Source organism: Candidatus Thiodiazotropha sp. AKAK3, from assembly GCF_058244645.1.
Genome location: NZ_JBSYOQ010000007.1, coordinates 1 through 40,941, shown reverse-complemented (window position 1 = coordinate 40,941; position 40,941 = coordinate 1). Strand labels below are relative to the sequence as shown.

Genomic DNA, 40,941 nt, shown 5'->3' with positions numbered 1-40,941 from the left:
GGGGCATGGCCCCACCCTACACTCTTGATTCAACAGTAGGGTGGGGCCATGCCCCACCAAAACCATTTGCAGAGCTATATGCAATGAGTCTCTTTGCGCTTTAGTAAGCACTAAGCTTCTGATCCCTCCCTCGGCCGGAAATGATTTCCGGCCTTTTTTTGCTCGCTGGTAATTATCGAAATAATCACAAATCATCATTTGATTAATTAAAATATCGATATTTTTACGATATCCGTAACCTGTTCGTTATTGCGTCAATTATATCTAATAAAAACAGTAAGTTATGAGTTGGCACGCCTGCTGCATAGTTAACTTTCGCTTACATAATTTCAGAAAGAGGAGGAGGCTAGGATGTTCCTAGAAAGTCACAAACAACTACCGGGAAGGGAACATCCGGTCTTTAAAGCCACACTGCTGGCTGCTGCTGTCACGACCTCTCTGAGCGGAGGCCAGGCCCTGGCCTATAGCTCGGAAGACGGCACTACACAGGTCAACGGATTTGTTGAAAACGCCACCTACAGCCGCCAAAACGTCGGTCTGAGCAAGATGCGCAACACGGTGTTGATCGAAGGCTCTAAGGATTATGGAGAGCAGGGGGCTTTTTCAAACATCAGCTTCGTTGGTGCTTTCCGTGCAACCTACGATGGCGTTTACGATCTCAATGACGATGAATTCGGCAACAACGCCGGTGGTTCCATTAATATGGAGTCTGTAGGCGGTGCCGGTTCAACAACCTGGGGTGCTTCCGATGTCTCAACCGGTGTGTTGGGATTTGGTTTTGATACCTCAGAAAACCCTAACGAAGGGTTGGTCAACCTGGGCAGTGCCATTCACGATACGGATGGTGGGGTCGGCCTTGGTGTGCCGGTTCGTCCCTGCGACGTAGACTCTCGTGGTTGCATCGATGACTATCTCGATTTCTCAGAGAGTGATCTGAAATACCCTGAATTCAACGATCGACTCGATTTTCTTCGAGAGGCCTATATCGACGCAACCCTGCCAACAGATAGTGCCGCAACCTGGAACTTCCGTCTCGGCAGACAGCAGGTTGTGTGGGGGCGTACAGATCTGTTTCGGGTCCTCGATGTGATCAACCCGGTGGACTACTCCAGACATAACATCTACGACGAGCTGGAGGATATCCGTATCCCGATGTGGATGGCCACTGGTGAGTACAGAATGGGGGCAACCGAGACCTTCGATGATCTGAACATGCAGTTTCTCTGGAACTTTGACAAGTTCCGACCCAACAGTCTCGGTCAGGGTGGTACACCCTATGCGATCCTTGATGCAGGTAGTTTTTTCCGGGCGATGAAGAACTGTTGGGATAACGGCTGTTCCGTCTCCAACTTTGCCGGGGGTGCGCTCTCAACCGATTTTCCAGAACATGTGATCGGTATCCGCGACGTACATCTTCCAGACTGGTCATTGAGCAACTCCCAGGTGGGTGTCAAGCTTGAGGGTGACTATTCGGGTGTTGGTTTCTCGTTGAATGCCTTGACCTACCGTTCCCAGATGCCTTCTCTGCGTGCGGTTGTGGATAACGCAGATAACCCCTTCACTACGGAAGTCGAGTCACAGAGCTACGACTATCTGATCGCCTTCGATATGTATTTTCCCAGGGTCAATCTGGTCGGTGGTTCTCTCGACTTCTATGTGGATGACATCAAGTCGGTGTTTCGAGTCGAAGCGGCCTATACCCAAGGCGAGGAGTTTGCCAATACGCTGCGACCGGAACTCTATTCAGAGTCTGATATGTTCCGCTACGTATTGGGATGGGATCGCCCAACGTTCATTCCATTCCTCAACGATAAACGTGCCTTTCTGTTATCGGCGCAGCTGTTCGGCGAGTACATGGTTGATCACGAGCGGGAGAAGGTCAACGGTATCGAAGCGGGTAATCCCAATTGGGAGATCAACCACGTGGGTACCTTGCTCGTCAAAGGCTGGTATCAGAATGACCAGGTCAGTCCCCAGGTCATCATGGCCCATGATTTCAAGGCCCATGCCAGCGTCATCGCACCCTCAGTCGATTGGTTGATCAGTGACAACCTGCGGCTCACCGTGGGTGCCAACTTTAAGATTGGCGACGGCGCACAAGAGTATGACGATTGCCGCTCCTGTAACCCCTTTCCCCCGTTTACCGGCGATGGCGAACCGGGTGATCTTGCACTGCGAAATCTGGCTGGATACGAGCCCCTTGGTCGTTTCCGTTCCGGGCCTATCGGTATGGCCCAGGCAGAGGATGAGTTTCAGATCACCCTGCGATATCGCTTCTAAGTTTTGTTATGGAGGTTTTGAAAATGCGTTTGCTTAATACAACGCTGATGGCGGGACTATTGATAGCTGCCAATATTCCCGCCCAGGCGGCAACAGCGGAAGATGTGGAGAACAGCTTCTATCCCTATAAAAATGGTATCCCAACCCATGACGGACTACAGGTGGGTATGGTGATCGATCAGTCCAACGTGGCCCAGTTCAAAGATATCATCGATCCTGCGATGTTTGAGTTTGTCAGCCAGGGGTGGACCAAGATCACCGTCGGTGAGACCACCTCTTTCGATCTGCATCCCAACTATGTACAGGCCACCATGGATGGCCTGGGCAAAGTTAAGCTGGGCGAGAAGTCCGGTGAGATTGAGGGCTTTGTCGCTGGTCGGCCCTTTGCCGAAGAGCCATCGATGGATGATCCCAGGGTGGGGGAAAAACTCGCCTGGAACTACAAGTACGGTTACAACTGGGGTGACAATGCAGCGATCTATCCTTTCTACTGGAAATACAAGGATATGAAATCGGGGAAACTGGAAAGAACCATCAAGTTCAATTTCCACTTCCTCAACTATATGCACCGGGTAAACCAGGAGCCCCTGCCTGAGATCAGCCCAAATCCTTCAAAACTGTTTCGCGCCATCTACGTGCAGGCGCTGGAGCCTTTTGATGTTAAGGATACCCAGTTGCTGATTCATCGTTACGAAGATGACTTGAAGCGTGACAGCGCCTGGCTCTATCTCGGTTTCCAGCGTCGGGTACGTCGTCTGGCATCCGGTCAGGTAACGGATGCCTTTCTTGGCTCCGACGTCATGATCGAGGATTTCGAGGGCTATAACGGTCGCATCAATGATATGGAGTGGACCTTTAAAGGCACTAAAAACATCCTGGTGCCTTTCTATAACCACAATGCACTGCCTAATCTATCCGAAGAGCATAAGGAGTCGGATGGTTATCAGTTTGTAGAGATGGGCGACAAGGGGGACTGCTTTCCCCAGATCACCTGGCAGTTGCGTAAAGTCTATGAGTTGGAGAACAAGCCGAAAGATGCAAACCATCCGATCAGTAAGCGGGTGCACTTTATCGATGCTCAGACGTTCACCATTCCCCGTACTTTGACCTACGACCGTAAAGGTGATCTGTGGAAGAGCTGGCAGATTGGACAGGCTCATCCGGATCACCATCTGCCGAAGAACAAAGGCACTGGGGTGGCGATCGATGACTCCTTTACCATGATCGATGTGCAGGCGATGCACTGCACCACGGGGCAGTTCAAGGGCCAGGTTGATCCCAAGCTGAATCCTGCCAGAAAATTCACAGTACAAAACTTGAGAGCTTCCGGTCGTTGATACCGTGCTGTTGTCTGGCGGCAGTTGTCGCCAGACATTTTTTGAGGAGTATCGGAAAGCTGTTCCTACAGTGAATATCAGATACGGATTGATCTTAGATTAAGGATTTTGATGATGGCTGAATCGACAGACGTCACTCTCTACTTCAACTTCCGCAGTCCATACTGTTATCTTGCCACCAAGACCATGTGGTCGATATTCGACGACTACCATGTGCGTATGGTTTGGCGTCCATTGGGTGGATGGGATGGCCGCTCACCACCTGAAGAGGTATTAAAAAAGCTGCCGATTGCAAGACAGGATATGGCGCGATTTGCCAGGCGCCTGGGTATTCCAGTCAATCCACCACCGAAAACCACTGATCCAACCCTGGCGGGTGCCGGTTCATTGCTGGCTGAAAAGCGAGGTCTGCTGAGGCCCTATATCAATGAAGTGATGCGTAAGGAGTGGGCGGAAGGTAGCGATATAGGACAACTCGATATCCTTCTGGATGTGGGTGAAGCTATCGGACTCCAGCAGGATGAGCTGGCTGCGGCAGCCACTGATTCAGATAATCAGGCGCAGCTGCTCAGCAACTGGCAAGAGGCCGATGAGCGGGGTGCAGTCGGTGTACCCACTTTCATAGTCGGCGATGAGATCTTTTGGGGACAGGACCGCATCGATTTCGTAGATGAACATCTGCGGGAATTAAGGCTTTCCCGCATATGAGTCTCAAACCCCAGCTCTATGATAAAGAGGAGTGTCCGTTCTGTTGGCGTGTGCGGATGGCGCTGTATCGCTGCGGGGTGGATTTTCAACGTCTGGCCTATGATGAGTATGAACATGAGTGGACCTCATTGACACCTTACAATACGGTGCCTGTGTTTAAAATGGGTGATTCGGTGATACACGATTCATCGGTGATGCTGGAGTATCTCGACGAAAGCTTTGGGGGGCTGTGGCCGTCTACCCCTGAGGCGCGTGCCTTTGCGCGGGGGATTGCCCTGTATGCAGACAGCGCGGTAGGCAGACCGGTCAGGGATCTGGTTTTTCAACGACGGGATCGGGCACCTGCCGAGTGGGATGAGGAGGTCATAGCCAATGCCATGGGGCAATGGCACAAGTCACTGCCCTATCTCGAAGAGCGGCTGGAGGTATCGGGCTATTTTGTCCCTGGTGGAGGTATCGCCGATTTTGTATTGGCAACACGCTTCGGGCTGGCGTTGGCATATGATATGCCTTCCCCCCGAAGCCCAGGATTGATGGCTTGGTTTGAGAACATCGCCGCTCAGGCAGAATTTTCAGAGACTGCTCCGGGTATAGTAAAAGAGAAATTGGATCGAGGCTGGTTGAGATGACAGACAATCAAGAGTTCCCAACTGACAACAATGATGAGGGTGATCCACCGGTTACGGTTATGGTGACCCGAAAGCCGGTAGTCGGTAAAGAGTCCGAGTTCGAGGCGTATGTCACTGGCATAACCCAGGCCGCCATGCAGTGGCCTGGACATATGGGCACCAATGTCTTCAGGCCCAACAAGCCTGATGGCAGCTATCGCATCGTGTTTAAATTCGATCACCGCAGCAATCTTGAAAAATGGGAAAACTCAAAGGAACGTGGTGAGTGGCGGGAGATTGCGGAGCAGGTCAGTCAGCCCCGGGAGATTCAGACCATCACAGGCATGGAGGCCTGGTTTACCTTGCCGGACTGCGCGATTAATGTACATCCACCGAAGTACAAAATGGCATTTCTGGTCTGGTTGGGGGTGTTTTCTCTGGTGACTCTGCTGAGTCTACTGATAGGCCCTTATATTGAAGGTCTGCCATTGGTGGTTAAAACGTTTACTTTAACCATTATCGTCGTTCCAACTTTGACCTATTTTGTGTTGCCCTTTTTGACCCGGTTGTTTTCGCGCTGGCTTTATCCCTCGGGCTCAAATCAAACTTGAGTTTTTTTCTCCTGTCCATGCTCAGTACCGGAATGGAAGTTATCTGGCATCTTTGTGGCTTCCACAGGAATTGAGGAGTCTATGAAACAGAGGGGTAATCGATTGGCACCGAGATGCGGAGGTGAATGCGTACGCCGGTTATGATCCGGCGTACGCAGTGACATACTAACCAGGCCTTGATCTGAGCCACGCTTGTAGCCCTGAGTCTATTAATATCTATGGCCTGGTTAGTAATTGCTGATGAAAGTTTTTGCGGTTTGAGTATTACTTTCTATGCCAGCATCTGCGTAATCACTCCCTTGTTCATGGTCATCCCGCCAAGTGAGATATTGCTGTTTCCGAAAGTGGTGATCGGTATTCCCATCGCATTGGCAAGGGTCACAAACAGGTCGTTGTGCGGGCGACCGGCGCCATTCCACCGGTAGGGGAAGTTGACGTCCTGATCAGTAACAGTCTGACCGTTTCTATGGTTAATTGCACTGAAGCGCATGTATTGACCTGTCTTTAGGTAGCCTTGTGCATCACCGATCACCAACCAGGGAAGGCGTGTCAGGTCGTGACTGCCATCGGAGAGTTGTGAGTGGACTACAACCAGTGTGTTATCGAGCAGGCTGGTTCCATCAGTCTCTTGCAGGTTGTCAAGGAAGTCGAGGGTGTATCGAACCTGGTCAAAGATACGCTTATCGGATGCGTCGACAGTAGCAATCGCAGCCGAATTTGTCAGTGCCGGAGAGTCGCCAGAGACCTCATGGTAGAGGGCATGGCTATCGGAAGTGCCATAATCACCATTGCTGTAGTTAAACTCATAGTCTGGTGGCAAGGAGAAAGAGAGATTGACGACACGAGTTGTGTCAGTGTGCAGTGCCGCCGCCGCCAGTTGAGCCATCAGCTCACAGTGCACCCGCCAGTTCGGATTACTTAGGCTGCCTTTTTGATAGCCCTCATCCAGCTGCGACCAGGGGTCGATGATCGAAGACTGCAATGGGCGGTTCGCGTCCCTTCCGCTGACTATATTTGAGGCGTTGTAGAGATCACTGCGCAGGTCTCGCATCTGTGTGAGTTTGACGCGATCTTCGGAACTCACGCTGTTCAGCAGCCGGTCATACTCACCACGTACAAAAGTGTGAAGCAGGGCTCTGCGGGTCTGAGCTGGTGTTTGAGTCGTTGCGTTTGGATCGAGTGGGGTCGGGAACAAGCGATCCCACACATCTGGCACATAGGTCATAAAGGGCACCTGCTGGCCAGGTGCTGAGTAGGAGAGATTACCCGTACTTCGATCCCATTGACTGGCGTGGGGTGTTGCTCGTAGCTCGAGGGACTGGAGGCGGGTGGCAGCCCCATTGGCCGCCAGCTGCTGTGCGATGAACTGATCGATGGTTGGTCCGGTACCGGAACTGGCTGAAACGCGGTTGTTCGCTGTCAGTGATTGCGTCATCCCTTCTATATGGGCGTTAGCAGGCCCTGTCGGGTCAACCATGGCGCTGAGCATGTCCAGGTGCTGAAATATCGTGGTTCGGTCTCGATAGGGATTGAGTGCGCTCATCTTGTCACGGAAGGCCCATGCGGTATCGGCCTGATCCTGCGGCACCATCTGTGGGCCTGCCACGACCGGCTCCCAGCTGCCGCGACGGGCACCCCATTCGACCTCGATGAAAAGAATGCGCTGTGGTACGCCTGTTGCTGCCTGTGCACTGGGGCTGGACAGCCAGGGAAGCGAAGCACCAGCGGTAGTGGCAGCCATCATTTTGAGAGCGGTTCTACGGTTGATTCGTTTAGTCATGTCACTCTCCTGATTAGTTAATAGTTGGACGGCTGCGGAATGAAGGTGACATGACAAGTTCGATCACCAAAGATTGCATGCTGTCTGTGTTGGTCAGCTGGTTGCTGAGATTGGTGATTTCGCAAGCATCTTGACTGCTACTGTTGCGGCCAAGTGCAAAACGGAACATGTGCTCACTCATACAGCTACTCACAGTTCGACTTGTGGGTAACTGCAGTGCGAGGTCAACGGCACTTTGCACGGTTCCGGTGATGTCGGTGCCGGCGAAGCTGCCCGTGGCATCCACTTGGCAGCCGTTCTCCACGGCACGGTAGCGTCCCAGCGCATCGTAGTGTTCGAAATTGAAACCAGCACTGTCGATGGCATCGTGGCAGGCTGCACAACCCGCTGAAGCGGTGTGCTTGAGTGATACTTCATCTCGCGTGGTGCAGACCTGGGACTCATCGACAACAAGATTCTCATCAGGCATCCCGATAGCAGCAGGTGCTGGCGGGGGAGCGCAGACAATCCCGGTGAGGAACTGCACGCCACGCAAAATTGGCGAGTGACGGCTGTCGTGGGATGTTGAGGCCAGGGTACCTGGTTGAGTCAGTACGCCTGCACGTTCTGTCATATCCAGATTGACCTGAACCAGCTGGTCACTGTTCGGAGCCGCCACACCGAAGATCGGTGCCAAGCGGTCATTAACATAGCCATAGCTGCCGGACATAAGAACAGACCATGAGTCTGTGTTCCATAACGCATGTTCAACATATTTGATCACTGATGTCTTCAAATCGCTGCGTAGCACATTGTCAAACTCAGGAAATGCGTCTGTGTTAAGCGCCATAGTATCGAGCTTATAGAGGCCAAGCCATTGCACGAAGAAGTCTGTCAGAACCGGTCTGGCGCGGGGGTCGTTCAACATGCGATTGGCCTGAGCACGAAGGACGCTGTCTGTCAGCAGGCTACCATCTTCCGCTGCAGCCAACAGAGCGCTATCCGGTACTGTTGCCCAGAAGAAGTAGGATAAGCGCGAGGCGAGTTCGTAAGCATCCAGCTCCCTGGCATTGCCTACGGCGTTTGAGGAGCCAAACTCAGGACGATACAAGAAGTTTGGTGACTCAAGCAGGGCAGTGATTGCCAGGCTAAGGGCCTCCTCTGGTGTGGCTGCATTCAAACCACCATCGATCAGTGCGTCAATTGCAGTGCTCTCTTCAGCTGTCAGAGGGTGCCTGTAGATGCGTGGTGCGATATCGTTTAAGGCACTACGCGCGCACGCCTCATCATTGCTGTTACTGCATGGCGCCCAACTGGCCAGTGACTGGATTGCCGCTGTGGCAATGGACTCCGCTGCCGTGGCATATTGCTCTACAGCCAGTGCCGACGGCGCTTGGCCTTCAGCCGCATTGGTGAATCCGTTCATGCGTTGATCGACGGGTAGGTTCAAGCTCGGCAGGGATGCACCCGGGAACAAGCTTGTGACTGTGTTCTGATATTCGACTTGATTCAAGCGTCGAATCGGCGCACCTGAGGAGCCAAATACCGCTCCTGTGCAGTCAACCCCGCCGACAGTGGTTCCGGGATCACTGTCGTTATTTGCTTGGTCGTCGGAACCGGTGTCGTTGCCACTGTCAGTTTCTCCGTCATTCCCGGCGTCATCTTCGGTACCGGTATCGCTGCCACTGTCGGTATCGTTGCCGTTGTCAGTTTCTCCGTCATTCCCGGCGTCATCTTCGGTACCGGTATCGCTGCCACTGTCGGTATCGTTGCCGTTGTCAGTTTCACCGTCATTCCCGGCGTCATCTTCGGTACCGGTATCGCTGCCACTGTCGGTATCGTTACCGTTATCAGTTTCACCGCCATTCCCGGCGTCATCGTCTGAGCCGGTATCGCTGTCACTGTCGGTATCGTTGCCGTTATCAGTTTCACCGCCATTTCCGGTGTCATCGTCTGAACCGGTATCGTTGTCACCGTCAGTTTCGTTGCCGTTGTCAGTTTCACCGCCATTCCCGGCATCATTGTCTGAACCGGTATCGTTGTCACCGTCAGTTTCGTTGCCGTTGTCAGTTTCACCGCCATTCCCGGCATCATTGTCTGAACCGGTATCGTTATCACCGTCGGTATCGTTGCCGTTATCAGTTTCACCGTCATTCCCGGCGTCATCGTCTGAACCGGTATCGTTGTCACCGTCGGTTTCATTGCCGTTGTCAGTTTCACCGTCATTCCCGGTGTCATCGTCTGAACCGGTATCGTTGTCACCGTCGGTTTCATTGCCGTTGTCAGTTTCACCGCCATTCCCGGCGTCATCGTCTGAGCCGGTGTCGCTGTCGGTATCGTCTTCATCATCAGTTTCGGAATCATCCCCGGTCTCAGTATCATCCTCTGAGCCTGGAACAACATCTACCTCGCTCTCAATCCCATTCACCAGGAAACTGCTGGGCATCTTGGCCCCACTGGGTGATGCGATAAAACCAAAGGTTACCTCGTGGTCAGGTTTTACTATCCGGTTGCGTCTTTTTCCTGACAATACATAGTTATTACCTGAATGAGAGACCAGTTTTGCATTCCATAACTTTTTAATCTCGAAGTCAGCTTTGAAACTGATGGTCCAGCCCTCTATTACCTCGTCACCGATATTGCGAATAGTCGCCATACCCTGAAAGCCTCTCTTCCAGTCATTGACAGACTTCATCATGACTTCAGTCTGGTGATTATGATTGAAATTGCCCTGTGTTGATTCACCCCTGTCAATAACGGTAATTTCGTTAGGAATTGGGCTGTCAGCTGGTCCGGCGACAATGGCGAATCTCACCTTCTCACCAGGAAGAATGGACTGATTGTCATCATTACCTTTAAGGATATAGTTGTCCTCGGCATGTGAAACAACCTCTGCTCCCCAGATACGCTTAATATCGAATTCCGCATCGAAACTGATCTCCCAGTTTTCGATGGGCTTATCGGTGTCATTGCTGATCACGCCGATGCCCAGAAAGCCCATGCCCCAGTTAAACTTTTTAATGATTTTGGCGGAACCTGAAATCCCCGGATCGTCCGCGGAAGTAACCGTCACCGTGGTGGCTGCTGAATCCATGGCACCACTATCATCATGCACAGTAAGCGTTACATTGTAGGTGCCTTGGGCACTATAGGTATGGGATGGCTTTGGCCCGGTGCCAGTTGAGTTATCTCCAAAATCCCAATCATAGGCAACAATGGAACCATCCGGGTCTACGGAGCCACTGCCATCAAGTACAATCTCTGTATTAGCGGTTGCTGTATAGGGACCGTTGATATCAGCCGTAGGTGTAAGGTTGCCTAAACCGATAACTGCTGTGGTTGTTACGGTATCTATGATGCCATCACTATCAGTGACAGTAAGTGTGATGTTGAAACTCCCTGCATCACTATAGGTGTGAGTTACATTGACACCGTTCGCTGAATTACCATCACCAAAATCCCAGGCATAGGTGGTAATTAGCCCATCAGAATCAGTACTGTCAGCGGCACTCAAATCGAGGGGCTGATTAACAGTTCCGGTATATGGGCCATCAGTAACTGCAGCAGGGGGTTCATTGACCACATCGCCAATAGTGGCAGTGGTTGAGCCGGTTGCAGTTGAACCGCTGTCATCAGTCACTTGTAGTGAAATGTTATAGACGCCTGAATCTGTATAGGAGTGCGATGGAGTGACGCCTGTGCCTGTGGTGCCGTCACCAAAATCCCAGGTATAGCTGACTATTTGGCCATCTGTATCACTGGAAGAGGATGCATCAAAGGCAATAGACTCATTGACTGTGCCCGCATAGGGGCCACGTGGATCGGCTGCTGGCGCCAGATTGCCCTGTTCAACACTGACCGATGTCACGTCTGAATCCACGGCATTGTTATCATCAGTCACTGTCAGAGTAACGTTGTATGTACCACTGTCTGCATAGGCATGGGTAGGACTGATGCCGGTTCCGAAGCTGCCATCGCCAAAATTCCAGTCGTAACTGGTAATCATGCCGTCTGCGTCTGTTGAGCCGCTGCCGTCAAAGGTAATCGTTTCATCCGCTTGACTGGTGTATGGGCCCATGGCATTGGCAACAGGAGGTTGATTGCCTGCACCAATCGATACCGCAGTGGATGCGGTTGTGCTGTTACCCTGATCGTCGGTAACGATTAACGTGACATTGAAGCTACCTGTTGAGGTATAGGTATGGGCAGCCTGTACTCCATTGCCACTGCTGCCATCTCCAAAGTCCCAGGCATAGCTGGTTATGATGCCATCTGTATCAGAAGAGTTTGATGCATCGAAGCTCAATTCAACATTCTGAGTGCCACTGTAAGGGCCGCCTATATCTGCAACAGGGGCTTGGTTTATCACTTCCAGATCAAGTAGGCCCGCAATAATCTCTGCAGGTAATGCATTACTCGATACTGCGCCGCCGTTGACGACATTGTTAGCGCCCTCTGTCCAGCCTGGCTGGGTATCACCATTGATCTCATCAATATTGCTTATATTGTTGGGATCATTGTCTGAATTCAAAGATTCAAGTGCTGCATAATCATTGTTGTTTTGACCCATGTCCCAACCGTAGCTATTAAGTTCACTGTAGCTATCGGTATGACATAGTGCACAGGGATCGGCCAGATTATCATCACTTAGCGAATTGGGGTAAGCGACTCGCCAGCTATTGAGTAATCGTGTTGTGGCCTGTGCCTGTGTGGAAAGGGTTAGCACACTAAAGATTATAAGTGTGCTGAGCAAAGCTGATGGTGAGAAAAATATTCGCTTTTGCTTTGGAAACATCGAAACCACTCCTTTGTTCGGTTTGTTGTTTTTTTTACGCGATACTCAATGTGCATTTGTCACGCCTGAATGCCAGGCTCGGTGTTTGAACCAAGCCTGAATCATCTAAAGCATGTTACGTGCACATAATGATAAATCCCGACAACGACAAGGTCGTAAACTTCCAAATATCCCTATCCAACTTTCTAACCATCCTTGTTTTATTTGAGATGCTACTTGATTGTGCGCTCTGTTTTTAAACGTGCATCACTTAATGTGTTTGGTGTTGGTCACAAATTTAGTGATTGCTGTCGGTTGTCTATAATAATTAATCGTAGTTAACCATTGCATGCTCAGGAGAAAACTAAATTCAACAAGGAATCTTTATATGAATTTGGTGAATCGTCTAAGCTATTTAATTAAAAGTTTAAGTTTATTATGTAGACCCTCTACAAACACGCGGCGAGTTTTAGGTAATTACTATTTAATTTACAATATGCAAGATCCTGGGCGGTGGCGATATCCTGATGAGTGGTTGATTTTCGCAAGTATTAAAGATGTATTGAGGTTAATTAGGTATGGCTGAATTACACTATATTTATAGTAGTGCCATTTAATAGGTTAGAGATACCGCGATGCTGAGTGCAAAGCTATAAGTTAGGATCTTAGGAAGTTAAGCGTCTTTCAATTAGTGATAAGTTTCAGAAATTATTATAAAAATAATAATTAAAAGTGTTACCTGAATTGGGAGAGGAAAGGGTTTAAAAAATTATCCTTTATAATTTTATATTTTACGCATTTGGTATCTTTTGATTGATTGCTATATATGCAGATTACTGAATAAATTACTTACCAATTTATAATTATCCCTGGCTGAAGAATAGGAGAGATTGGCTCAGTTTATTCGATAATCTGATAATAATATCGATCTATTTGTTCTTATATTGGCTTCTTGCGAAGCAGTTTTAGAACGATTAGATAGACATTGTCATTTCGATGATTAAAACGAAATTCACTCTCTCTGTAATGTAAGTAGAGCATCTCTCTGCGGATGCCTTTCATCTTACTCAGACGAAGCTTCGCATACGCAGGGAACGATTCATCAACTTTAGTTTGCCCAACAAGCCAAGCCTCTCTTTCGTGCTCTTCAGTCAGACGAATACGAATTTTGATGTAGATGGTATTGATCGACCTGACAGAAATTCCGGTTAGTCTGGCGGTATCAGAAGCGGAGAAATCGAGAGAAAAATATCGGATGATTTGGCGGAATTTCTTCTCTCCAATTCGGGATCGTCTGTAATACTTGTTTTTACTAACCATTTCCGAAACTTTGCGCCAGTCAATAGATGCTTAACTTCCTAAGTATGTAAGATTTGTCGTTGCTCAAACTCAACTTGGAAAAGATTGTTTAATGATCAATCGACTGAGTCAGATCTCTTTCTCAAAGCTTATAATTTAGTTTGATTAAGCAGATCTATGAGACGCTTGACAGGTCCTAGTGTTGCTAAATGCGTTTTTAGTAACAAGATGTAAACGCATGAAAGGGGGTGGGTGCCCGACTAATGGTTGATTGCCGCAAGCAAAGAGTAAGCTGACGACATGAAAATCCCCTATTGGATGGGGAATCAATTCAATAGATTTAATTTACATCTACAGTGTGACTGCGCACAAAACATTATGTGTAGGTAGAAGCACAGAACAAGTTATGGAAGCTGCCTGCATATCTACAAGCAACCGAAAACGAAGGCGACAGATTAAGAGCGCTACGGTGGTAGATATCTATGAAATCGAGGCCGTTAAGTTATGGCAGTGCTAATTTGGCAAACAGATTCAGTACCAGTATGGATAAGAGCAACATTACCAGCGCATACTTACCGTTCCATCTCAAGCTGTCAGAGGTCTGTTGTTTGTAACGCCCCTGCATGGCGAGGTTGATGCCGGAGAAGGGGCTGGTGCCGGTACCAATGGCCCAGGCTGAAATAAAGGTCATGGCCAACAGGGTGCCATTCGGGTTGAGGGGGGCCAGCAGGGTACCCAGTGCGGCGATATTGATCACCGGATGCACGCCCAGAATCGAGGTTGATATCATGAATAGCAACACCAGGGAGGCCTCGAAGCCGGTGAATTGATCGAAGGGGAGCCAGCCGCCAAAAACGGCAAATACAGCATTCAGCCCTGCCGCCATAACCCCGGCGGCGAGGAACAGGGTTAGCTCATTCTGCATACTGGGCAGCTCTTCGGTGATATGTTGCAGAACACGAGAATAGGGACGGGAATGACGCACCAGGGTGACCGTCAGGGATAGTGTAGGCGCCAGCAGTGCGATGATTCCAAGAATATGCCAGTCACTATTCCACTGGTGTAACACTAAGACAGACAACGCCAGTATACCGGGCAGTATCAGGGCTGATGGATGCATGGGATAGCCAGTGAACTGATCGTTGCCCTGGCACCCCAGGGCGGTAAGCAACAAGGCACTCACTGCCAGGGGAATACCCATCAGCCAGAGTTGCGGTAGCGAGGCACCCGGCGCATAGGTGAAGGCGGCGGCCATGGCAGCAAAGAAGGGGGACCAGAATGCCGCAGCGGTAAAGCCCCGAGTCAGAACAATGGTTTGTGCCTGGTTAAGACGACCAAGGCGACTGATCCGGTCACCCATGATAAATACCGATGAGAGGTTGATTACTGAGCCGAAGAGGTGCACACCAAAGAGGGTTGACCAGACTGCCCGCCTTCCCGATGGCAGGGTCTCTCCCTGTTCGGTATCCGGTTTGGTGATCAGCCGCAGAAAGCTGACAGCGGCGAGCATGCTCAACAGCAGTGCGTTACCTGAAAGTACCATTCGCCAATCTGGTGAAATATGATGCATCAGACCCCAGGCTATGCCGATCAGGCCTATGCCGACCAGGATCAAGATCTGACGCCGGGTCTGGATGGAAATATCGGCAATCAGCAACAGTCCTGCACCCCAGGTGAGTATGCCGATCAGGGATTTTGGAAAGCCCCCCGCCAGGGTGTGGATCACAGCAGTGATGATCGCAGCAGAAAGCAGCCAACCTGCAACAGCGCGACGCTTCAAAGGATAAAGACCAGGGCCAGAGGAATTATCGCCAGGCTGGCGAGATTGCCGAAGGCAACCATCGAGGCAACCTCATCTGAAGCAAGGTGATATCGTTCAGCCAGGAGGAAATTCATCACCGCAGGGGGCAGAACAGAGAAGAGTAACAGGATCTTGCTCATCTCCTCAGAAGGCTGCAATAAAGCAATCGCCGCCGCGGCGCTGATCACTCCGGTGGCAGGGCAGAGGAGCGCGCCAACCAGACCGGCTCTCCAATGGCTGATATCGACCTGGATCAGCCGTACTCCCAGTGCCACCAGCATCAACGGAATGGCAACTTTGGAGAGCATTTCCAGTCCCGGCATCAGCAGTGCCGGAGCATGCCAGTCGCTGATGTGGGCAGCGATACCGGCTAGCGTGGCGAGAAACACAGGATTCTTCATCAGGCTCATGGGATCGAGTCGTCCGCTGACCAGCCAGATCCCCAGGCTGAAATGGAGACTGGTGGAGACCACGAAGGCAACGACTGCAAAGGGTAACATGCCATCACCAAAGGCCAGCGCTGCCAACGGCAGACCCAGGTTGCCTGAGTTGTTGAACATCATGGGGGGTAGAATAACTCTGGGTCGGAATCGTAACAGCCGGGCCAGTGGCCAGGTCAACAATCCTGATCCCAGCACGATGATCACTGTGCCCCAGGCAATAGAACGCCACTCAGGCGAGTTGGGTATCTTCTCTGAAAGTACATAAAATAAAAGCGCCGGCACGAAAAGATTCATATTAACCCGATTGGCGGAGTCCATATCGCTACCATTGAGTCGGCCGTAGAGATAGCCCAACAGAGCAATGCCAAATACCGGCAGGGTGACTTCAAGTATTTGGCTGAACATCTCGTCAATCTCGCTAATGTTGAGGCACTGTTATATGCCACTTCAATCGTTAATCACAAGCCATGCTTTTGCCGATGATTTTGTGACCAGATCTAACTGGCCCTGTTTTTTCGGCGTGCAGAATAGTGTCTGGAAGAGATTCAAGCAACGTAAGGTACGGCCCTGCCGCACCCTTCTATGAGGCCTTGTTTGTCAGGCCTGGCCTACCCAGGATCATCTTCTGTCATTCCGGTTCTCCTATACTTTTCTCGATCCCACGCTGCAGAGTGGGAATGAATGCGGCAGCCCGTAGCCTGGATGAAGTGCAACGGAATCCGGGAGAGCACTGCACCAATCATCCCGGATTCCGTTGCACTACATCCAGGCTACCTTGCTTGACTTAAAGTTGTAGCGTGGGGCCATGCCCCACAAAAAAAGCTCGATGCCAAATAAAGTTACGTCTGTCTTCCCTAGTCTATCTGGTGGGCGTGACCCGACCATGCCGGGGCGGAAAGCGTCACCCATACAGTAGACCGAGATGATGTGGGATTCGATCTCTAATCTCCATCCCGTTTTTTAAGCCGGTAGGCCAGTTGAGGGCGGGTCATGCCAAGCAGTCTGGCGGCCTGACTGAGATTGCCGTTGGCTTTTTCGACAGCGGATTCCAGTATCAGAGTCTCTACTGCTTCGAGGCTGCCGGATTGGTCAAGTACCTGTTCGACCAGCGAGTCCAGGGGTTGTGATTGTTGAGATTGGGAGAGTAATGTGCTCGGCACATCCTTACTCATATTGAGACAGGGGAAGAGATCCTTGAGGTCGATAGCATGGCCATTGGTTACAATGATCACGCCCCGTTCGATCATATTCTCCAGCTCCCGGATATTGCCTGGCCAGTTGTAGTCATGCAGGGATTGCATCGCCGGTTCAGTAATGCCATTGACCCGCTTGCCGTGTCTTGCGGTATATTTTTCCAGGAAGCGCTCCACCAGCAGAATGATATCGTCCTTGCGCTCCCTCAATGGGGGAATGATCACCGGATAGATGTTCAAGCGATAGTAGAGATCGGAACGGAAGCGTCCGACGGCGACGGCCTCCTGCAGATCCACATTAGTCGCGGCAATCACCCGCACATCGACCTTACGGGTTCTGGTGTCACCGACACGTTCGATCTCCCCCTCCTGCAGAGCCCGCAACAGCTTTGCCTGGGCGTTCATCGACAGTTCTCCAACCTCATCGAGAAAGAGCGTGCCCCCGTGTGCTCGCTCAAAACGTCCGGGACGTGATTGTAAAGCGCCGGTATAAGCCCCCTTCTCTACCCCGAACAGCTCTGACTCGATCAGCTCTTCCGGGATGGTGGTGCAGTTGATGGCGATGAAGGGGCTCTTCTCCTGAGGACTGATACTGTGCAGTGCCCGGGCAAACATCTCCTTGCCGACGCCGGTCTCCCCAAGCAGGAGCACAGTGACATGACTCTCTGCCACTTTACGCAGCATGTCGCAGGCCTCCTTAAATGCCCGAGAGGTTCCAACCATGTCACCGATGCCGGTCTGCTCCTGCAGTGAGTCGCGCAGATGACTCACCTCGTCCTGCAGCGCCAGCAGTTGTTCGGCCATAGGATCTGGCCGGTAGTGACGCCGCTCCTCATCTGCATCATCCCACTCTTCAATGGGTTTGCCGATGATGCGGCAGTGACGGTCACCCTTGGCGTGGCACTCCACCTCGCGATAGGCGATGAATCGACCCATAATCTCGCTGGTGTAGCCGGAAGCGTAGCCGATCTGAGTCCAGCAGACTGGTTCGGTATGAATGCCGAATAGCTTCAGATGTTCAGAGGCCTCATGGGAGTTTTCCCAAAGGAACTCCCCATAGAAATGGCGTTGGCGAATATCGATATCGATCTTGATCGGCTTGACGTGCACCACCCCCTCAAGGGTGTGCAGACGTGGTCCCATCATCAGCAGATCCTCGTCATTACCTTCCGGCAACAGCTTGCGGGCCAGGTCGGCATCTTTCGCCCCAGAGGCATAACCCATCCGGGTCAGTACGCCTCGTGCCCGGTCATGACCAAGCGTATCCATCAGCTCTTTTCGCAGAGCCCCCATGGCATGGGTATGCATTAACACCATGCGGTGGTCGTTGAGCAGGATCTTTCCCGCGTCGAAAGTCAGGTGCAGATTTCGGTCCTCCATGGGAAGACCTGAGATACTCAATTGAGATGACATCTATCCTCCACCCCGTCTTTCATGATGTTCGGGGATATTGTTTGGTATAAAAAATCATCCGTGAATGGCGTATGACTTGTTGGTATTTTTTTTGGAGATCTAATGTCTCCTGCATACGCTTCTTACTTTTTATAGTGCCAACTCAGTTTTTAATCAAATAATAAATTTACTTGGATTGAAATCAGGATTCATCATATTTGCGGCAACCGAATATATGTTTTTGTGCAAATGCAGCATAACTGATCGTTTGCGTTGAACTATTTGATCAAATTTCCCAAATGATTAACTGCGTTTGATTTTATCGTTAAGACCGGTCCCAGCCATTTAACTTCTAAATTTCATAATATATATATTTATCAGGTAGTTATGGTTTTTGGCATAGCTTCTGCAATCCTAATCTGACCAGAAACATAGAGAGGCTGGATTAGAGGCCTCCATTTTTGAGAACAGGAGGATGTCATGCGGGAGTATGTCCCGAAAATTGGCCAGGCCTATATCAGGGTTACTGGCGAACGACTCGGAAAGTTCATTGAGTTTGAGTTCTCCATCAATGATGAGGACTTGACCGTTGAGCTGATCCTCCCCCATGAAGCTTTCAAGATCTTCTGCGACAAACATCAGGCCCGAATAATCGAAAACCCGGATGAGATTGTGCCTGCCAAGGGTCCCGGTCTCTACCGGGAGTCGCGCTTCAATAGCGGAAGATCCGATACCCCAGGAGGAACAGAACAGCGATGAGTATCGAAATCAAAACCATGAATGTGGAGCCCAAACGCCAAACCTTTGCCCATGTGGCACGGCGTCTAGGTTCCGATGCCCCAGCTACCCGTTATGAGGAGGGGGTATACGACCTGCAGGCCACTACCCATTTTCACTATCGGCCTATTTGGGGGCCGGAGATGTGGCACTTCGATGAGGGTCGTACCGCCATAAAGATGGAAGATTGGTACAAGTTCAAAGATCCCCGTCAGTACTACTACGGTACCTACACCATCGCCCGAGCCAACATGCATCAGACCACCGATCGTAACTTCGCCTTCGAAGAAAAACGCAACCTGATGTCCAATATCGATCCTGCCTGGCGGGAGATGCTCGTCAACTATCTGATTCCACTGCGCCACTATGAGTGGGGCGCGAATATGAATGCCTGCTCGATCAGCGATGCGGGCTACGGCACCGCGATCACCTCAGCTGCAATCTTCACCGCTGGTGATCGGTTGGGTATCGCTCAGATTTTATCCCGCATCGGTATAGCGCTTGGTGACGGTACTGGTGAGCTGCTCGATGAGGCGAAAAGCCAATGGATGGATGCTGAGGCCTGGCAGGGCACACGCAAAATGGTGGAAGACAGCCTGGTGCTGAAGGATTGGTTCGAAGCCCTTCTGGCACAGTTTCTGGTGATGGATGGACTGGTCTATCCCCTGGCCTATAACCACTTCGATAACGAAGGCCAGAAACACGGTGCAGCGGCAATCTCAATTCTATGTGAGTTCATGGTCGACTGGAGTGCAGAACACAACCGCTGGGTCGATGCGGTGATCAAAGTGGCAGCCAAGGAATCTGAAGAGAACCAGAGGCTCCTCTCTGAATGGTATCGCCAGTGGCGGCAGGTGGCAGTGGAAGCTCTGCAGCCCCTGACAGCACAGGTTTTGGGTGATGGCGCTGAGACAGCCCTTGCTGAAGTCAGTGAACAACTCGATCTCCGGGCCGGCAAGCTCGGCTTAACCGTATAACAGGAGGCCGAGATGGCTGGCATCGTATCCATAACCCTGCAAAACAACGACGAGGCTCGTCCAGTGATCGAGTCGATTATGCAAGACAATCCAAGCGCCAACGCCAACTACATGCCCGGCGTGGTCAAGATCGACTGTCCGGAACGATTGGTGGTCAAGGCGGAGTCGGTATCTGAGCGTATCGGCCGCGATTGGGATCCCCAGGAGATTCATCTCACCATCGTCTCCATGGGCGGCAGCCTGGATGAGGATGATGAAGAGCTGGTTCTCTCCTGGGGCGCCTGACCCGAATCTATCATCCGGCCACTTTAAATTAGCTGACTCATGGTTTTAAGAATGGTTTATCAGATATTGGCAAATCAGATTGAGTTACCGGCAATCGCAAACCGGCAACTGAACCATGAGAAAGGCACGATCATCCCGTTCCCGGATGAACTATTCGGGTTAACACTGGAGGAGCAATTCAAATGACACCCCCACGCAAGAAAAAGATGAATCTGAAACAGCGCTACGCGCTGATGACCCGAGGTCTCGACTGGGAGACCAGCTACCAGAAAATGGACGATGTCTTTCCCTATGACACCTTCGAAGGGATCAAAATAACCGACTGGTCCAAATGGGAAGATCCATTCAGACTGACCATGGACGCCTACTGGAAATACCAGGGGGAGAAAGAGCGCAAACTCTACGCGGTGCTCGACTCCTTTGCCCAGAACAATGGTCAGCTTGGAATCTCCGATGCCCGCTATGTGAATGCCATAAAGCTGTTCCTAACCGGCGTCACGCCACTGGAGTATCAGGCCCATCGTCACTTCGCTCACCTTGGGCGGCATATTCGTGGCGTCGGTCCCCGGGTGGCAGCACAGATGCAATCTCTGGATGAGCTGCGTCATGCGCAGACCCAGATCCATACCATCAGCCACTACAACAAATATTTCGACGGTTTTGCCGAGTTCCCCCACATGCACGACCGGGTCTGGTATCTGTCAGTACCGAAGTCGTTCTTCGATGATGCCTGCAGTGCCGGACCGTTCGAATTCTTTACCGCGATCTCATTTGCTTTCGAATATGTACTGACCAACCTGCTGTTTGTCCCCTTCATGTCCGGTGCGGCCTATAACGGCGATCTGGCAACGGTCACCTTCGGTTTCTCCGCTCAGTCGGATGAAGCGCGTCATATGACCCTTGGTATTGAAGTGATCAAATTCATGCTGGAGCAACACCCGGACAATCTGCCCATCGTGCAGAAGTGGGTCGACAAATGGTTCTGGCGTGGCCACAAACTCCTTGGGCTGGTGGCGATGATGATGGATTACATGCTGCCAAAACGCATCATGTCATGGAAAGAGGCTTGGGAGATCTATTTTACCGAAGCGGGGGGTGCTCTGTTTGAAGACCTCTCCCGCTATGGCTTGCGGGTACCCAAATTCGCAGACATCGCTACCGAAGAGGCGGAGCACATCTCCCATCAGAATTGGTCGATCTTCTATCAATACACCCAGGCAGCCGGTTTCCACACCTGGTTGCCAACGGATGAAGAGATGGCCTGGTTGTCGGAGAAATATCCCAATACCTTTGATAAATACTACCGCCCACGCTTCGAAATGTGGCGGGAGATGGAAGCCAAAGGTGAGCGTTTCTACAATAACGCACTGCCCCAGCTCTGCCAGACCTGTCAGATTCCGATGGGCTATACCGAACCCGGTGACCCCACCAAAATCGGCTTCCGTAGCACCGAATTCCAGGGCGAGCGTTACCACTTCTGTTCCGACGGTTGTAAGGACATCTTCGAGAATGAACCGGAGAAGTTTGCCCAGGCCTGGCTGCCAGTGCACCAGATCTTTCAGGGCAACTGCGGCGGTGCAGATCTGAGTGACGTGCTCAAGTGGTACCACATGGATAACGGTAACGACAATATGGACTATACCGGTTCGCCGGATCAGAAACAGTGGGATGCCTGGCAGGCGGCCCGAAAGAGAGTGGCCAGCTAACCTGCCGGCCTATACCCAGCCGTCATCAGGATTGCTGCTGGCGGAAGGACAAAGAGATTTAGAGAGAGGAGGTTTACATGGCTGTCGTTGCACTCAAGCCTGGCTATGCGGATGCAGTTGATTTCCGCGATAGAAAAGAGAATTTTCATGGTAATCAGGTGGTATATCTCCACTGGGAAGAGCACCTGAGTTTCTGTTCGGCAATTGCCTTTCCGCTACCACCTGAGATGCCCTTTGCGGCGCTTAAAGATGAACTGATTGCAAAGTTCTACGGTATGCACCCCGACTACAAATCAGTCAATTGGGGGGAGGTCGAGTGGAAGATTGATGGTGAATCTGTAATCCCCGATATGAGTAAGAGCCTGGCCGAAAATGGTGTCGGACACAAATCTCTGGTCTGTTTCCGTACACCAGGACTCAATGGATACAGAGGTTCCTGCTCATAATTCTTAGAAATACCGGTCCATTAGAGACTGTTTTAACAAGACTATTTATTGATACCGGCTGTACCTAGATACGGCAACTATTGGAGGATTCATTGATGGCTATTAAAGGCGTTATGCGTCCGGGTCACGTCTCCCTGCGTGTACTCGATCTGGACGAAGCACTAGTCCACTATAAAGAACGGCTGGGCCTGATTGAGACAGACCGGGATGGGCAGGGACGCGTATACCTCAAAGGCTGGGATGAGCAGGACTGGTTCTCAGTGGTGCTAGGGGAGTCTGACACCACCGGGATGGATTTCATGGGTTTCAAAGTCGACAGTGTCGAGACCATGAACGAACTCGAACAGAAGCTGAAGGATTTCGGCTGCAATGTTGAAAGGATTCCTGCCGGTGAGCTTAACCATTGTGGTGAGCGTATCCGCTTTGATTCGCCCACCGGTCATCTATTTGAACTCTATGCAGACAAAGAGGTAAATGGAACCGAAATGGGGCGGCTCAACCCCGATCCCTGGCCTGACAATCTCAAAGGTATGCAGGTACAGCGATTCGACCACTGCCTGCTCTACGGTGATGACCTGGACGGCAGTGTCAAACTCTTCACAGAAGTGCTCGGTTTCGATGAGACAGAGAGGGTTATGGATGGGGAGTTTCAGCTCGCTTCCTTCCTCACCTGTGGTATGAAGGCTCATGATCTGGCGATTATTCGCCACGAGGAGAAGGGTAAACTCCACCACGCTTCATTTCTTCTCGGTTCTTGGGAAGAGGTGCTACGCGCTGCCGACATTATCGGTAAGCATAAAATATCGATCGATATAGGCCCGACCCGTCATGGCATTACCCGGGGACGTACCATCTACTTCTTTGATCCATCCGGGAATCGGAATGAAGTTTTTCATGGTTCATATGACTGGTACCCTGATCACGAGCCCATCACATGGACTGCAGAGGAGTTGGGTAGTGCGATTTTCTACCACGACCAGAAGCTGAATGAGCGTTTCCTGAGCGTTGTTACCTAATACACTGCAACTGGCACAGAGAGTCCCCGATATCAGGGGGCTCTGATTCAATTATCCACCCGTGAAAACAGCCATTCTCGTTGCCACGCTCCAGCGGGGAATGAATATGCCGAAACAAGATTTTCCATCCGCTACTCTATTCAGCAGGTAGCACGAGAGACTGTCGGGCTGCTGTTGTATGACAGAACGATTCTTACCTTAGACCATGTTTTATAGATGGTTTTTCCCAAGTCGCCAGGTGGTTGACATTCGCATCAGTAAATAGTCCAAATGTTGGAAATATTGGATATTTTGATTATGTGCTGATGTTTTTCCAGGCATGGCACTTTTTTTTGTTACCTATGTGACAAACTTCAATTCACTTCAATTTGAACCAGGCAGTTACTTAAAGACGACATATTGTTTAAACTCCCCGCATAAAGCAGTACGCTTTCACTGGATATTGATACCAATCCCATTTCAAACATGTGACAGGTGGCAAGGCTTGAATTGTCTACGGCCTGATGCAGCAACAACCAGACTCTCAATTTATGAGGGAACAGGACATTTACCATGTCGAAAGAAAAAGCCGGCTCAAGTAAAAAAGCAGAACAGATCTGTAATTCGTTGGCACCACTGCCACCCCTGGGTATGGATGCAGAAGCAATTTCGTTCGATTTCCGGCGCTATTTTGCCCACACACTGGGCAGAGATGATCACTGCACCTCGAGTCACTACCCCTACAAAGCACTTGCGTTGGCGATGCGTGACCGACTGATCGAACGCTGGAAGCTGACCCGATCGAACTACGAAGAGTCTGACTGTAAGCGTACCTTCTACCTCTCTCTTGAATTCCTCATGGGGCGGGCACTTAGCAATGCCATCCTCAATCTGAATATCTGTGATGATGTTGATAAAGCCTTCATCGATCTTGGTATAAATCTGGACCACATCAGAGAGAGCGAACCGGATGCGGGTCTGGGTAATGGCGGGCTTGGGCGCCTTGCGGCCTGTTTTCTCGATAGCTGTGCAACATTGCAACTACCTGTTCGTGGCTATGGATTGCGCTATGAGTACGGTATGTTTCGGCAACACATCGCCAATGGCCAGCAGATTGAAGATCCGGATCATTGGCTTCGTGATGGTAACCCCTGGGAGCTTGAGCGCCCAGAATATACCCAGCAGATCAAATTCGGTGGACGCACAGAGCATATCAATGGCCAGGTTCGCTGGGTGGATACGCAGGATGTATTGGCCGTACCCTATGATCTGCCGGTGCCCGGATACCGAAATGGGACGGTTAACACATTGAGGCTTTGGAAGGCGGCAGCCACAGATGAGTTCAATCTGGAGGAGTTTAATGCCGGCAGTTACACAGAATCAGTAGAGGCGAAAAACAACGCTGAACACATTACCATGGTGCTCTATCCAAACGATGCCAGTGAGAATGGTAAAGAGCTTCGTTTAAGACAACAGTACTTTCTCGCATCTGCCAGTATCAGAGATGTGATGCGAGAGTGGAAAGAGAGTCATCCTAACTTTGATAATTTTGCAGATAAAAACTGCTTTCAGTTGAATGATACTCATCCCAGTGTCTCAGTTGCTGAGTTGATGAGGCAATTAATGGATGAACAGAATCTCTCATGGAAAAAGGCTTGGGAGATCACCTCGAAAACCATGGCCTACACCAACCATACCCTCCTACCTGAAGCACTTGAACGATGGCCGGTAAAGCTGTTCAGCTGTCTGCTGCCGAGGCTGTTGGAGATCATCTATGAGATCAATGCACGCTACCTCAGCGAGGTTGCCCTGCGTTGGCCGGGAGATAGTGATCGTCTGCGTCGAATGTCGATTATCGAAGAAGGGGATGAGCCGATGGTAAGGATGGCCTATCTGGCAATAGTCGGTAGTTTTTCCATCAATGGCGTGGCAGCACTGCATACTGAACTGCTCAAAAAGGGACTATTCCTCGATTTTTATGAATTCTGGCCGGAACGTTTTAATAATAAAACCAATGGTGTTACACCTCGCCGCTGGCTGGCAGCTTCTAATTCAGGTTTACGCAAGCTGATCGACGAAACAGTTGGGAATGGCTGGATATCAAACCTACAACAACTGCAGCAGTTGAAGGATTTGGCTGAAGACAGGGCGTTTCAAAAAAAATGGCAACAGATAAAATTAGAGAACAAGCAACATCTGGCTGACCTGGTAAAAGTAGATTGCAGTGTGGAGTTTGACCCGGAGGCGATGTTTGATGTTCAGGTGAAGCGCATACATGAATATAAACGGCAACTGTTGAATGTTTTGCACATTATTCATCTCTATTGTCGTATCCGCGCAGGTGAGGTTGAAAACTGGACGCCCCGTTGTGTTTTAATTGGCGGGAAAGCAGCACCAGGCTATCAAATGGCCAAACTTATCATTAAGTTAATTAACAGTGTTGCCAAAATTATCAATCATGACAAAAAGGTCGGTGACCGTCTTAAAGTAGCCTTTCTTCCAAACTACAGGGTAACTGCGATGGAAGTTATCGCACCGGGTACCGATCTCTCTGAGCAGATATCAACTGCCGGTAAGGAGGCATCGGGTACAGGGAATATGAAATTCATGATGAATGGTGCTGTAACCATTGGCACCTTGGATGGTGCCAATATTGAGATTCTTGAAGAGGTTGGTGAAGATAATTTCTTCCTCTTTGGCTTGACCAGTGAAGAGGTTGAGGCCAACCGGGCACACTACTCGCCAAACAGCATCATTGATAGTGATGATGACTTCAAGCGGGTTATGCATCTGTTGGAGAGCGGATATTTCAACCAGTTTGAGCCTGGAATTTTTGACTCTATTATCGAGGCCGTCCGCAATCCATACGATCCCTGGATGACAGCTGCAGATTTTAGAGGTTATATCGATGCCCAGGAGAGAGCTGCCCAAGCCTACAGAAACAAACCGCTGTGGACAAAAATGAGCATCATTAACAGTGCCAGATGTGGTCGTTTTTCAACGGATAGAACGATCAGTGAATACAACCAGGATATTTGGAAGTTGGATGCGGTGCCTGCACCTGCAGTGAATGGTTATTAGGGCCTGTTCGATTAGTGTTAACAGGCCCGAGTATGAAAAACTGTAGTAGAGTTGTAATTTTATGGAATTGACCTGTTGGATATATCGCAGTCCACGTAAGGACGAAATGTATTTGTACGTCACAAAGGAGGGTGATTTTTCAAGTGTCCCAAATGGTCTGCTTGAAAAATTTGGGACACCTGCAAAGGTGATGGAGTTGACTTTACATTCAAATCGATCTCTTGCGAGAGAAGATGTAACGGTAGTTATGGAAAATCTTGTCCAACAAGGTTTCCACCTGCAAATGCCGCCAAAGATGGATGTTGATCTCTATACTGGCGACTGAATAAACCTGGGTTGAGCAAAATAGTGTAGGCCGGCTATTACGAAGATTCGTAACGCAGGAGTGGCCAATTATTGTGCGAGCTGCCGTTCATCACTTGTTCAGGCTCTCCTTAACTTAATCTGATTTCAGTCGTATCTCATCTGATTTGTGATATGTCTAGTGCACACAGAACCTAATATAAGATTGTATTTATTACCCAATCCACGATCGCCCTGCTGTAAACATATATGCTGTGCAGTATTCGCTGTATTTAATTAAATTGTATAATTAATCCATGTTTGATTAATGGTGTGGCTGTAGTTAATAAAGCGCTTTAGTTATTACTAAAGTATGACGGGAATGTAAAATTACTTCGTTCAATAAGCTTTTTGAAACGTGAAATGTAATATTTTTGTGAACAATTACGTAATTAAGGGTAATTGTTTTGTGTCAAAAAATAATTAATGGTAGTTTTATTCCTTAAGAAGTCACGTATATGGAGTGGCTTGAGCGGTTAGATTATTTTAAGGACGAAGATTATGAAGATGTTAACTATACGTTCTGTTGCGCTGTTAGCAATTCTTTTAATTTTATCTCTAGGTGCAAATGCTGCATCCTATGATGCAGGCAGTTTCTCTGATCTTGGTGATTCTTACGCAACACCACAGCCTACAGGCAATTTCCTCGACTCCTACCATTTCACTGTCGATACACCTCTACTCGATATTGCCATTGGTGGATCACATGAAGGTATGTTCCAAGACGATCTGCTCCTGACTAATTTGAATACTAATGAGCAGTATCACTTGGGTACTAGTTTTCTAGAGACATTCAGTTTGAGTGCGGGTGATTATATATTTACTATTTCAGGCTTTGCGCTGAATGCTATCGACCCTAAAATGAGCTCGGATTATGATCTGACTATGAGTGCTGTGCCACTTCCTGCAGCTGCATGGTTATTTGGTTCTGCTCTTATTGGATTCGTTTCATTTGCCAGAAGACGCTCTGTATAGCTATTGTCATATAATTCATATTGACTGAGAAGTAGCAGTCATATCAATCTGAATAAAAGTAGAGTCCACTGACCGGCCACAAATTTGTAGGCCGGTTTTACTTTGTGTTGCTTATAGGTTTATTAGAAGTTTTTGGTAACAGCGCTATGTTATTTGGTTTGATTAGATTTTCGAACTGCAGTGCTGACATTGGATGATGATAGTAATAACCCTGAATAATATTGCAGCCGTTGCTCTGTAACCATTCAACCTGCTCCTTCTTTTCTACACCTTCTCCAATAGTTTTCATATCCAAGCTTTTAGCGAGAGAAATAATAGAGTTTACAACCGCTATTGTACGGCGGTCATTCGGTAGTTTGTTGATAAATGATTTATCAATTTTGATAACATCTACAGGTAGTTCGCTAAGGTAGCTTAGGGATGAAAAGCCTGTTCCAAAATCGTCTACTGCAATAGAGAAGCCAGCACGTTTTAGGTTGTTGAGTAGAGGAAGATTACTGCCTTCCTTACTGACAAGGACATGCTCAGTAAACTCCAGCTGTATCCGAAAAGGTTCTATATCATATTCTATCAGTGTATTTTCCAGGCGATTTATGAAGCGTTTATCGAGTAGCTCATTGCCCGATACATTGACGGAGACCTTCATGTTATTGTCCCACTGCTTCAATTGACGACAAACCTGGGTGATTACCCAATCACCAACAGCAGAGATCAAGCCGGACTGTTCTGCTATTGGTATGAAACGTCCAGGCGGTATAAATCCGCGCTCAGGATGTTTCCACCTCAATAGGGCTTCACAATTTGTTATAGTGTTGGTCGTTATGTCCACAAATGGCTGATAGACGATCTCCAGACTTGATTCAATGATGGCGCTACGTAAAGCGCTTTCCAGCTCCAGGTAGTCTTGCATGTCATGATGCATATCTATGGTGTAGAAGCGATATCCGTTCTTGCCATCGCGTTTTGCTGCATACATTGCTGTATCTGCGTTTTTAATCAACTCATTTTTATCGTGACCATCTTGTGGGTATTGTACGATTCCGATGCTGGTGCTGATGCGTAACTCTCTGTTATTGCATTTAATTGGTAGTGCCAAACTATTTATAATTGTTTCAGCAATTATTGCCAGCTGTTTTTGATCAGCGGTATTTTTTATAATTACAGTAAATTCATCGCCACCAAGTCGACAGACGATGTCATCTGAGCGTAGAGAGTCTTCGAGTCTCCATGCTGTTTCATTTAAAACATGATCTCCAACTTCATGTCCTAGTGAATCATTTATGAGTTTAAAGTTATCCAGATCGAGGAAAAATACAGCCAATGGAATGTGATAAGTTCCTGCTTCAACTACTGCTTCTGTCAATCGATCCAAAAAGTAACGTCTATTGGGCAACTTGGTTAGTTTGTCGATATAAGCCAATGTTTCAAGTTCATTTTCAAGTTGCTTGCGTTGAGTGATGTCACTCAAGACGACAAAGAATTCATTCTTATATTTATCTTCTGAGTCGAACTCTTCAATTCTTATGGTCATGTGTATGGGGAGGTCACTATGTTTTGAAATGGTAATGTCAGTAGACCAATTTAATTGCTCTATGTGAGTCATGCCCATAGAGACTTCATGTTGTTTCTGTTTATCTATTCCGAGATGAGTAAATAGACCTTGAAGTGTCATTCCGCGATAAAACTCTATCGTATCTCCAGTGATATTAGTGAAGGCTTGATTGATGAATGTAATTTCTTTTGAGGTGTTAAAAATTGCAATCGCGTCATTAGTATCTTCGACAAGTCTGGCAAGTTGAGCAATACGTTGAGTTTTGGTTTCAAGGTTCTGCGCCATGTTATTCAAGGTGGATGCAAGTAGCTCTATTTCACCTATTGCCTTTGTGGGTGCGCGTGCAGAGAGGTCACCACTCGACAATCGTTGAGCAGTCTCTCTCAGTTTTGTTAATTGCGATGAAAGTTTGATGGATACGCCATGAAGAATGAGCAATGAAATAGTTAGCACTAGAATACTGTAGATAAGTACATTACTAAAATAACTCGTCATTAACGAATAGTATTCATTATCAGAGATCCCAACTTCAATAGTGCCCCAGACCAACTCCGATATGTGAAGAGGTTTTGTAAAAATAAAGGCGTCTTTGGTATTGCTTTGAGAGTAGTCTGAATGGTGTCTAATGGTGTAAGGGATGTCGCTGTTAAATAGAGCTTGAGTTGAGGCTGGTGCAATGGATTCAACCTTCCAACCACTGTGGTTAAGGCTTAGTTTTAAGCCGCTATTGGAAATAAAATTAACGAAGGTGATTTCTGGCGTTTTATTCAGAACATTTTTGGTGTAATTAATTACATTGCTATAGTCTTCTGTGTATAGACCTTCACCGCAGGCTGCAATTGTTGTGTTGGCAAAAGTATTACCTTGTGCGGCAAGCATGCGTGTTAGCTTGTCACTGTAAATCGGTAGCAGTGCGAATGAGAAGGCAAGACTTATTCCAAGAAGAATGACGGCCATACGAATATAGAGATGCCGGAATATGGTATTCTTTAACTTCATCGTTTATTACCGACCAGTCTGGTGTACTCTCTCTGCAGTGATCTGACCTCATTTAATGTTTCTTTATTGATCTTGTGCAGACGCACAATACCAAATGTATCCAAAACATGTTTTAGTCTTCTACTTGGCTTGTCAGTCAGTATGCTGGGCTCAAAATTATCGATTCTTTTTTGTGAGAAATCGTGGCGTATTCCTACAGCCTGATGAATCATAGGTTCTGATTCGGTTAGAATCTCCAATCTGTTTTTTATTTGAGGATTAAGTGACTGAGCGATTATGTAGTTGTATTTAGGTACAACTGCAGCGTTAATTTTACCGAAATAGAGGTCTATGATAGAGGTGTTATCTCCCTTTACCCTGTGAATCTCTTTGAAAAAAATGTCACTCACAGGTAACTCTTGTTTAAGTAGTTCAACATCCAGGAAAAGTTTCCCGACTTGATGGCTTTCGCCCAGACTCAATATCTTATTTCGCAACTGACTTAGGTGGGTCATGTTGTCATCCCGGCGGACTAAAACCAGATAGTTTTGTTTGAGTTCGTCGCCAAATTGAACTGAGTAGCGTGCTGTTGGGTGTATGAGGTTTTCCAATTCGATGAAATTCAAGGAGCTGGTGAGTATTGCTTGAATAGTGCCTTGCTTGAATTTATCGAAGAGTTGGTTTTGATTTTCATAAATTTTTAAATTAAAACTCTCATTTACTTCCGAAAGTAATTCATTAAAAACCACTTGAAATGCTATCTCAGCATCTGTGATCGAGCGATCATTAAGTGATCCCAGGCTACCGCCAACCTGGATAGGGTCAAGTTTCTTATCGTTGGCAACTACACCACTACCTGCGAACAATAAGCAGGTTAAGGCGATGCACAGCAGTATGTACCTCAGCATTTAGGCTCTCACTGGTCTACTGCAGGGCTTCCTTACCCAATAAATAAGATATTTCCGCTAGATGTAATGCCTGATCATGCTTGGCGCGATAGTGATTAGCTCTGATCATGGCATCAAAAAGATTGGCTTCAATCACCTTTTGAGTATCCACAGCGCCGCTTTTATAGGCTCTACTGGTCAGGTTGCGATTCTCTTTTGAGGTTTTGAGGGAGTGATCTGTAATCTTGACTTGTCGCTGAGCGGCATGAATCTTCAGGAACAGATGCTTAACCTGCATGGTAACTGCATCTTTAACCAGTAGATGCTGCTGTGCGACTTTTGTCTGTTCACTTTTGGCAGCAGATACCTTATAGCGGGTCCGTCCCCCTTCAAAAAGGTTCATTTTAAGACCGATGCCGATCATCCATGAGTTTCTATTGGTTTTGTTGTCAAGGCCGCCGTCAAGGTCACTGTTGAATCCCTCATAAGAGCCAATTAAACCTAGAGTGGGATAGTAGCCGCTCTTTGCTTCATCCACTTTCGATTCATAAGCAGCCACAGCAAGTTTCAGCTGTTCGACTTCCGGGTTAAAGGCCATTGCCTGTTCGATCAACGGTTCAAGCTTTTCGCTATCAAGGTTTTTCAGTTGATAGTCAGATTCAAGTTTGATCTTCTTATGCCACTCAAGTCCCATTGCAAATGTTAATGCAGAAAGTGCTGCTTCATGATTCGATTGAAATTCTGCGGTTGTCGACTGGGCCATGGAATAGGCCAGTTTACTTTTTAATAGGTCGAGCTTGTCAACGGAGTGGGAGCCGCCTTTATAAAAGGCATCGGTAATGTCCCGCAACACCTCAAATGAAAGGGTGATATCCTCGGCTAAATCGAGCAGTTGTTGAGTGTAGAGGGCTGCATAAAAATAGCGTTTAACATCCTGAACAACCTGCAGACTGGTTCTTCTGATCTCCTGAGTTGCCAGGTCAATGCCGATCTTTGCCTGTTTGACCAGGCTCTGACGCTTTCCACCGGTATAGAGCGGGTAGGTGACATCCAGGGAGTAGAGGCTGGTATCCCGGCCTAGCAGGGCGATCTCCTGAGATGGAATGGATACTGGAGGTAACATGCCGGGAGCAATATCAAAATTCTGTTGAGGATATTCGAATACAGCCTCTTCATCCCGGCGCTGAAAGCCAAGGTTGAGGCTGACTGTAGGCCAATAGCTGGATGCGGCTTGTTGATACTGAGCCTCAGCGGTGATCAGTGCCTGCTGGGAAATGGTTCTCAGTCGGTTGTTTTCCAGTGCCATATTGATGGCTTGGTCGAGGTTGAAAACATCGGGACTTGCAGGGTTATCAGAAGAGTTTGCCTGGGTGGGCAGGGATATAAGAGATAAGCAGCAAACTATGAAAATCTTCGAGCAGATACTTTCTATGCTCAAAGGGATAATACTCATTGCTCGACCCCATGATAAACAATGATTTTTCTGCATAACGCTTTTCTTATTTAGATTAGTTGAAAATTACTGACATCTTCCCTTGATGTGGCAATTACCATCCGTGAGCCTATCTCACTAGATCTATCGACACAAATCATATGGTTCTTGAGTTTAGAATATAGTGGTTTTCTAATGTTATTGTGCAAATGGATAGAGGTATGTTGGGTGATAGTAACAATCTATCAATTTTATTAGCGATAAACGATTGTGAAAAAAGCTAAATAACGACTAGCCTTAAATGAACAACCACACTAGAGGGGGATCAGTTGCAGGATGAGAGCATGAGTGAATATAAGTCTGGCAGGAAAAACTCTGCAACAGAGCATCCATTGTCAAAGCTCTGGCTATTGGCTGCCGGCTGGTTACTATTTGGACTCGGTGTAATTGGCATTGTGTTGCCTTTGATGCCTACCACCATTTTCTGGATAGGTGCGGTCTGGTGTTGGTCCAGAAGTGCGCCCCATCTTACTAAACGCATTCTTGCTCATCCCCGGTTTGGGCAGCCGGTCTATCTCTTCATCACCTACGGTCAAATGACAAGAACGGGAAAATGGATGTCACTGGTTGGTATGACTGTTGGCTTTGCTCTCTTTCAGTTGCTTGGTAACCCTGGGTGGCCTATTTCACTCGGGGTCTGTCTCATATTGGCGCTTGTGGCGATATGGCTTTGGCAGCGACCGGAACCGGTTTTCTCATCTGACGAGCAGGATGCGCTGTAGATTACTTATGCTCTGATTAGTAAGTCTTGAGTAGCGGCTATTAAAATCATGCTTGTGAAAAACGATTCGATCTTCTGTCAACGCGGTATGGCGATTATCGACACTTCCTGGGCCGGTTTTATGCTGTGAACCAATCCTCTTATCAGGCGAAACCCCGATTCACCGAGCTTTAGGCGATCTGCCCAATTGGCTGCAAAGCGATCATAGCCAAATCGCAGCACGCCAGTTGAGGCAATTTCAAATCCGCAGTCGCTGACCAGATTTCCCAAGGTCTGTACGTTCCAGGAGTAGAGATGATGGTTTGGTTCGTTTGCATCGTATTGTTGATAGCGCTTCTCTTTTTCATAGGGTACGAACAACAACAGCTTTCCACCATTTTTTATTAATCGATGAATCTCCGCCAATACTTCAACCGGCGAGGGAACATGTTCGAGTACATGATGACAAACCATGACATCCACTGAATGGTCCGGGAGCTTGGAGGTATCTGCTATAAATTCTATATCTGATTTGCTGAGTAGGGATTCCAGGTGTGCAGCAAGATCGAAGCCGAGTCGCTTCTGACAATTCAGTTTGGCAATATTCCAGCCGAAGCCAACACCATACTCCATCACCACATCGGTCGACTTAACATGGGGGGCGATCTTCTCATATCTGAGTTGGGTTACCCATGGAAAGGCCCGCTCAGGGATCTCACGCTTTTTACCATGATACTCACGTCCCTGGTCACCCTGATAGCGTTGTTTGATTTGCTCTTCGGCTTTCATCTGATAGTTTGTCTGCGATTTTCGTACTGTTATTGACTCACTATATCATGGGAACTTCTGCTGCAGGGCTGGCTTAAGATGGGGCTCTAATAGTGAGGTGGAGGTGGTTCAGCTTCGCCATCCTGCAGAGGTGAAGGCTCCAGTGCTTTGAGTTTCTCTCTCAAGCCATCCATTTCAGAGATAAGTGCGTCTAATTTTTCCTGCTGTGAGGCAACAGTCTCACTCAGGGAATTTATCGCCTCATCCTGAAATGCAATACGGCTCTCTAATTCAACAATGTGATCATCCATTTCCAGGTGACACCTTATCTTGGGTAGCGGTCATCTAAATTTGCGGGGCAAAGGACATTCCGCATGATGCCGATCAGATCCAACAATTGGTGGTTACGGATACGATAGTAGATACGGTTTGCCTCTTTTCGTGAAACCACGATGTTTTTGTTGCGTAATTGTTCTAGATGCTGAGAGATATTGCTCTGTGAAGTACCTGTTCTCTCTACGATTTCACCTACCGAAAGTTCATTTTCCCCAAGGGAGCATAGAATCTTCCAACGCAGGGGGTGAGCCATGGCTTTCAGAGCATTTGCTGTCAGAGAGGTGTCTTCTTCTTCGGACAGACGTGGATCAGTTGGCTCGTTCATTGTTTACACTCCTTGGGAAGTGGAACTGGTCACATCCATTTCACGGACATAACCGGTCATATCTTTGGCGATACAAATTATATGGCTGATTTCGTCGTTACTGTCTTTAACAGCGGTACGGGAAAACAGGATGGGTACACGGCGTCCATCCTTGGCAATAAATCGTGCTTCGATACGACTCAATGCACCGGTACGGATCAGGGCTTCAAGCCAGGTGCCGAAAAACGCCCCCGCCTGCTCCTCTTCCTCCTCCTCGAAGACATCCCCAATAGACATCTGCAATAGGTCTGCCTCGTTGTAATCGAGCATTTTACAGGCGGCTGGATTGGCCGATTCGATCTCGCCCAGAGGGTTGAGAACCAGCAGGGCTTCCCCCATATGGGTAATGATGTTCTCCAGATGTTGCTTGGCTGAGGCAAGTTCCGCGGTACGCTCGGCAACCTTCTGCTCCAGCACTCTATTCAGCTCACGCTCTTTCTCTATGAGTCGAAAGTAAGTGCTGATTTTGTTCAGCAGTTGATTGTCATCGATAGGTTTCAGCAGATAGTCTACGCCACCTACTTCATACCCCTTTTGTTGAAACTCCTCAGTCTTGAACGCGGCGGTAAGAAAGATGATAGGGATATGTTTGGTTTTATTGCGGATTTTCAGCATGGATGCAGTCTGGAAGCCGTCCATTTCCGGCATCTGTACATCCAATATAATCAGGTCGATGGTGGGATCCTTGATAGCAATATCGAGGGCCTGTTGACCTGAGGTGGCTTCCAGAATCTCCACATCCATGTAACGCTGGACAAGGGTGCGCAACGTAAACAGATTATGTTCGTGATCGTCTACGATGAGGAGTTTAAAGCCTGCGTATCTTTTCATCTTTAAAGCTGCCGATCTGTTTACCCTGGCAATGGTCAAGTCAGAAACTTGAGCCTTTAGTAGATCCCAATCTGCAGCTATTTTCCCTTTGCCAAGGTCAGGATCTATCTATTCTCTAATTGTTATCCGCTATCTGTTTATCGATTAGCGTTTTTAGCTTCTCCGTCACTACCGGTTTTGTGATGGTCTCATTTGCTCCGGCATTCAGGCTCTCGATACGGTCTTCTTCCGTATTCTTGGCACTGAGAACAATGATGCTCAACTCTTTAAGCCCCATCTTCTCACGGATATGTCTGATCGTATCATAGCCATCCAATTCAGGCATCATGATGTCCATCAACACCAGGCTGAAATCCTGGTCTTCGAGCAGTGTGTCGATGGCTTCCTGGCCGTCTCCTGCAGCAACCACTTCAAAGCCCCAGTCCTCCAATTGAGGGGTCAGAGCCAGTAGACTTTGCAGGTCATCATCTACAACCAATATGCGGTGGTCTTTGAAAGGTGGGGGCAGTGCGTTCTTTGTTTCAGGTGATGGCTGTTTGGAATTGCGCAGTAGCTCAGTCTCTGCAGAGGGATCGTGGAGTTCCACCTGAGCGTCAGGAAGTGCCTGATAGTCGAACTGTTTTGGCAGGCAGAGGGTGAAGGTGGCTCCCTCTCCCTCTTCACTTACCAGTGTGATGTTTCCCTCCAGCAGTCGAGCCAACTCACGGCTGATGCTCAGGCCCAGGCCACTGCCGCCAAATTTGCGGCTGGTGGATCCGTCGGCCTGCTTGAAAGCTTCAAAAACCAGCTCCTGTTTGCCTTGGGGTATGCCGATGCCAGTATCTTCGACTGCAAAGCAGATTGGCGGGTTGGCACTATCAGAATTAACGAAAGCACGGAGCGTTGCTCCACCGCTATGGGTAAACTTTAAAGCATTTGAGAGGAAGTTCTTCAGAATCTGCCGCACCTTTTCCTGGTCTGATAGAAAGGTTTCCGGTGCATTGTCATCGATAACAAGTTTCAAGTAGAGTCCATTCGCATCGAATTGTGGCTTTACCAGGTCGACCAGGTCTGTCAGCAGGTTTCGAAGTGAGATCTCCTGAAGTGTGAAACTGGCTCTTCCCGCCTCTATTCTCGAGAGATCAAGGATATTGTCGATCAGGGCCCTCAAGTCCTGTCCGGCTTCGTGAATGACCTGTAGCTGGCTTTGCTGCTCAGAACTCAATTGATTATTCGATTCGTTGAGCATTTTAGAGAGCAGCAGTATGGAGTTGAGGGGGGTTCTCAGTTCGTGGCTTACATTGGCAAGAAATTGTGATTTGTAACGATTTGACTCTTCCAGTTGCAGTGCATGCTGCCGTTGCTGGTGAGCCTGCTGGGCATGGGTCTCTGCGAGTTCGGTCAACTGCTCTCCCAGTTGTTTGATTTCGCTTGAACCACGCCAATCGAAACGTACAGCCTCATCTTGACGAAGTACCCGCTCCATACCATCGCGTAAGCGGTCGCCAAAATGCTCTGTGCGAAGTGCAATCCAGCGTGCGACCATCAATAGGATCAGCAGCGCAATCACAACTATGGTCATCACGCGGCTGACCAGGATATTTCGGAATTTGTCCAGTGGCGAGGGATCGACAGGGCGCCCGACCCAGAGGGGGCCTGAGTCCTCCGTGGTAAACAGGGGAACCCAGATAACCTGCCTCCCCCGTCCCTCCCAAAGGGTCAGTTTTCCCTCCTTGAACCGCTCCTGCAGGCCGTTGAAGTCTTCAAAGGCCCGGGACTGTGTGACCCCTCTCAGGCGTTGTTCCAGATAACTGCCGTCATTGGTGACCCAGAGGGTGTTGCGATAGGCTCTGGCCATCCCTCCGACGTCGATATTGACTACAACTGCTCCCAGGGTTGTGACCAGGTCGTTATCGTCTGGCCCGAGGATGGGGCTGATCATACGCAAAGTCATAAATCGGCGTGGGTCGAGATGCGCAGCGCTTGGGTTCAGGCTGATTTTACTGGCGGCGACACGCCCGAACTCCAGTCTTACGTTGTGCTTGAAAAATGCCTCAGAGGGCATGTCAGGGGTTTTGATTGTCGGTTCCCATTGACCGGTGCGGTGGTTCAATTCCAGCCAATAGCGGGGTTTTCCTCGTAGATCGAGAAACAGAATCTGGAAGATATCCTGGTGATCGCGCAGTATCTGGTTAATCCATTCTGTGTAGCGTACTCGAGCCAAGTCGATCTGGTTTTTGTCACTTTGTGTTTGACGGTTCCCCAGTATCAGTCCGGGTTCAGGCAGCTTGGCCAATAACCGCAACATCTCGTGGCGACTGGCCAGGTGTTCATCCAGGTCACGAAAATCGGCTCTGAGGTTTTGCAGATAGGCTTTGTGGTAAAAGAACTCCAGCCTCTCCAGCACAAAGGGTAGATTGGTCAGCACCATGGCGGTTAATGGTGCAAAACCGAACAAAAACAGAATAATCAGAATCTTGGTTCGGAGTTTCACAAATTTAACCGCCTTGCTGCTTGATGCTCAGTCCTGATCGGACAATTGTTTAGAGGTTTAGGTGATTTCTCTAACTAAGTCAATAACTTGGGCTGCATGTCCTTTGGGTTTTACGTCGTAAATGGCCTGACGTATGACGCCTGATTTGTCGAGAATGAAGGTCGAGCGCAGTATGCCCATACGCTTTTCACCATTTTTTTCCTTCTCCCGCCATACATCATAAGACTTACACACCTCTCCCTCAGTATCAGCCAGAAGTTGAACGGTGAGTCCGTGTTTGTCTCGAAATGAGGCATGACTGACGCAGTTATCCCGGCTGATACCGATGACCTGAGTATCATGCTGAGTGAATTCATCCATTAAATCTGATAGCTCCACCGCCTCGATGGTACAACCGGTGGTGTCATCTTTTGGATAGAAGTAGATCACCAGATTCTGCTGCCCCAAAAACTGAGCGGATCTGATGATGTGCATATCTGAATCGGGCAACTCAAAGGGCGGCGCTTTATCTCCGGGGTTGAGCATGGTGACTCCTAGATAATTGTTGTCATTGTGTTTTATTACGGTCGTTACGCTGTGTTACGAGATGTCCCTCTGTCATACTCATGGTGCAATATAAATATTATGGTTTGGTCGTTGTTGATCAGAGGTTCTGCACCCACAGGATTCAATACGCAAGATAGTTGACTCACAGGAGTTCGGTCAACCATCCTTTTCGGCCTTTTTTCATTAAGTAGCATGAAGAAACCTGTTAGAAGTTGAATCTAGTTGGAATAGTAGGAAAATTGTCTGATTGGTTGCATAATATGGGCTATATAGGGTTACCTTTCAGCCCCGACAGCGGGAATCGAATCATAGCCGCAGTAGCGGCATTTGTTTTTTTCAGCGGCTGGTTGCCTCTCAAGCAGGAAAGCAAAGAAACAACGTGAAGGCCAAATAGATATGTACGACGATTTTTACAAACTCGAAGGAAAGCCGTTCCAGCTGACTCCGGATCACAAATTCTTCTTCAACAGCAAAGGTCACAACCGTGCCATGGCCTATTTGCGCTATGGATTGGAGCAGGGAGAGGGATTCATCGTCATTACCGGCGGCATCGGGACGGGTAAGACGACACTTGTGCGGAATCTCTTCGATGAGTTGAGCGAGATGAACGTCATGGCGGCTCAACTGGTGACCACCCAGGTGGATCCGGAAGATATGCTGCGAATGGTTTGTGCTTCGTTTGGCTTGGCCCACGAAGGATTGAATAAAGCCACACTGCTGCATAATCTTGAGGCTATTGCCAGAGCCCGTCACGCCGAAGGCAAACAGATGTTATTGGTCGTTGATGAGGCGCAGAATTTACCACCGCGATCAGTGGAAGAGCTGCGCATGCTCTCCAATTTCCAGGTCAATAACAGGGCTTTGGTTCAGACCTTTCTCCTGGGCCAGGAGGAGTTTAAGCGTACCCTGCAGAGCCCGGGAATGGAGCAGGTGCGTCAGCGCATTATTGCCTCCTACCACCTGGATCCGCTGAGTGTGGACGAGACCGAAAAATATATAGTGCATCGTTTACAACTGGTTGGCTGGAAAGAGGATCCGACCTTCAGTGACGGCGTGTTCAAGATGATCTATGAATTTACCGGGGGTGTACCCCGTCGTATCAACGCGATGTGTGATCGTCTGATGTTATTCGGATGTCTGGAGGAGATGCATGAGCTCAATAAAGATGCTGTGCTCTCAGTGATGCATGAACTGGAGCAGGAGGTGAGTTTCAATCCTCCTGGTGATGAGAAGCAGCAGTCACCACAACTGGCTTCAGTCTCACCCTTGCATCCAGGGGGAGCTGCAGCGGGGAATCAACAGGCAGTTGCGCCGCAGCAGACTGCCCAACCCGTAGCAGATGCAGATGAGCTGGTCTATCGTATTCAGGATCTCGAAAAGGAGATTAGTACGCTTAAGAAAACCCTGCGCAATGAGCAAAAATTACTGCGCAAGGCCATTCTTCTGCAGATGGATCTCGATGAGTATGATGATATCGAGTAGGGCTTTACTCTCCAATTGATGCTTGTAGTTCTCTACAAGTTACAGCTGATTAGTCCAGAGCGGGGCCAATGATCGCATCGACGGTTTCGAATCCACGTGCTTCCAGGGCTTCTGCGATATCCTCCCAACGATAGTTGGTATTGGTCTCTTCAGCCTGGGCGATAATACCGGTAGCAAATCGGTAGGCTTCATTTCGATCCAGGTCATGGGGGACTTTGACCAGTTTAATCTCTTCTGGGCGTCTACTGGGTAATACCATTATGGTCTCATTCATCAGCTCATTGCCTCATTTTTCAGCTGTGGTTTTATTCGTATATAGGGATACTATACCGCAAGTTCATACCCATTAAGCAATCATGCACTAGTGACTCTGTTCGATAGATGTTGTTGATCAGGGTTTCGGGGCTAGTGCAGGGTTGTTACTGATAGAGCTTAAGCAATATTTTCTATTTTTTTTGCCCCATACTCGCTATGTCATATTGCCTTTACAGCACTTAAGTATCACTGATTTGTATAGTGTTACTCTTTTTTAGAGCGCACCTGGTGGGGCATGGCCCCACCCTACACTTTACCCCGGCAGGTAGGGTGGGGCCCTGCCCCACCAAAGCGTGCTTGAATGTCACAAAAATAGTTAGTACCGCTGATTTTTTTAGGTCTAAGAAGAGAGGCCTAAGTGGCTACTGCCTGCGTTATCAAAACTGGCTGTAGGCTGATTTGTATAGTGTTACTCTCTTTTTAGAGCG

At 48.7% G+C, this 40,941-nt stretch carries 32 protein-coding genes; 16 read left to right on the top strand and 16 right to left on the bottom strand.

Annotated features, from left to right (window positions below):
- Positions 1–351 precede the first annotated feature (351 nt).
- The 5 genes from AC4IE7_RS00820 to AC4IE7_RS00800 all read left to right on the top strand — a co-directional run bounded on the left by AC4IE7_RS00820 (position 352) and on the right by AC4IE7_RS00800 (position 5,544).
- The gene (locus tag AC4IE7_RS00820) at positions 352–2,280 is read left to right on the top strand and encodes a DUF1302 family protein (protein WP_490774902.1); all 1,929 of its coding nucleotides are present in this window, start codon (positions 352–354) and stop codon (positions 2,278–2,280) included.
- Positions 2,281–2,303: 23 nt separating this feature from the next.
- Positions 2,304–3,617 carry a DUF1329 domain-containing protein gene (locus AC4IE7_RS00815; protein WP_490774901.1) on the top strand — a complete coding sequence of 438 codons (1,314 nt, stop codon included), beginning with the start codon at positions 2,304–2,306 and terminating at the stop codon, positions 3,615–3,617.
- Positions 3,618–3,731: 114 nt separating this feature from the next.
- Positions 3,732–4,325 carry a 2-hydroxychromene-2-carboxylate isomerase gene (locus AC4IE7_RS00810; protein ID WP_490774900.1) on the top strand — a complete coding sequence of 198 codons (594 nt, stop codon included), beginning with the start codon at positions 3,732–3,734 and terminating at the stop codon, positions 4,323–4,325.
- The gene (locus tag AC4IE7_RS00805) at positions 4,322–4,954 is read left to right on the top strand and encodes a glutathione S-transferase family protein (RefSeq protein ID WP_490774899.1); all 633 of its coding nucleotides are present in this window, start codon (positions 4,322–4,324) and stop codon (positions 4,952–4,954) included. Before AC4IE7_RS00810 ends, AC4IE7_RS00805 begins: the two co-directional genes overlap by 4 nt.
- The gene (locus AC4IE7_RS00800; RefSeq protein WP_490774898.1) at positions 4,951–5,544 is read left to right on the top strand and encodes an antibiotic biosynthesis monooxygenase; all 594 of its coding nucleotides are present in this window, start codon (positions 4,951–4,953) and stop codon (positions 5,542–5,544) included. Before AC4IE7_RS00805 ends, AC4IE7_RS00800 begins: the two co-directional genes overlap by 4 nt.
- Positions 5,545–5,815: 271 nt before the next feature.
- On the opposite strand, the gene AC4IE7_RS00795 is transcribed toward AC4IE7_RS00800, so the two are convergent.
- The 6 genes from AC4IE7_RS00795 to AC4IE7_RS00770 form a co-directional block, all read right to left on the bottom strand.
- Positions 5,816–7,324: a DUF1552 domain-containing protein gene (locus AC4IE7_RS00795; RefSeq protein ID WP_490774897.1), complete on the bottom strand. Its 1,509-nt coding sequence runs from the start codon at positions 7,322–7,324 to the stop codon at positions 5,816–5,818.
- A 13-nt stretch (positions 7,325–7,337) separates the two neighbouring features.
- On the bottom strand, positions 7,338–12,098 hold the full coding sequence (locus AC4IE7_RS00790) for a PKD domain-containing protein (protein WP_490774896.1): 4,761 nt from the start codon (positions 12,096–12,098) through the stop codon (positions 7,338–7,340).
- Between the two features lie 918 nt (positions 12,099–13,016).
- Positions 13,017–13,397: a hypothetical protein gene (locus AC4IE7_RS00785; protein ID WP_490774895.1), complete on the bottom strand. Its 381-nt coding sequence runs from the start codon at positions 13,395–13,397 to the stop codon at positions 13,017–13,019.
- A 481-nt stretch (positions 13,398–13,878) separates the two neighbouring features.
- A complete protein-coding gene (locus AC4IE7_RS00780; RefSeq protein WP_490774894.1) occupies positions 13,879–15,156 on the bottom strand; it encodes a hypothetical protein in 1,278 nt (425 codons plus the stop codon).
- Positions 15,153–16,025 carry an AEC family transporter gene (locus tag AC4IE7_RS00775; protein WP_490774893.1) on the bottom strand — a complete coding sequence of 291 codons (873 nt, stop codon included), beginning with the start codon at positions 16,023–16,025 and terminating at the stop codon, positions 15,153–15,155. The genes AC4IE7_RS00780 and AC4IE7_RS00775 overlap by 4 nt, the downstream gene beginning before the upstream one ends.
- 536 nt (positions 16,026–16,561) lie before the next feature.
- A complete protein-coding gene (locus tag AC4IE7_RS00770; protein ID WP_490774892.1) occupies positions 16,562–18,226 on the bottom strand; it encodes a sigma 54-interacting transcriptional regulator in 1,665 nt (554 codons plus the stop codon).
- Between the two features lie 459 nt (positions 18,227–18,685).
- Here AC4IE7_RS00770 and AC4IE7_RS00765 point away from each other — a divergent pair, with 459 nt between their 5' ends.
- From AC4IE7_RS00765 to AC4IE7_RS00725, 9 genes are all read left to right on the top strand, one after another.
- Positions 18,686–18,964: a phenol hydroxylase subunit gene (locus tag AC4IE7_RS00765; RefSeq protein ID WP_490774891.1), complete on the top strand. Its 279-nt coding sequence runs from the start codon at positions 18,686–18,688 to the stop codon at positions 18,962–18,964.
- Positions 18,961–19,959 (top strand): aromatic/alkene monooxygenase hydroxylase subunit beta, encoded by a 999-nt coding sequence (locus tag AC4IE7_RS00760; RefSeq protein WP_490774890.1) that lies wholly within the window; start codon positions 18,961–18,963, stop codon positions 19,957–19,959. Before AC4IE7_RS00765 ends, AC4IE7_RS00760 begins: the two co-directional genes overlap by 4 nt.
- 12 nt (positions 19,960–19,971) lie before the next feature.
- Entirely contained in the window at positions 19,972–20,244 is a 273-nt protein-coding gene (locus tag AC4IE7_RS00755; protein ID WP_490774889.1) for an MmoB/DmpM family protein, read from the top strand.
- A gap of 182 nt (positions 20,245–20,426) precedes the next feature.
- Complete coding sequence (locus tag AC4IE7_RS00750) at positions 20,427–21,950, top strand: aromatic/alkene/methane monooxygenase hydroxylase/oxygenase subunit alpha (RefSeq protein WP_490774888.1); 1,524 nt, start codon at positions 20,427–20,429, stop codon at positions 21,948–21,950.
- 77 nt (positions 21,951–22,027) lie between these two features.
- Positions 22,028–22,396: a phenol hydroxylase subunit P4 gene (locus AC4IE7_RS00745; RefSeq protein WP_490774887.1), complete on the top strand. Its 369-nt coding sequence runs from the start codon at positions 22,028–22,030 to the stop codon at positions 22,394–22,396.
- A gap of 95 nt (positions 22,397–22,491) precedes the next feature.
- Positions 22,492–23,412, top strand: a complete 921-nt coding sequence (locus AC4IE7_RS00740; RefSeq protein ID WP_490774886.1) for a catechol 2,3-dioxygenase — start codon at positions 22,492–22,494, stop codon at positions 23,410–23,412.
- Between the two features lie 552 nt (positions 23,413–23,964).
- Positions 23,965–26,472: a glycogen/starch/alpha-glucan phosphorylase gene (locus tag AC4IE7_RS00735; protein ID WP_490774885.1), complete on the top strand. Its 2,508-nt coding sequence runs from the start codon at positions 23,965–23,967 to the stop codon at positions 26,470–26,472.
- A gap of 61 nt (positions 26,473–26,533) precedes the next feature.
- Positions 26,534–26,797: a YcgL domain-containing protein gene (locus tag AC4IE7_RS00730; protein WP_490774884.1), complete on the top strand. Its 264-nt coding sequence runs from the start codon at positions 26,534–26,536 to the stop codon at positions 26,795–26,797.
- A gap of 518 nt (positions 26,798–27,315) precedes the next feature.
- Entirely contained in the window at positions 27,316–27,789 is a 474-nt protein-coding gene (locus AC4IE7_RS00725) for a VPLPA-CTERM sorting domain-containing protein (protein ID WP_490774883.1), read from the top strand.
- 97 nt (positions 27,790–27,886) lie between these two features.
- Here the strand turns inward: AC4IE7_RS00725 and AC4IE7_RS00720 are convergent, their stop codons facing one another.
- The 3 genes from AC4IE7_RS00720 to AC4IE7_RS00710 are packed head-to-tail and all read right to left on the bottom strand — an operon-like array spanning position 27,887 to position 32,659.
- Complete coding sequence (locus AC4IE7_RS00720; protein WP_490774882.1) at positions 27,887–30,340, bottom strand: putative bifunctional diguanylate cyclase/phosphodiesterase; 2,454 nt, start codon at positions 30,338–30,340, stop codon at positions 27,887–27,889.
- Complete coding sequence (locus tag AC4IE7_RS00715) at positions 30,337–31,227, bottom strand: phosphate/phosphite/phosphonate ABC transporter substrate-binding protein (protein WP_490774881.1); 891 nt, start codon at positions 31,225–31,227, stop codon at positions 30,337–30,339. The genes AC4IE7_RS00720 and AC4IE7_RS00715 overlap by 4 nt, the downstream gene beginning before the upstream one ends.
- Before the next feature lie 16 nt (positions 31,228–31,243).
- Positions 31,244–32,659, bottom strand: coding sequence for a TolC family protein (locus AC4IE7_RS00710; protein ID WP_490774880.1), 1,416 nt, complete (start codon positions 32,657–32,659; stop codon positions 31,244–31,246).
- Between the two features lie 323 nt (positions 32,660–32,982).
- Here AC4IE7_RS00710 and AC4IE7_RS00705 point away from each other — a divergent pair, with 323 nt between their 5' ends.
- Positions 32,983–33,420: a YbaN family protein gene (locus tag AC4IE7_RS00705; RefSeq protein ID WP_490774879.1), complete on the top strand. Its 438-nt coding sequence runs from the start codon at positions 32,983–32,985 to the stop codon at positions 33,418–33,420.
- A gap of 77 nt (positions 33,421–33,497) precedes the next feature.
- On the opposite strand, the gene AC4IE7_RS00700 is transcribed toward AC4IE7_RS00705, so the two are convergent.
- The 6 genes from AC4IE7_RS00700 to AC4IE7_RS00675 all read right to left on the bottom strand — a co-directional run bounded on the left by AC4IE7_RS00700 (position 33,498) and on the right by AC4IE7_RS00675 (position 38,695).
- Entirely contained in the window at positions 33,498–34,187 is a 690-nt protein-coding gene (locus tag AC4IE7_RS00700) for a class I SAM-dependent methyltransferase (RefSeq protein ID WP_490774878.1), read from the bottom strand.
- A gap of 86 nt (positions 34,188–34,273) precedes the next feature.
- Positions 34,274–34,477, bottom strand: coding sequence for a SlyX family protein (locus AC4IE7_RS00695; protein ID WP_490774877.1), 204 nt, complete (start codon positions 34,475–34,477; stop codon positions 34,274–34,276).
- Between the two features lie 14 nt (positions 34,478–34,491).
- Positions 34,492–34,827, bottom strand: a complete 336-nt coding sequence (locus tag AC4IE7_RS00690; RefSeq protein ID WP_490774876.1) for an ArsR/SmtB family transcription factor — start codon at positions 34,825–34,827, stop codon at positions 34,492–34,494.
- A gap of 3 nt (positions 34,828–34,830) precedes the next feature.
- A complete protein-coding gene (locus AC4IE7_RS00685) occupies positions 34,831–35,697 on the bottom strand; it encodes a response regulator (protein WP_490774875.1) in 867 nt (288 codons plus the stop codon).
- 115 nt (positions 35,698–35,812) lie between these two features.
- Positions 35,813–38,170, bottom strand: a complete 2,358-nt coding sequence (locus AC4IE7_RS00680) for an ATP-binding protein (RefSeq protein ID WP_490774874.1) — start codon at positions 38,168–38,170, stop codon at positions 35,813–35,815.
- 57 nt (positions 38,171–38,227) lie between these two features.
- Positions 38,228–38,695 (bottom strand): peroxiredoxin, encoded by a 468-nt coding sequence (locus tag AC4IE7_RS00675; RefSeq protein WP_490774873.1) that lies wholly within the window; start codon positions 38,693–38,695, stop codon positions 38,228–38,230.
- Positions 38,696–39,112: 417 nt separating this feature from the next.
- Here AC4IE7_RS00675 and AC4IE7_RS00670 point away from each other — a divergent pair, with 417 nt between their 5' ends.
- Positions 39,113–40,198 (top strand): XrtA/PEP-CTERM system-associated ATPase, encoded by a 1,086-nt coding sequence (locus AC4IE7_RS00670; RefSeq protein WP_490774872.1) that lies wholly within the window; start codon positions 39,113–39,115, stop codon positions 40,196–40,198.
- 49 nt (positions 40,199–40,247) lie between these two features.
- Here the strand turns inward: AC4IE7_RS00670 and AC4IE7_RS00665 are convergent, their stop codons facing one another.
- Complete coding sequence (locus AC4IE7_RS00665; RefSeq protein ID WP_490774871.1) at positions 40,248–40,472, bottom strand: hypothetical protein; 225 nt, start codon at positions 40,470–40,472, stop codon at positions 40,248–40,250.
- Positions 40,473–40,941 lie beyond the last annotated feature (469 nt).

Coding starts and splice junctions, on each gene's coding strand:
- AC4IE7_RS00715 (WP_490774881.1), bottom strand. CDS start 31,227: ATGCTGAGGTACATACTGCTGTGCATCGCCTTAACCTGCTTATTGTTC.
- AC4IE7_RS00815 (WP_490774901.1), top strand. CDS start 2,304: ATGCGTTTGCTTAATACAACGCTGATGGCGGGACTATTGATAGCTGCC.
- AC4IE7_RS00760 (WP_490774890.1), top strand. CDS start 18,961: ATGAGTATCGAAATCAAAACCATGAATGTGGAGCCCAAACGCCAAACC.
- AC4IE7_RS00675 (WP_490774873.1), bottom strand. CDS start 38,695: ATGCTCAACCCCGGAGATAAAGCGCCGCCCTTTGAGTTGCCCGATTCA.
- AC4IE7_RS00685 (WP_490774875.1), bottom strand. CDS start 35,697: ATGAAAAGATACGCAGGCTTTAAACTCCTCATCGTAGACGATCACGAA.
- AC4IE7_RS00690 (WP_490774876.1), bottom strand. CDS start 34,827: ATGAACGAGCCAACTGATCCACGTCTGTCCGAAGAAGAAGACACCTCT.
- AC4IE7_RS00820 (WP_490774902.1), top strand. CDS start 352: ATGTTCCTAGAAAGTCACAAACAACTACCGGGAAGGGAACATCCGGTC.
- AC4IE7_RS00745 (WP_490774887.1), top strand. CDS start 22,028: ATGGCTGTCGTTGCACTCAAGCCTGGCTATGCGGATGCAGTTGATTTC.
- AC4IE7_RS00665 (WP_490774871.1), bottom strand. CDS start 40,472: ATGAATGAGACCATAATGGTATTACCCAGTAGACGCCCAGAAGAGATT.
- AC4IE7_RS00790 (WP_490774896.1), bottom strand. CDS start 12,098: ATGTTTCCAAAGCAAAAGCGAATATTTTTCTCACCATCAGCTTTGCTC.
- AC4IE7_RS00765 (WP_490774891.1), top strand. CDS start 18,686: ATGCGGGAGTATGTCCCGAAAATTGGCCAGGCCTATATCAGGGTTACT.
- AC4IE7_RS00750 (WP_490774888.1), top strand. CDS start 20,427: ATGACACCCCCACGCAAGAAAAAGATGAATCTGAAACAGCGCTACGCG.
- AC4IE7_RS00810 (WP_490774900.1), top strand. CDS start 3,732: ATGGCTGAATCGACAGACGTCACTCTCTACTTCAACTTCCGCAGTCCA.
- AC4IE7_RS00775 (WP_490774893.1), bottom strand. CDS start 16,025: ATGTTCAGCCAAATACTTGAAGTCACCCTGCCGGTATTTGGCATTGCT.
- AC4IE7_RS00725 (WP_490774883.1), top strand. CDS start 27,316: ATGAAGATGTTAACTATACGTTCTGTTGCGCTGTTAGCAATTCTTTTA.
- AC4IE7_RS00735 (WP_490774885.1), top strand. CDS start 23,965: ATGTCGAAAGAAAAAGCCGGCTCAAGTAAAAAAGCAGAACAGATCTGT.
- AC4IE7_RS00710 (WP_490774880.1), bottom strand. CDS start 32,659: ATGAGTATTATCCCTTTGAGCATAGAAAGTATCTGCTCGAAGATTTTC.
- AC4IE7_RS00670 (WP_490774872.1), top strand. CDS start 39,113: ATGTACGACGATTTTTACAAACTCGAAGGAAAGCCGTTCCAGCTGACT.
- AC4IE7_RS00800 (WP_490774898.1), top strand. CDS start 4,951: ATGACAGACAATCAAGAGTTCCCAACTGACAACAATGATGAGGGTGAT.
- AC4IE7_RS00770 (WP_490774892.1), bottom strand. CDS start 18,226: ATGTCATCTCAATTGAGTATCTCAGGTCTTCCCATGGAGGACCGAAAT.
- AC4IE7_RS00755 (WP_490774889.1), top strand. CDS start 19,972: ATGGCTGGCATCGTATCCATAACCCTGCAAAACAACGACGAGGCTCGT.
- AC4IE7_RS00705 (WP_490774879.1), top strand. CDS start 32,983: ATGAGTGAATATAAGTCTGGCAGGAAAAACTCTGCAACAGAGCATCCA.
- AC4IE7_RS00730 (WP_490774884.1), top strand. CDS start 26,534: ATGGAATTGACCTGTTGGATATATCGCAGTCCACGTAAGGACGAAATG.
- AC4IE7_RS00785 (WP_490774895.1), bottom strand. CDS start 13,397: ATGGTTAGTAAAAACAAGTATTACAGACGATCCCGAATTGGAGAGAAG.
- AC4IE7_RS00695 (WP_490774877.1), bottom strand. CDS start 34,477: ATGGATGATCACATTGTTGAATTAGAGAGCCGTATTGCATTTCAGGAT.
- AC4IE7_RS00700 (WP_490774878.1), bottom strand. CDS start 34,187: ATGAAAGCCGAAGAGCAAATCAAACAACGCTATCAGGGTGACCAGGGA.
- AC4IE7_RS00805 (WP_490774899.1), top strand. CDS start 4,322: ATGAGTCTCAAACCCCAGCTCTATGATAAAGAGGAGTGTCCGTTCTGT.
- AC4IE7_RS00795 (WP_490774897.1), bottom strand. CDS start 7,324: ATGACTAAACGAATCAACCGTAGAACCGCTCTCAAAATGATGGCTGCC.
- AC4IE7_RS00720 (WP_490774882.1), bottom strand. CDS start 30,340: ATGAAGTTAAAGAATACCATATTCCGGCATCTCTATATTCGTATGGCC.
- AC4IE7_RS00740 (WP_490774886.1), top strand. CDS start 22,492: ATGGCTATTAAAGGCGTTATGCGTCCGGGTCACGTCTCCCTGCGTGTA.